47 protein-coding genes and 1 tRNA gene (1 of these 48 running past the window's edge) are annotated in these 57,671 nt (G+C 51.1%); 37 read left to right on the forward strand and 11 right to left on the reverse strand.

Annotated features, from left to right (window positions below):
- Positions 1-216 precede the first annotated feature (216 nt).
- The 17 genes from HMPREF2554_RS00090 (at position 217) to der (ending at position 20,105) form a co-directional block, all read left to right on the forward strand.
- Positions 217-1,347, forward strand: coding sequence for a tetratricopeptide repeat protein (locus HMPREF2554_RS00090; RefSeq protein WP_004004336.1), 1,131 nt, complete (start codon positions 217-219; stop codon positions 1,345-1,347).
- 62 nt (positions 1,348-1,409) lie between these two features.
- Positions 1,410-2,444 carry an HAD-IIA family hydrolase gene (locus HMPREF2554_RS00095; protein ID WP_070553523.1) on the forward strand — a complete coding sequence of 345 codons (1,035 nt, stop codon included), beginning with the start codon at positions 1,410-1,412 and terminating at the stop codon, positions 2,442-2,444.
- Between the two features lie 3 nt (positions 2,445-2,447).
- Positions 2,448-2,648, forward strand: a complete 201-nt coding sequence (locus HMPREF2554_RS00100; RefSeq protein ID WP_004004338.1) for a hypothetical protein — start codon at positions 2,448-2,450, stop codon at positions 2,646-2,648.
- Positions 2,649-3,383, forward strand: a complete 735-nt coding sequence (locus tag HMPREF2554_RS00105; RefSeq protein WP_004004339.1) for a TlyA family RNA methyltransferase — start codon at positions 2,649-2,651, stop codon at positions 3,381-3,383.
- 127 nt (positions 3,384-3,510) lie between these two features.
- Positions 3,511-4,485 carry an NAD kinase gene (locus HMPREF2554_RS00110; protein ID WP_048752019.1) on the forward strand — a complete coding sequence of 325 codons (975 nt, stop codon included), beginning with the start codon at positions 3,511-3,513 and terminating at the stop codon, positions 4,483-4,485.
- Positions 4,486-4,626: 141 nt separating this feature from the next.
- Positions 4,627-6,336 (forward strand): DNA repair protein RecN, encoded by a 1,710-nt coding sequence (gene recN / locus HMPREF2554_RS00115; protein ID WP_048752017.1) that lies wholly within the window; start codon positions 4,627-4,629, stop codon positions 6,334-6,336.
- Positions 6,337-6,575: 239 nt separating this feature from the next.
- Positions 6,576-8,273, forward strand: coding sequence for a CTP synthase (locus HMPREF2554_RS00120; protein ID WP_041321725.1), 1,698 nt, complete (start codon positions 6,576-6,578; stop codon positions 8,271-8,273).
- 151 nt (positions 8,274-8,424) lie between these two features.
- The gene (locus HMPREF2554_RS00125; RefSeq protein ID WP_013398800.1) at positions 8,425-9,147 is read left to right on the forward strand and encodes an NUDIX domain-containing protein; all 723 of its coding nucleotides are present in this window, start codon (positions 8,425-8,427) and stop codon (positions 9,145-9,147) included.
- A 6-nt stretch (positions 9,148-9,153) separates the two neighbouring features.
- Positions 9,154-10,329: a site-specific tyrosine recombinase XerD gene (locus tag HMPREF2554_RS00130; protein ID WP_070553526.1), complete on the forward strand. Its 1,176-nt coding sequence runs from the start codon at positions 9,154-9,156 to the stop codon at positions 10,327-10,329.
- Positions 10,330-10,672: 343 nt separating this feature from the next.
- Positions 10,673-12,100: a C4-dicarboxylate transporter DctA gene (locus HMPREF2554_RS00135; protein WP_004004345.1), complete on the forward strand. Its 1,428-nt coding sequence runs from the start codon at positions 10,673-10,675 to the stop codon at positions 12,098-12,100.
- A 235-nt stretch (positions 12,101-12,335) separates the two neighbouring features.
- Positions 12,336-13,232 carry a ParA family protein gene (locus HMPREF2554_RS00140; RefSeq protein WP_013398802.1) on the forward strand — a complete coding sequence of 299 codons (897 nt, stop codon included), beginning with the start codon at positions 12,336-12,338 and terminating at the stop codon, positions 13,230-13,232.
- A gap of 144 nt (positions 13,233-13,376) precedes the next feature.
- On the forward strand, positions 13,377-14,369 hold the full coding sequence (locus tag HMPREF2554_RS00145; protein ID WP_070553528.1) for a segregation and condensation protein A: 993 nt from the start codon (positions 13,377-13,379) through the stop codon (positions 14,367-14,369).
- On the forward strand, positions 14,366-15,301 hold the full coding sequence (scpB, locus tag HMPREF2554_RS00150) for an SMC-Scp complex subunit ScpB (protein WP_070553530.1): 936 nt from the start codon (positions 14,366-14,368) through the stop codon (positions 15,299-15,301). Before HMPREF2554_RS00145 ends, scpB begins: the two co-directional genes overlap by 4 nt.
- An 88-nt stretch (positions 15,302-15,389) precedes the next feature.
- Complete coding sequence (locus HMPREF2554_RS00155; RefSeq protein ID WP_070553533.1) at positions 15,390-16,463, forward strand: pseudouridine synthase; 1,074 nt, start codon at positions 15,390-15,392, stop codon at positions 16,461-16,463.
- Positions 16,463-17,599, forward strand: coding sequence for a prephenate dehydrogenase (locus HMPREF2554_RS00160; protein WP_070553535.1), 1,137 nt, complete (start codon positions 16,463-16,465; stop codon positions 17,597-17,599). Before HMPREF2554_RS00155 ends, HMPREF2554_RS00160 begins: the two co-directional genes overlap by 1 nt.
- A gap of 98 nt (positions 17,600-17,697) precedes the next feature.
- The gene (gene cmk / locus HMPREF2554_RS00165; RefSeq protein WP_013398807.1) at positions 17,698-18,423 is read left to right on the forward strand and encodes a (d)CMP kinase; all 726 of its coding nucleotides are present in this window, start codon (positions 17,698-17,700) and stop codon (positions 18,421-18,423) included.
- Between the two features lie 92 nt (positions 18,424-18,515).
- A complete protein-coding gene (gene der / locus HMPREF2554_RS00170; RefSeq protein ID WP_070553538.1) occupies positions 18,516-20,105 on the forward strand; it encodes a ribosome biogenesis GTPase Der in 1,590 nt (529 codons plus the stop codon).
- Positions 20,106-20,198: 93 nt separating this feature from the next.
- Here der and HMPREF2554_RS00175 read toward each other — a convergent pair whose 3' ends face one another.
- Positions 20,199-20,798, reverse strand: coding sequence for an NAD(P)H-dependent oxidoreductase (locus HMPREF2554_RS00175; protein WP_041321726.1), 600 nt, complete (start codon positions 20,796-20,798; stop codon positions 20,199-20,201).
- 290 nt (positions 20,799-21,088) lie between these two features.
- Between HMPREF2554_RS00175 and HMPREF2554_RS00180 the strand changes: the two genes are divergently transcribed.
- The 3 genes from HMPREF2554_RS00180 (at position 21,089) to HMPREF2554_RS00190 (ending at position 24,017) form a co-directional block, all read left to right on the forward strand.
- Positions 21,089-21,162, forward strand: a tRNA-Pro gene (locus tag HMPREF2554_RS00180).
- Positions 21,163-21,778: 616 nt separating this feature from the next.
- Entirely contained in the window at positions 21,779-23,437 is a 1,659-nt protein-coding gene (locus HMPREF2554_RS00185) for an L-lactate permease (RefSeq protein WP_041321727.1), read from the forward strand.
- A 184-nt stretch (positions 23,438-23,621) separates the two neighbouring features.
- Entirely contained in the window at positions 23,622-24,017 is a 396-nt protein-coding gene (locus HMPREF2554_RS00190) for a DUF1304 domain-containing protein (protein ID WP_013398811.1), read from the forward strand.
- Positions 24,018-24,127: 110 nt separating this feature from the next.
- Here the strand turns inward: HMPREF2554_RS00190 and HMPREF2554_RS00195 are convergent, their stop codons facing one another.
- Entirely contained in the window at positions 24,128-24,832 is a 705-nt protein-coding gene (locus HMPREF2554_RS00195; RefSeq protein ID WP_070553540.1) for a DNA-3-methyladenine glycosylase I, read from the reverse strand.
- Positions 24,833-24,930: 98 nt separating this feature from the next.
- Complete coding sequence (locus HMPREF2554_RS00200) at positions 24,931-25,524, reverse strand: methylated-DNA--[protein]-cysteine S-methyltransferase (RefSeq protein WP_070553543.1); 594 nt, start codon at positions 25,522-25,524, stop codon at positions 24,931-24,933.
- Positions 25,525-25,721: 197 nt separating this feature from the next.
- Here HMPREF2554_RS00200 and HMPREF2554_RS00205 point away from each other — a divergent pair, with 197 nt between their 5' ends.
- The 3 genes from HMPREF2554_RS00205 to HMPREF2554_RS00215 all read left to right on the forward strand — a co-directional run bounded on the left by HMPREF2554_RS00205 (position 25,722) and on the right by HMPREF2554_RS00215 (position 28,081).
- On the forward strand, positions 25,722-26,699 hold the full coding sequence (locus tag HMPREF2554_RS00205) for a hypothetical protein (RefSeq protein ID WP_070553546.1): 978 nt from the start codon (positions 25,722-25,724) through the stop codon (positions 26,697-26,699).
- Positions 26,700-26,896: 197 nt separating this feature from the next.
- Complete coding sequence (locus tag HMPREF2554_RS00210; protein ID WP_070553548.1) at positions 26,897-27,244, forward strand: hypothetical protein; 348 nt, start codon at positions 26,897-26,899, stop codon at positions 27,242-27,244.
- A gap of 204 nt (positions 27,245-27,448) precedes the next feature.
- On the forward strand, positions 27,449-28,081 hold the full coding sequence (locus tag HMPREF2554_RS00215) for an endonuclease III domain-containing protein (protein ID WP_070553550.1): 633 nt from the start codon (positions 27,449-27,451) through the stop codon (positions 28,079-28,081).
- 191 nt (positions 28,082-28,272) lie between these two features.
- Here the strand turns inward: HMPREF2554_RS00215 and glpK are convergent, their stop codons facing one another.
- The 3 genes from glpK to HMPREF2554_RS00230 form a co-directional block, all read right to left on the reverse strand.
- Positions 28,273-29,829, reverse strand: coding sequence for a glycerol kinase GlpK (gene glpK / locus HMPREF2554_RS00220; protein WP_070553553.1), 1,557 nt, complete (start codon positions 29,827-29,829; stop codon positions 28,273-28,275).
- Positions 29,830-29,935: 106 nt separating this feature from the next.
- The gene (locus HMPREF2554_RS00225; protein WP_070523397.1) at positions 29,936-30,727 is read right to left on the reverse strand and encodes an MIP/aquaporin family protein; all 792 of its coding nucleotides are present in this window, start codon (positions 30,725-30,727) and stop codon (positions 29,936-29,938) included.
- 266 nt (positions 30,728-30,993) lie between these two features.
- Entirely contained in the window at positions 30,994-32,760 is a 1,767-nt protein-coding gene (locus tag HMPREF2554_RS00230) for a glycerol-3-phosphate dehydrogenase/oxidase (protein WP_070553555.1), read from the reverse strand.
- A gap of 133 nt (positions 32,761-32,893) precedes the next feature.
- Between HMPREF2554_RS00230 and HMPREF2554_RS00235 the strand changes: the two genes are divergently transcribed.
- On the forward strand, positions 32,894-33,841 hold the full coding sequence (locus tag HMPREF2554_RS00235) for a sugar-binding transcriptional regulator (RefSeq protein ID WP_070553557.1): 948 nt from the start codon (positions 32,894-32,896) through the stop codon (positions 33,839-33,841).
- A gap of 15 nt (positions 33,842-33,856) precedes the next feature.
- On the opposite strand, the gene HMPREF2554_RS00240 is transcribed toward HMPREF2554_RS00235, so the two are convergent.
- Positions 33,857-34,762 carry a LysR family transcriptional regulator gene (locus tag HMPREF2554_RS00240; RefSeq protein WP_004004365.1) on the reverse strand — a complete coding sequence of 302 codons (906 nt, stop codon included), beginning with the start codon at positions 34,760-34,762 and terminating at the stop codon, positions 33,857-33,859.
- A gap of 576 nt (positions 34,763-35,338) precedes the next feature.
- Between HMPREF2554_RS00240 and HMPREF2554_RS00245 the strand changes: the two genes are divergently transcribed.
- From HMPREF2554_RS00245 to HMPREF2554_RS00270, 6 genes are all read left to right on the forward strand, one after another.
- Positions 35,339-38,830, forward strand: a complete 3,492-nt coding sequence (locus tag HMPREF2554_RS00245) for a bifunctional proline dehydrogenase/L-glutamate gamma-semialdehyde dehydrogenase (RefSeq protein WP_070553560.1) — start codon at positions 35,339-35,341, stop codon at positions 38,828-38,830.
- Positions 38,831-39,123: 293 nt separating this feature from the next.
- Positions 39,124-39,510 (forward strand): glycine cleavage system protein GcvH, encoded by a 387-nt coding sequence (gcvH, locus tag HMPREF2554_RS00250; RefSeq protein ID WP_004004367.1) that lies wholly within the window; start codon positions 39,124-39,126, stop codon positions 39,508-39,510.
- A 453-nt stretch (positions 39,511-39,963) separates the two neighbouring features.
- Positions 39,964-40,740, forward strand: a complete 777-nt coding sequence (locus HMPREF2554_RS00255; RefSeq protein ID WP_070553562.1) for a transcriptional regulator FtsR — start codon at positions 39,964-39,966, stop codon at positions 40,738-40,740.
- 588 nt (positions 40,741-41,328) lie between these two features.
- Complete coding sequence (locus HMPREF2554_RS00260; RefSeq protein ID WP_004004369.1) at positions 41,329-41,916, forward strand: MerR family transcriptional regulator; 588 nt, start codon at positions 41,329-41,331, stop codon at positions 41,914-41,916.
- 189 nt (positions 41,917-42,105) lie between these two features.
- Positions 42,106-42,918 carry a ParA family protein gene (locus tag HMPREF2554_RS00265; RefSeq protein ID WP_070523413.1) on the forward strand — a complete coding sequence of 271 codons (813 nt, stop codon included), beginning with the start codon at positions 42,106-42,108 and terminating at the stop codon, positions 42,916-42,918.
- A 99-nt stretch (positions 42,919-43,017) separates the two neighbouring features.
- Complete coding sequence (locus tag HMPREF2554_RS00270; RefSeq protein WP_070553565.1) at positions 43,018-44,454, forward strand: mycothione reductase; 1,437 nt, start codon at positions 43,018-43,020, stop codon at positions 44,452-44,454.
- Positions 44,455-44,529: 75 nt separating this feature from the next.
- Here HMPREF2554_RS00270 and HMPREF2554_RS00275 read toward each other — a convergent pair whose 3' ends face one another.
- Positions 44,530-46,635, reverse strand: a complete 2,106-nt coding sequence (locus tag HMPREF2554_RS00275; protein WP_070553567.1) for an AMP-dependent synthetase/ligase — start codon at positions 46,633-46,635, stop codon at positions 44,530-44,532.
- Between the two features lie 28 nt (positions 46,636-46,663).
- Complete coding sequence (locus HMPREF2554_RS00280; protein WP_070553570.1) at positions 46,664-47,527, reverse strand: alpha/beta hydrolase; 864 nt, start codon at positions 47,525-47,527, stop codon at positions 46,664-46,666.
- 338 nt (positions 47,528-47,865) lie between these two features.
- Here HMPREF2554_RS00280 and HMPREF2554_RS00285 point away from each other — a divergent pair, with 338 nt between their 5' ends.
- On the forward strand, positions 47,866-48,615 hold the full coding sequence (locus tag HMPREF2554_RS00285; protein WP_013398829.1) for a lysophospholipid acyltransferase family protein: 750 nt from the start codon (positions 47,866-47,868) through the stop codon (positions 48,613-48,615).
- Between the two features lie 119 nt (positions 48,616-48,734).
- Positions 48,735-50,096, forward strand: a complete 1,362-nt coding sequence (locus HMPREF2554_RS00290) for a class II 3-deoxy-7-phosphoheptulonate synthase (RefSeq protein WP_013398830.1) — start codon at positions 48,735-48,737, stop codon at positions 50,094-50,096.
- An 80-nt stretch (positions 50,097-50,176) separates the two neighbouring features.
- Here HMPREF2554_RS00290 and HMPREF2554_RS00295 read toward each other — a convergent pair whose 3' ends face one another.
- Positions 50,177-51,841 (reverse strand): serine/threonine protein kinase, encoded by a 1,665-nt coding sequence (locus HMPREF2554_RS00295; protein ID WP_013398831.1) that lies wholly within the window; start codon positions 51,839-51,841, stop codon positions 50,177-50,179.
- 197 nt (positions 51,842-52,038) lie between these two features.
- Between HMPREF2554_RS00295 and HMPREF2554_RS00300 the strand changes: the two genes are divergently transcribed.
- On the forward strand, positions 52,039-52,407 hold the full coding sequence (locus HMPREF2554_RS00300; protein ID WP_013398832.1) for an Rv2175c family DNA-binding protein: 369 nt from the start codon (positions 52,039-52,041) through the stop codon (positions 52,405-52,407).
- A gap of 109 nt (positions 52,408-52,516) precedes the next feature.
- Here the strand turns inward: HMPREF2554_RS00300 and HMPREF2554_RS00305 are convergent, their stop codons facing one another.
- Positions 52,517-53,659, reverse strand: a complete 1,143-nt coding sequence (locus HMPREF2554_RS00305; protein ID WP_013398833.1) for a polyprenyl synthetase family protein — start codon at positions 53,657-53,659, stop codon at positions 52,517-52,519.
- Positions 53,660-53,827: 168 nt separating this feature from the next.
- Between HMPREF2554_RS00305 and dinB the strand changes: the two genes are divergently transcribed.
- The 4 genes from dinB to rsmH form a co-directional block, all read left to right on the forward strand.
- Positions 53,828-55,162, forward strand: a complete 1,335-nt coding sequence (gene dinB, locus HMPREF2554_RS00310; RefSeq protein ID WP_013398834.1) for a DNA polymerase IV — start codon at positions 53,828-53,830, stop codon at positions 55,160-55,162.
- A gap of 256 nt (positions 55,163-55,418) precedes the next feature.
- Positions 55,419-55,838, forward strand: a complete 420-nt coding sequence (locus HMPREF2554_RS00315) for a DUF3040 domain-containing protein (RefSeq protein WP_004004380.1) — start codon at positions 55,419-55,421, stop codon at positions 55,836-55,838.
- Positions 55,839-56,084: 246 nt separating this feature from the next.
- Positions 56,085-56,516, forward strand: a complete 432-nt coding sequence (mraZ, locus tag HMPREF2554_RS00320; RefSeq protein WP_004004381.1) for a division/cell wall cluster transcriptional repressor MraZ — start codon at positions 56,085-56,087, stop codon at positions 56,514-56,516.
- 86 nt (positions 56,517-56,602) lie between these two features.
- Positions 56,603-57,671, forward strand: the 5' portion of a protein-coding gene (rsmH, locus tag HMPREF2554_RS00325) for a 16S rRNA (cytosine(1402)-N(4))-methyltransferase RsmH (protein ID WP_115333574.1). The gene runs 11 nt beyond the window's last position; only the first 1,069 of its 1,080 coding nucleotides appear in the window; its start codon is at positions 56,603-56,605; its stop codon lies off the right edge, out of view.

Genomic DNA, 57,671 nt, shown 5'->3' on the forward strand with positions numbered 1-57,671 from the left:
TAACGGTGGTTTTACCAAACAACCCCAACCCGGTAGCCCGCCTTCTACGAATAGATGCAGAAGACAAAGCTATCTTGTGATCTAGTATCTCTAGGGTATCGGTCTATGCCAACCTGTACTAGAATATAAAAGGTGCATTTAGCACCCTGAGATTATCTTCCATAATTTGTAGCGAAGATTCTGTGCCTGATCCCGCCTTCCCCTTTGAGGAGATTCATGTCTGAGACCCCCCAGTCTAAAAATAAGCAGGGTGCTATTGGTGCTTCCACTGCGAAAAACTCCCAGAAGAGCAACTACCACAGTAACGCTCAACATTCTGATGGGGCTGGGGCAAATCATAAGGATAGCGATGGAGGACGCCGAAACGACTTGAAAAACCCGCATAAATCGCATCGTTTCGGTTTTCGGAGTAAGTCACCTAGGCAGCACGCGTATAAGGCAGAGTCTCAGGAGAACGTGCGATCTGTTGACGGTCGGGCGGGTTATCGTCCTGCCAAGCCAAAGGCGCCTGAGATTGACAGTGATGTAACAGGTCGTGAATTAGACAGTGCTACAAGCCGTCAGCTTCGCGCGCTTGAGTCTAGGAATGCCGCTACCGTTGCAAAACATCTTGTTATGACTGGACGATATCTGGAGCTTGATCCCCAGTTCGCGCTTGAGCATGCTGTTGCTGCGTCTCGAAGCGCAGGACGTATTTCTGCGGTACGTGAAGCTGTAGGTGTCGCCGCATATGTCGCTGAAGATTACGAACTAGCATTACGCGAATTACGTACGCATCGTCGCATAAGCGGCTCTCTGGATCATCTTGCGCTCCTCGTAGACTGTGAGCGCGCTCTTAACCGTATTTCTAAAGCTCTTGACATGATAGAGGAAGCTAAACGCGAAGAGCTTCCTGCCCAGGTTCGCGTTGAACTCGCCATTGTTGAATCTGGGATATATGCAGATCAGGGCAAAAAATCGCAAGCGATATCGGCCCTTCAAATTCCGCAGCTAAACCCAAAACGTGCTTTCGAATACAGCCCTCGACTCTTCACAGCATATTCCGAGGCTCTAGATAATGCAGGACGAAGTCAGGAAGCAGAGCAGTGGGCACGCCTCGCGTTCAGGGCCGAAGCCGCTTTGGGACAGGGTGAGTTCGCTGAGCCTGAGATTTTCGATATTTATGGTGAATCCGAGCTCTTTGAACCTGAGGAACCTGTGCTAGAAGACCTCGAACAACAAAGCAATACTGACGAGGGAACACAGCTAGAGAAGGAAGAGGCATATAGTTCTGACAAGTCAAAGAACTTGGCGGTTGCATCTTCTGAATATGAAACGAAGCCTTCCCAAAATGAAACAGAGCAGTAGAAACTATCTGTTCCTCGCCTGAGGCTACTTGCTTTGTCTATAACCAGAAAGAATTGAACATTATGACGAGCGAACCCCTACTAGCTCAGTACGATGCCTTACTTTCAGATCTCGACGGGGTAGTATACGCTGGACCCTACGCTATTGAGGGAGCGCCAGAAGCCTTAAACCGCGCTGAAAGCAGTGGGGTTCCCGTCGTCTTTGTGACTAATAATGCCTCGCGCTCCGTAGAATCTGTAGCGACTCACCTGCAAGATTTAGGCGTGCGCACGCAGGCGGAACGTGTTGTCAGTTCTGCCCAGGCTGGCGCGGCTTTATTGGCTCAACATGTGCCCGCCGGGTCTAAAATTCTGGTTACCGGTACTGAAGCTTTAGCAGATTGTCTGCGGGCTGTCGGGTTGGAGCCTGTATCATCACAGTCCGACAACCCTGTTGCCGTGGTTCAGGGTTTTAACCCGCAACTCAGCTGGGAAGATTTGGCAGAGGCAGCGTACACTCTCGCTGATCAGAACATCTTATGGGTTGCCACGAACACAGACCAAACTATTCCTAAGGAACGAGGGCAAGCACCCGGTAACGGTTCTTTAGTAGCGGCGGTGGGTATTGCGGCACGTCGTACTCCGATGGTAGCCGGAAAACCTGAAGCCGCTATTTTTGAGACTGCGGCTCAATCAGTAAAAGCCTCAAAGCCCGTTATTGTAGGGGACCGCCTTGACACCGATATTCTGGGAGCCAACAAAGCTCATATGGCGGGTGCACTTGTGCTGACCGGCGTGCAGACATATCAGGATGTTATATCGGTGGTCCCTGAACAACGTCCCACATATATTTTGCGCACTCTTGATGATTTCTTCGAACCATATCCGCAGATCGAAATTCTCCATGAGGACCACGCGATTACAGCGCATGGACCATCATGGACTGCCAAGGTACAGGGAAATAATATCTATTTAACCGTCCAAGGCTCTTTCGCGCCAGAGGGCTTTTCCGGCAGCGATGCGGAAGCAGAAGCCTGGCGCGTAGCCTGCGCTGCCTGGTGGGCGGCGCATCCGGAGCAGGCTGTGACCCCGAATATTCAAGGCCTTCCCGAGGTTTAACTTATGGGTAAGAAACAACAAAACTCTACAGAAAATGCTGATAGCCATGAGTCCCTTGAAGAAGCTGATTACCAGGAGTTTGAAACACAGCTGCAGGCTGTTTTAGCGATGGATCCTGTAGAGCGTATTCGGGCCTATGGAACCTTAGTTGATAACCTCGAAGATAATGTACGTTTCTCCCGAGAACCCGGGGAGAACTCCTAGGTGCGGCTCGATAAATTTCTTGCCGAGCATGGGCTTGCTGCATCTCGTACTTTAGCGGCAAAACTTATTGATGCCGGGTGCGTGAGTGTTAATGGGAAAATTGTGTATAAGGCATCGCAGCCTGTACATCGTGACGATGATGTACTGGTACAAGAAAGCCCTCTTACAGAATATGTGAGTCGTGCCGGGCATAAACTTGCTGGTGCCTTAGATATTTTTACGCACATAACTGTAGCCGGTCGTCGTTGTCTGGACGCAGGTGCCTCTACCGGAGGATTTACCGACGTACTCTTGCGCCGTGGGGCTTCACATATTGCAGCAGTTGACGTGGGTCACGGTCAACTTGTTGAGTCTTTGCGCATGGATCCTCGAGTTGATGCTTATGAAGGTCTTAACGTGCGTTATCTAACTCCAGAGGATATTGGGGGCTTAGTTTCCCTAGTTGTCTCTGACCTATCATTTATCTCGTTGACGTTAGTCATAGATGCTCTTGCGCAGGTGACCGAGGAAGATGGGGACTTAGTGCTCATGGTGAAACCACAATTTGAAGTAGGAAAACATCAAATTGGGCGTGCAGGAGTGGTTACAGATCCTCAAGCACATGCTTTCGCCGTGCGTAAGGTGCAAGACTCGGCTCAATCATGTGGTCTTCGCGTGATAGATACTGTGCAAAGCCCCTTACCCGGGCAAGATGGTAACGTCGAATTTTTCTTATGGTGCAAGAAGCAGAAATAGCAAACAAATCTTTTTATCGAAATAATATTCTAGAAAATATGTTCCAGTATAATGGGAAATTCGGCTATACTAAAGAAGTAGTCGTGGGATAATTCGCAAATAATGCCTGCTGTGAGGAGGGTAGAACGTGTCAATAACAGAAAATCGTAAAATTCTAGTCTTTGCGCATACTGGCCGCAAAGAAGCACGGGATGCAACCCGCCAGGCGTGTAAACAGCTGCATCGTGCAGGTCTAGTGCCCGTGATGAACCGTTCTGATCTGGAAGCCTTGACGGAAAATTGGGACGATCCGGTGCCTGTGCAGGTGGTGCATGAGAGTGTTGCGCTTATTGATATTGAGCTTGGTATGGTCCTCGGCGGTGACGGTTCTATCCTGCGTGCTGCAGAAATGGTGCGACATACAAGCATTCCGCTGATCGGCGTGAATCTGGGACACGTAGGATTCTTAGCGGAATCGGAAGAAAGTGATCTGCAAGAAACTGTAAACCGCATCGTCAAGAGCGAGTATGCGGTCGAAGAGCGTATGGCAATCGACATTGAAGTATGGCACGAGGAGAAACGTGTTCATACGGATTGGGCGCTTAATGAAGTAAGCGTTGAAAAAGGCAACCGCGAGAAGATGATTGAGGTCATCATTGAGGTAGATCGTAAGCCAATAAGCACATTTGGCTGTGATGGTGTGGTGATAGGTACGCCCACGGGATCCACCGCATACGCATTTTCAGGTGGGGGACCGGTAGTCTGGCCTGAGGTAGAAGCTATATTATTGGTGCCGCTTTCAGCACATGCCCTTTTTGCACGACCGCTAGTAGCATCTCCGTCTTCTATGGTAGCTGTTGAAATGATGGCTCATGGTGCATCCGGTGTGTTGTGGTGCGATGGACGACGTATGAATGATCTGCTGCCCGGTTCCCGCATTGAGGTGCGTAAATCTGAAAAACCAGTGCTTTTGGCACGTATCCACCCCGCCCCGTTCTCTGAACGGCTGGTTCGTAAGTTTGCTCTGCCTATTCGAGGATGGCGAGGCCCAACCTCTGAGAAGGAGCGTGAGGTGTGCGATGCCACTATCGGTGAAAAAAACAGCTCGCAAGATCCTCATTGATTTATATCTGGTACTCACACGGAAACCGAATGTTTGGGGTGCTCCAACAGGAAGTCGGTCAGTGCAATAGAGCCGCACATAGCTCGCGTATGTGGCACGACTCCAGCCCCTATGCGGTAAGGACTTTAAGGTAGACGCATCGTGATTGAAGAAATCCATATTCGGGACTTGGGCATTATTACTGATGCTCGATTACCCTTGCAGCCCGGGCTGTCGGTTCTAACAGGTGAAACTGGTGCCGGTAAAACTATGGTCGTTACGGCACTTGGTATGCTTCTCGGGGCGCGTAGTGATGCTGCAAGTGTGCGTCAAGGGGCAAAGAGCGCCTTAGCGGAAGCCATCGTGCGCCTACCTCAAGAACATAAGGCTTTGACCCTTGCGGAAGAAGTGGGCGGAACAGCTGACCCGGTAGATGAAAAAACAAGCGAACTTCTCTTAGCTCGCACCGTTAATGCTTCTGGGCGTTCTCGGGCACACGTAGGAGGATGCACCGCGCCTGTCGGTAAGCTTTCAGATATTGGGCAAACTCTTGTAGCTGTGCACGGTCAGTCAGATCAATTGCGTCTCAAGTCTGCCAGCGAGCAACGTCGTGCACTAGACCTTTATGCCGGCGAAAAGCTTTTTGACCTGTTGGAGAAGTACCAGCATACCTATGAGCGGTACCGAGTCGCAGCCGCTGAATATAAAGAGGTTCGTGAGAATTCTCGTGCACGAGCATTAGAGGCGCAAAGCTTGCAGGGGGCGCTTGAAGAAATAGACTCTGTAAACCCGCAAATAGGCGAGGATGAAGCACTCAAGAACGAAAGCATCAAACTGATGAATGTTGAGGCGCTTCGTACCGCAACCGACGTTGCAGCGGCGGCGCTGTCTGGCAGCGAATATACGGAAGACACAGAGGCAAATGTACTGAGTCTTCTGGACACGGCGCATACATCTCTTTTGGGGCAAGCCGATGCCGATAGCGATATAGAGAATTTAGCTCAACGGGTTAACGAACTTTTAGTTCTGGCGACTGATGTTGCCACCGATATTTCTACCTATTCGACCTCGTTAGATTCTGAAGGGCCTGAACGCCTAGCGCAGGTACAGGAGCGTCGTGCGCAGCTGAAAAATTTGACGCGAAAATATGGTGCAGATATTGCGGAAGTCCTTGAGTGGGCTGAAGAATCTCGTGAACGCCTGACTCGCCTTGTTGATGATCCAGCGCGACAGGAATCTCTGGAACAAGAGCTCACCGACCTGCGTCAGGCTTTAGGAGAGCAGGCAGCTCAGCTTATGAAAGCGCGTCAAGAAGCCGCTTCGCGTTTGGCGGATTCTGTTAGTGAAGAACTAACCGCGCTTGCCATGCCGAATGCTTCTCTTGTTGTTGAAGTTGCCGAGGCAGATAAATTTTCAATTCATGGTCGTGACACAGTGACCTTTATGCTTGCTCCGCATCGTGAGGCAACCCCTCGTCCACTTGGGAAAGGCGCCTCTGGAGGTGAGCTTTCACGCGTAATGCTTGCGTTGGAGGTTGTGCTGGCGGAAGTGGATCCGGTACCCACCTTTATCTTTGACGAAGTAGATTCGGGCGTTGGCGGTAAGGCTGCTATTGAGATTGGTCGCAGGCTTGCAATGCTTGCCCAGCATGTACAAGTTTTGGTGGTAACTCACCTACCACAGGTCGCGGCTTTCGCGGATCAGCATATTTTGGTCCTTAAAAATGATGACGCATCGTTATCGAAAGTACAGGTACTTTCTGACCAAGAGCGTGTTGTAGAACTCGCTCGTATGCTCGCCGGACACGATCAGTCGGAAGCAGCCCAAGAACACGCGCGGGAGCTTTTACGCGCAGGGGGTCAGCTTGAGTAAACAGGTGCTGAAAAGATAATGGTCATAGCTGATATATCTGGAGGAGTATTCCAAGGATATTCGGTAGTGTTGGGGCGCAGATATTTCTAGAGGCCGTTGTGGTGCAACACGGTATTCAGCGGTAGGTGAAGCGTTTATTATGGCGTAAAAACTGCGCGAAATACGGGAAAAAGCTCATTAAATCTAGGGAAGAGAAACGCTCTCGTTCGCTAGTGTTCTATTGGATAGGGGAAAAGAAAATGGTAAGCTTGAATTCCGTGGTGAATGAAAATAATAACGCTCTTAACGCGTCCGCTAACGGTAAGGTAACCCGCCAAATCTTTGTTACGGGTGGTGTTGCTTCTTCTCTCGGTAAAGGTCTTTCAGCTTCTTCTCTCGGTCAGATTCTACGTTCTCGTGGCCTATCGGTCACGATGCAGAAATTTGACCCGTACCTTAACGTAGACCCCGGTACCATGAACCCTTTCCAGCACGGCGAAGTCTTTGTAACTGACGATGGTGCTGAAACAGACCTTGATATTGGGCATTACGAACGCTTTCTTGATGAGAACCTTGACCAATCCGCTAACGTTACAACCGGTCAGGTGTACTCGACCGTTATCGCAAAAGAACGTCGCGGAGAATATTTGGGCGATACCGTGCAGGTTATTCCTCATATCACTGATGAAATCAAAGCACGTATGCGTTACGCCGCCGAAATCGAGAACGCGCCCGATATCATCATCACCGAAATCGGCGGTACGGTAGGCGATATTGAATCGCTGCCCTTTATGGAAGCGGCACGCCAAGTACGCCGTGACGTTGGACGCCAGAACGTGTTTTTCCTCCATGTATCTTTGGTACCCTTTATCGGCCCTTCCGGCGAACTCAAAACGAAGCCTACTCAGCATTCCGTTGCAGCATTACGTGGTTTGGGTATCCTGCCCGATGGCTTGATTCTGCGTTGTGAGCGTGATGTTCCGGAATCGCATCGCGCCAAAATCGGTAACGCCTGCGATGTTGATACTGCCGCCGTTATCTCATGTCCCGATGCCCCCAGCATCTACGATATTCCCAAAACCCTTCATTCCCAGAAGCTCGACGATTATATTCTGGATTACTTTGGCATGACTGCCCCTGAGCCAGATTTCACGCAGTGGGATCGTTTGTTGGATGCGGTGCACCGCCCCTCCGCCGACGTTAACATTGCCCTCGTGGGTAAGTATATCGATCTTCCCGATGCATACCTCTCGGTTTCTGAGGCTCTGCGCGCCGGGGGCTTTGCGAATAATGCAAAGGTCAATATCAAATGGGTCGCTGCAGACCTATGCGCCACCGATGAAGACGCAGACCATCAGCTGCACGATATGGATGCCATTTTAGTACCCGGCGGTTTCGGTATTCGCGGTCTGGACGGCAAGATCGGCGCATTGAAATATGCTCGTGAACATAAGATTCCTACTCTGGGCATTTGCCTGGGGCTGCAGTCCATGGTGATTGAGTACGCTCGAAACGTTTTGAATCTTTCTGACGCATCCTCAACCGAGTTTGACCCGGAGACATCGGTTCCGGTCATTGCCACGATTGAAGAACAAAAGCAGTTTGTGGAAGGCGCAGGTGATTTGGGCGGAACCATGCGTTTGGGCCTGTACACAGCTAACCTGGTTCCCGGTTCACAGGTTGCTCAGGCCTATGACGAGACCGAAGTGGCGGAACGGCATCGTCACCGGTACGAAGTTAATAACGAGTACCGTGAACAGCTTGAGAACGCGGGCTTGGTTATCTCCGGCACTTCACCGGATTCCTCGCTCGTGGAGTATGTTGAGCTCCCCGCTGATGTGCATCCTTACTATGTGGCGACTCAGGCTCATCCGGAGTACCGTTCGCGTCCTACGCGGCCGCATCCGCTTTTTGCGGGGCTGGTGAAAGCAGCTCTCAAACGTAGCGGTAAAGAATAAGAACTTCCTTCATAAGAAGTCGCGGACTGCCGATGTAGTCCGCGACTTTGCTCTGCCAAAGGAAAATAGAAACGTCAGCGCTGTCAGCTGATAGCTCTGTCCTTAAGGTTCTGATTCTGGCGACCGCAAGTATGCAAATTAGAATAGGGATATGAACACTTCAGAGAACAAGAATCCGTATCGAATAGACCCTATGTATGCTGATGTGATCGATGCTCCCTCTACGCGAGAAATCCTAAGCCGTGAGGTGCAGTATAGCGGATATGTTCTCCAAGCAGCCGTGGAACACTATGATCTCGACGGGCACGGTACCACTTTAACGCGGGATGTTATCGACATGCCCGGTTCCGTTGCGGTCGCCGCATTGAACAACTGGAATGAGATTTTGCTTCTGCGTCAGTATCGGCATCCCGTGCGTATGAACCTCTGGGAGGTTCCCGCAGGACTTCTTGATATTACTGGTGAAGACCCTCTTTATGCAGCCCAGCGCGAACTCGCGGAAGAAACCGACCTTGGGGCTCATCGCTGGCGCAGCCTGGTCGATTATTACACGACTCCGGGAGCCGCTTCGGAAGCGGGCCGTATATACCTTGCCCAAGACCTGTACGAGATTCCTGAAGCAGACCGTATAGTACGCAGGGACGAAGAAGCGGAGATTACCTACCGGTGGGTTCCGCTTGAACAGGCCGTACGCCTTGTGCTCGCGGGCCGACTACATAACGGTTTGGCTATTCAGGCTATTCTCGCGGCATATTGCGCGGTCGAGGCTCGGCAAGAGCAATTGCCCTTGCGAGATGCCGCCGATACCTGGGATTTTCACCCTTATTTGGGAGAGCGCCGTATCCGACCCGAAACTTTTAAACACGAGGAATAATTCGCTATGGTTTCTCAGCACCTGAGCGAAGGAATACATCGTATAAGTCCGCTTGAGCGGGATATTGAACAGTATCTTATTCACCTGCGAGTTGAAAAAGGCAGCAGCGAGAATACGATAGCTTCGTATGCACGCGATTTAAGGCGGTATGTAGAATTTATGGCATCACGCGGTATCATTGATGCCCACCGAATTCGCACTGCCGATGTGCGTGCCTTTATGCGTGAACTTGCCCAACCGACACTGCCGCGTGCGGAGGAGAACAGAGATTCGGGGCATCCCAGCAAAAGCCAGGGAGAAAAACTATCTGAATCTGATACCCGAGCAGAGGAACTCGAAGACACCCTGGAATCTTTGGCGGTTTCTCTCTATGCTTCGGATCAAACAAAGGCTCCTTCAACGAGTACACGTGATGTCACACTGCCTCTGCCGCTGGGCCCTAATTCAATTGCACGTACTATGGCTGCAGTTCGTGGCGCGCATAGTTTCTGGCATGCTTCGCGCATCCTGGAGACCGATCCCGCCGCTGCCGTGAAACCGCCTAAAAATGTGAAGCGATTGCCCAAAGCCGTGTCCGTGGAGCAAATGCAAAAGCTCCTTGCCATACCCAGTCTTAAGACTCCTACCGGCCTGCGTAATCGAGCGATACTTGAGTTCTTATATGCTACCGGTGCGCGCGTGAGCGAGATGCTGGCAACAGATCTGGACGATATACACCTGGGCGAAAAACCCCGCGATGAAAACGGGGAATCTATTGCACTTCCCGGGTATGTGCGCCTTTTTGGAAAGGGAGGTAAAGAGCGTTTAGTACCTTTGGGATCCTACGCGCAGAGGGCGTTGGAAGACTATATTGTGCGCGCTCGCCCCATGTTTGCTTCACATGGTAAAGGCACCGCTGCGCTTTTTCTCAACGGGCGGGGGAGCCGGCTGGGTCGACAGGGAGCATGGCTTATCCTCAAAGAAACAGCTGAGGATGCGGGGCTGAGCTCTGATTTTTCGCCCCACTCTATTCGACACTCGTTTGCGACGCATCTTGTACAGGGCGGCGCCGATATTCGCGTGGTTCAGGAATTATTGGGACACGCCTCGATTGCGACTACGCAGGTGTATACCAAGGTTACTCCGGAAGGGATGCTGGAGGTTTACCGGATGGCGCATCCTCGTGCACATGAGCGTACTTAGTAGGTGATTAGTAGAAGTAGACTGTGGGGAATAGCTGCGCGGAAGAACGACGACACTATGTCTGTATAGCTATGCCGACAAATATGCGTTTAAAGAGAAAATACGCCAATAAGATACTATAATTTAGCTTATTTATACGATTTACACTCTAAAGATGTAATATTTATGCTGTTTGTAACAGACATGTAAATATTCTGTTGCAATGGCATATTTTAGTCAGAAAACACCCGCGTTAATGTTGCTGTAGGTGTAGCCTGTATAACATCCTGAATCCGGAACAATAAAGTTCTGGTCGGTATAGACACACAGCACCGTGCGTCCCCGGCGCGAAAGGAAAGAATTAATGAGTACGGAATCCGCAAAGAAACCGTTCTACAAAGACCCAACCCATATGCTCTACCTCTCGGTGATTGCCGCTGTGATCCTTGGGTGTATCTTGGGAATGACCGTTCCCGATTTTGCAAAAGAGCTGCAGCCCATCGGTACTGGTTTTATCGCTCTCATCAAGATGATGATCGCCCCTGTAATTTTCTGTACGATTGTGCTGGGTGTAGGGTCTATTGCTAAGGCAGCAACCGTCGGCAAGGTCGGTGGATTGGCGCTGCTGTACTTCGTACTCATGTCAACCTTTGCCTTAGGAATTGGCCTGGTTGTAGGTAATATTATCGAGCCGGGAAGCTCGCTGCACTATGACCCGGCAACAACGAAATACACGCTTCCGAATTCGTCTGAAGGACATGGCGGTGACAGCACTGTCTCGTTCCTGCTCAACATCGTGCCGACTTCTTTGCTTTCGGCATTGACAAGCGGTAATATTCTGCAAACCCTTTTCGTGGCGCTTTTGACCGGCTTTGCCCTGCAGAAGATGGGACCGGTTGGCGCTCCCATTCTCAAATTTCTGACCTACTGTCAGGCGCTCGTATTCCGTCTGCTCATGATGATTATGTGGTTAGCGCCTGCTGGTGCGCTTGGTGCGATTGCAGCTGTTGTAGGTTCTACGGGTTCCCGTGCGATCTCCTCAATGTTTATTTTGATGGTGGCATTCTATATCACTTGTATTCTCTTTGTCGTAATCGTTCTGGGCACTATTCTCAAGCTCGTAACCGGTGTGAATATCTTTACCCTGTTGAAATATCTGGCACGCGAATATCTCCTCATCTTCTCAACATCCTCGTCGGAGGCAGCGCTGCCGCGTCTTATCGCCAAAATGGAGCACTTAGGTGTTTCGAAGCCTGTTGTAGGCGTTGTGGTTCCTACGGGGTATTCCTTTAACCTGGATGGCACCGCAATTTACCTGACGATGAGCGCCCTCTTTGTCGCGGAGGCTATGGGGACTCCACTTGCGTTAGGCGAGCAGATTTCTCTGCTGGTCTTCATGATCATTGCTTCGAAAGGAGCTGCCGGTGTTTCGGGCGCAGGGTTGGCGACCCTGGCAGGCGGTTTGCAGTCACACCGCCCCGACCTTGTTAATGGTGTGGGCTTGATCGTGGGAATCGATCGCTTCATGTCTGAAGCACGTGCGGTCACTAACTTCACAGGCAACGCAGTGGCGACGTTACTCATGGGGAAGATTGTTAAAGAGGTAGATATGGATCGTGTTCATGCGGTGCTGAAAGGGGAGATCCCCTTTGACGAATCCACCATGGGCGGCGAACTACACGGTGACCAATACGTGGATAATGCGGTAAGTCAAAAATCTCCCACCAAACAGATGTCCGTTGTGGCTGAACCAAAGATTAAAAATACTGTGACGCTACCGGAAGATCAATAAGTTAAAAAGTATGCGGGGAGGTGTATCTGTTTCTAGGAGGAAAGCGCCTTCCCGCATATTGCAAGGTCTGATTTAGCATGAGAATTACATAATGCTGTGGCTTATGGTGAGCGGGGCCTCTAGAATTCCCGAATTATTTGGTTTATAGACCTGAACAGAGCGCGATGTAACATAATTCGTACGTAAAGCGAACTCACAAACCTGCTGAGCGGGCGTGTGTGGGGTAACCTTATACATGAAGAGAAAATTCGTTGACGAAGGTGAAGATAAGTTGACCGAAGCACCGGCACAAGAACTCGGACCAACCGGCCGACCCCTACGTGAATATCCCGATCCTGCGCCTATAAGCCAACATGGTCCCGCCCGCATCATCTCAATGGTGAATCAGAAGGGTGGCGTAGGAAAGACGACCTCAACCATAAACCTTGGTGCTGCACTTGCGGAGTGTGGTCGTAAAGTGCTCCTTGTAGACTTTGACCCTCAGGGTGCCCTATCCGCTGGTTTCGGTACAAATCCGCATGAGCTTGAGCTGACCGTGTACAACGTGATGATGGATCGTAAGGTCGATATTAACGACGTTATTCTACCGACCGATATCGAGAACATCGACCTTCTTCCCGCAAACATCGACCTTTCTGCGGCTGAAGTTCAGCTAGTAAATGAAGTTGCTCGCGAGCAGGTACTCGCCTCAGCCCTACGTAAGGTACAGAATGAGTACGATGTTATTCTGATTGACTGTCAGCCCTCGCTCGGCCTGCTAACCGTAAACGCATTGACAGCATCGCATGGCGTTATCATCCCGCTTATCTGCGAATTCTTTGCCCTACGAGCTGTGGCGCTTCTCGTGGACTCTATCGAGAAAGTGCAGGATCGCCTGAACCCGGATCTAGAAATTACCGGCGTTCTTGCGACCATGTTTGACGCCCGCACCATCCATTCTAAAGAAGTGCTTGCACGTATTATTGACGCTTTCGGAGATAAAGTATTTGACACCGTGATTAAGCGAACCGTTAAATTCCCGGATGCTACAGTATCGGCAGAGCCTATCCTCTCATATGCCAGCAACCACACCGGGGCTCAAGCTTACCGGCAGGTAGCCCGCGAACTTATTTACAAGGGCGGAGCCCGATAAGATCCTGGATCCCATGTGCCTTGACACCACCTATAAACCTTGAAGGTATGGTGTCAAGGCACGTATAATATGGGCGGTACATCCTGTATCTTTCATGATCTCGCAGGTTATCCTGCAACCCCCAGTAAAGGAAATCGGTCACCTATGACCAAAAATGTCGCTGCCGTGAGGGTACCGACACCGCATGAGACGCCTGATGCCTCCAATTCGGTGAACGGTGCCGGATTCACGCTTAATTTACCGAATTTTGAGGGTCCATTCGACCTTCTCCTAACACTGATCACACGTCGTAAGCTCGATATTACAGACATTGCGCTTGCTGAAGTAACCGACGAGTTCCTGGAGTATCTGCATGCCTTATATTCACAGGGCACCGAACGCGCATTAGATGAGGCAAGCGATTTTTTGGTAACGGCCGCGACTCTGCTAGAGCTTAAAGCCGCCCGGCTACTCCCGCAGAATCATGAACCGCTAGATCAGGATGTGGCTCTTCTAGAAGCGCGTGATTTGCTTTTTGCTCGGTTGCTTCAGTATCGCGCCTACCGTGAGGTAGCCGCTATTTTCGCTGATCGTTGGCGCGAAGAGACCCAGCGCTTTCCGCGGACCGTGGCGCTGGAACCTGTATTTGTGAAGGCCCTTCCAGAGCTTGTTTTCAAAGGGGGAGTGGAGGAATTTGCGCGTATTGCAGCGCAAGCATTTGCCCCAAAACCTTCGACTAATCTAGAACCGAATCCGGCTGATGTTGCTGAGGAACTGAATGAACACCTTCACGGCGCCTCAACAACGATTGCACACGAAGAACAATATATTCTGGATGCACTTCTTGCGTATAAACCGACGGTATCATCGGTAACATTTTCGGCACTGGTGCATGATGCTCAGGGACTTGACATTGCAGTTGTGCGTTTTTTGGCGCTCTTAGAACTGTATAAAGAGGGCGCGGTAGACGTACATCAGGATGCGCCGCTCGCCGATATTTCGGTACGTGCTACCGAATATGCGCGTGCTTTTGTTCCTGCTGAACCGGCAGTTTCAGCACATGATACAGGGCAGGGCTACAGCCCAGAACATCGCGATAGCCCGGATGATCTTACCTTTTCAGAGAGCGTTAAAAACGCAGGGGAGGAGACCGCATGAGCGAAGAATCCTTCAACTCTGCTGGTAAGACAGCCGCGCAGCAGCAGGGAAGCCGATTTGAGGATGAATTCACCGAGAATGATTTAGCGATGGTGAACCTAGGCTACTGGGATCCTAGTGCCGATACTGAGACAGACAGTGAATCCGGAGAAGAATCTGATCGCGAAAATGCCTCGGTACCCGAGCAGACTTCTACTGACCAGGAACACAAAGCCGAGACTGAGCGCGATTCTGATAAAAATATAACGTCTTCGGATGCTCGGCATCCCGCGAAGATAACCCGAGCGGTTGCCGCTGATGCAGAGGAATTCTCGCGCGTTGAGCTTATTCCTGGGGGCGTGAAAAGCGCTATTGAAGCTATTCTTGCTGTTGCTGATACTCCTGTAAGCGTGCGCGAACTCTCTGCCGCCCTGATTGTCAATGAACGCAGTATTGAGCGTGCTCTTGATGAGCTTTATCGTGAATATAACGGTGACGATTCGGAATATGGTGAAGACACTCCAGCCCACGAGCCGCGTGGTTTTGAGCTTCGCCAAGTTGCCGGTGGCTGGCGGTTGTATTCTCGCACCGATTTTGCTCCCTGGGTAGCGAGGTTTGTGACCCGTTCACAGAGCGCTACCCTGAGCAAAAGCGCATATGAAACCCTGGCAGTTATCGCTTACCGGCAGCCGGTTACGCGTGCCGCAATAGCCTCAGTCCGAGGAACAAACGCAGATGCATCGGTACGTCAGCTGCTACAGCGCCAGCTCGTGCGCGAGGCCGGTAAAGAGGACGGCACCGGCGCGGTTCTTTACGAAACCACGGAACTTTTCTTGACAAAATTAGGTCTCAACTCTCTGGAGGAGCTTCCTGCGCTTGCACCTCTTTTACCTGATGAAACCGAGGCAGCGGTGCTTTCCGACAGTCCCTCTGAACACGGTAATCGTAACTAGCCTATCGGCGCTCGCGGACTAAACCTAGGAAGCGGTGGGCACCAAAATCTTGTGAAAACTTCAGACGAACGACATAAGGAATAAGACTATGGCATATGGAAACTCTCGCGGTAAAAACCCCGGGTCGCGGAAACCTCGACCCGGCGCGAAACGTAATGGCGTGGGCGCTAGCTCCTCAACCCGAGGCGGTAAATTTAGCGGCAAAACTTCAGGCGGCGGAAAGCCTAAAGCCGGTACATCAGGGTCTCCACGCGCCGCGCGTAGCCACGGTGCGGGTGCTTCCAAGCGGGATAGGCGGGCGCCGCATCGCCCCTATCGTTCCGGCGAAGCTTTCCCACATGAGCGCGGCGAATACAGGGTAAATAACTACTCTGGGCCACATCGCCCACGCCGTCCCCGTAACGCGCCTGTGGATCATTTTGATTTCTATGATCACGACGGTGTACGCCTGCAAAAATTGATGGCGCAGGCAGGTGTTGCATCGCGTCGTGTATGTGAAGAGATGATCACGGAAGGACGAGTGACCGTTAACGGTGAGGTCGTGACCGAGCTGGGGGTGCGTGTTAATCCTGCCGATGTGATTGTGCAGGTTGATGGTATGACCGTGCAGACTAACGAAAAGCTCATCTACATGGCGTTCAATAAACCTGCTGGCGTCGTTTCTACGATGGAAGACCCCGATGGCCGCCCATGCATTAAAGATTTTCTACGTGACTCTATGAATGAGCGTGTTTTCCATGTGGGACGATTAGACGTGGAAACCGAGGGTCTGCTGCTTCTTACTAACGACGGCGAGCTCGCAAACCGTTTAACACATCCTTCGTATGAGGTACCCAAAACGTATCTGGTGCAGGTGCGCGGTCCAGTAGAATCAGGTATTGGCGCTGAGCTGAAGAAAGGTATTCGCCTTGAAGACGGCGTATCGAGGGTGGACTCCTTTAAACTTGTGGATTCGGCGCCCGGCCATGTGCTGATTGAAGTGACCATTCACTCGGGCAAGAACCGTATTGTGCGCCGCCTCTTTGAAGCCGTGGGGTATCCTGTGGAGAAACTTGTTCGTGTGCAGATGGGTCCCATTCGTATCGGATCGCAGAAGCAGGGGACTGTTCGTAATCTTTCTAAAGTCGAAATTGGGCATCTGCTTGCTTCGGTGGAGATGTAATGACAGAAACAACTATGACCCCCATGCTGGAAGGACCGGTCCTCGTGGTAGGGGCTGGCCTATTGGGTGCATCTATCGGGCTAGGTTTGCGTGCTGCGGGGCTTGAAGTTTATCTGCAGGATATTTCGCCCACCGTTGAAGCCGTCGCCGAAGATATTGGAGCAGGAACCCGGCTCGATACCCTTGAGCCCGATGAGCGTGAGTCTTTCACCCCGCAGCTGGTAGTTGTGGCTTCTCCGCCGGATATAGCCGGAAAACTTTGCATACAGGCATTGCGGGAGTATGCGCCTAGCCCCGGATATGCGGGCGCTACCGTGACCGACATTGCCTCCGTTAAAGTACAGCCTTTAAAACAGGTACTCGCCTCTGATGCTGATGCTTCACGATACGTTGGTTCGCACCCGATGGCTGGGCGTGAAAAGACCGGCCCGGTTGCGGCGCGTGGGGAGCTTTTTCAGGCGCGTCCCTGGATTATCTGCGAACATGACGATGCACGTATCGAGTGCGTGCGATTAGTGCGCGCCCTTGCGGTAGAGCTTGGCTCTTTCGTGACGACTCTTAGCGCTGAAGAACACGACGAAACGGTTGCGTTGATTTCCCATCTGCCGCAGGCTATGAGCTCCCTGCTAGCGACTCGGCTGCAGGAAACTCCCTTATATGCGCTTGGTTTAGCGGGGCAAGGGCTTCGCGATACGGTTCGCATTGCTGCTTCCGACCCTGCACTCTGGGTGCAGATTTTTGCGGCGAACGCAGCGCCTATCGTGAAGAGCCTCTATGGTGTGCGAGAAGATTTAAACCGTCTGATTGAAACATTGGAAGATCCTTTGGCATCGGGCGCCAAGCTTGATCTTGCGCAGCTGATGAGCGAAGGCAACGCTGGTGTGGCGCGCATCCCCGGTAAACACGGCGGAGTTCCGACGGCTTTTGCGACCCTCACCGTTTTGGTTGATGATGAGCCCGGAACTTTGGCACGGATGCTGGCAGATATTGGTGACTTGGGGATTAACCTTGAAGATTTGCGGCTGGAGCACTCCACGGGCGCGCCCGTCGGCATGGCTGAGGTATCGGTAAACCCGGCAAAACACGACTATTTGGTAGACGGGCTCACGGAACGAGGCTGGAAAGTCGTAAAATAGCTGGCGTTATTTAGCAGTTACCCCCCCCGTAAGCCTGGATATTCAAGATTATTTTGACACTCAACATGCGGGACCCCTCGCAGACAGAAAGTAATGTTATGCATGAGAACCCTAAACTTACGATCGCGATCGATGGACCGTCAGGTTCTGGAAAATCATCGGTCTCAAAAGAAGTCGCACGCCATTTCGGGTTAGCGTATCTAGACACAGGCGCTATGTATCGTGCCGCAACCTATCGTGTACTTCAACTCGATATTGATCTTGCTGACCAAGACGCTATCGGGAAAGCTGTGCGAGAGATGCCGCTCGTCTTCGGAACCAATATCAAAGAAGAAGAAATTTTGATGGGCACCACCGATATTCGCGAGGAAATCCGCACTGAACGAATTTCTGGTGCCGTCTCTGCGGTAGCCTCTGTGCCTGCCGTTCGTGAACACCTCATCGAGCTACAGCGCTGGACGATCAACCACGCAGTCAACGGTATTGTGGCAGAGGGGCGAGATATTACGACCGTGGTGGCACCGGATGCAGATGCACGCATACTGCTAACCGCATCGGAAGAGGTACGCATGGCACGCCGTGGACTAGAGAACACCGAAAAATCAGGGGAGTCCGGCGACCTTACGCAGCAGATCTCTGAACGCGATACCCAGGATTCTAAGGTAAACAATTTTATGGAAGCCGCCCCCGGTGTAGCCTTGGTAGACAGCTCGGATCTGGATTTTAACGAGACCGTATCAGCAGTTATTAATGCTGTTAATGCACAGGTGAAGGCGAAACGACAAGCATCACGGGATGCCTCTGCAGGGACCGAGACCGCATAAAATACTTGAAAAGACAGCGAACATACTAGTGAGAAATTAAAGCTGCTAGGACAAGCCTTAAGCTGGCGTTCGCGCAGAAGAAAGGACGGCGCATGGCTGAGAACGACGCTACCCGCGACGACTACGAAGACAAATACCTAGGCGGCGGAGAAGATGACCTCACCGAACGTTTAGCCGATATTGACGACGAAACCGCAGAAGCGCGTGCGCAGGCTCTTCTGGAAGGACTCGACGACTATGACCTTGATGAAGAAGACCGTGCCCTTCTTGGCGCTTGGGGCTTTGACTTTGACGAAGACAACGAACAATTCGCCGATCCTGTAGTAGCTATCGTGGGGCGCCCCAACGTGGGAAAATCCACCATTATTAACCGCATTCTGGGGCGTCGGGAAGCCGTGGTAGAAGATAAGCCGGGCGTGACTCGCGACCGCGTCTCCTATAAAGCCGAATGGGTTGGCAAACGCTTTACCCTTGTCGATACCGGCGGCTGGGAGTCCGATGCTCGTGGTATTGACGCTCAGGTAGCGGATCAGGCAGAGATTGCGGTTGAGCAGGCCGATGTTGTCATCCTCGTTGTGGACGCACGCGTGGGAATTACCGCCTCAGACGAACAGATCGTGCGTATGCTTCGCCGTGTCAAGAAGCCTATCATTCTGATGGCAAATAAGATCGATGATTCCCACCTGGAACCGGAAATCTACAGCCTGTGGTCGCTGGGCATGGGACAGCCCTTCCCTGTTTCGGGTTTGCACGGTCGTGGCCTGGCGGATGCCCTCGACGAGCTTCTAGAGGTTATGCCCGAGCACTCCCAGTACGCGCAGCCGGAGGCACCGGGCGGACCTCGCCGTGTGGCACTTATCGGCCGCCCCAACGTGGGTAAATCCTCACTGCTGAACAAACTAGCGGGTTCCGAACGCGCCGTCGTGAACGATCTCGCGGGTACTACACGCGACCCTATTGATGAGGTTATTGATCTGGGGGGTTACCCGTGGCGATTCATCGATACAGCAGGTATTCGCCGTCGTCAGCATATGGCGAAAGGCGCTGAATTTTATTCTTCACTCCGCACCCAGACAGCTCTGGAACGCTCCGAAGTCGCGGTCGTACTTCTGGATGTTTCCGAACCGCTGAGCGAGCAGGATGTGCGCATCATTCAGACCACGATCGATTCCGGTCGCGCTATGGTATTGGCCTTCAACAAATGGGATACCCTCGATGAGGAACGCCGCGACATGCTCGAACGCGAAATTGACCGCGACCTGGCACATGTGAAATGGGCTCCGCGTGTGAATATCTCGGCAAAAACCGGCTGGCATAAAGATAAGCTGGTTCCCGCCCTGGAACGCTCGCTGGAATCTTGGGATTCGCGTGTCCCAACCGGGCGACTGAACGCTTTCTTAGGTGAATTGGCGGCGGCGCATCCCCATCCGCTGCGTGGCGGTAAGCAGCCGCGCATCCTGTTCGGTACACAGGTGTCTTCACGCCCGCCGAAGTTTGTGCTCTTTACAACCGGGTTCTTAGACCCGGGGTATCGGCGTTTTATCACGCGCCGCCTGCGTGAAACCTTTGAGTTCACAGGTACGCCGATCGAAATTTCGATGCGCGTGCGCGAACGCCGCTCCCTCGGGGACCGTCAGGGGAGCAAAGCGAAAAAGAGCGGCAAGGGCTCACGCAAACGCTAACTTGCTACCCAAACGTGAACGAGCATAAGCACCCCACCCTTTATATCTTTGGTGGGGTGCTTATGCTTCCCTTGGCTAATTCGTCGCGCTCATCTAAAAAGGTACGTTTGCGAGTAACTGGGCGCGTTGCTCAGCTGTCATTTTGTCTACCCGCGCATAAGGAAGCCACCGGAAATTTTTGATCCCGGTCTTCCGGAAAATACTTTGTTTGAAAATTCTGACGGCGGGCGCTCGCATGATGTATTTGTATATGGGCAAGGGCATACCGAGCGGGGTTACAAGAACGATTTCGGTATCGTGATTCAGCGTAGTGACAAGCCGGTATTCGCTAGGCTGTGTGTACAGCAGATCTTTGGCGTAGACTTTATCGATAAAGCCCTTGGTCATGGCGGGCATAGAATCCCACCAGATAGGGAAGATAAAGATCAAGCGATCTGCGGATTTTACACGCGCCTGATAGTCCGCTATCTGGTTAGTGATGGGATTACCACGACGCCAGTTAGCAAGATCTTCTGCTCGCATGACCGGGTCGAAACCATCGGCATGTAGATCAAGAAGATCGACCTCGTCGCCGCGTGCCTCAAGTTTATCGGTTATATTCTTGCATAGGGCAGCGCAAAAAGACCGCTGATGGGGGATATTACGCCAAGCCTCGGCAGTGTAGGGATGATCGAAAATAATGAGGTTTTTCATGATGCCCTCTCTAAAAATCTGTAGCGTCTGTGAAGAGTCAGTGTGTTTTAACACTGTCATCGCAGTAGCCCATATGCAAGCAGGGCTTTGGCAGGAATCCAAGCATTCTGAAGAGACGCTATGTTCTCAAAGTTCCCTTAGTCGTCTGTGTGGAATATATATTGAGCGGCAGCGAAAAATCCAGTATTTTCGCGTTTTCTAAGTTGCACGGGGTGAGAACCTGGGGTATAGTTATTCGAGTGTTCGCAGGGATTTCCTGGAAACACGGTACATAATAGTGTGATGTACATCGGGTTGTGGCGCAGCTTGGTAGCGCACTTGACTGGGGGTCAAGGGGTCGCAGGTTCAAATCCTGTCAACCCGACGCAGAAGACGCTCTAATCGGTAAAACTATCGATTGGAGCGTTTTTATATTGGGTTTATCGTATATCGCTGTTTTCTGTCTACAACGCCGTTTTTTGTTAAGCTCTGCCGTGGTACGGGTAATCCCCGTCTTGGTTATTGGGCTGCTACTCTCGTATTTTTTACCGCATCTGAACATTCTTTAGATCTGTGAGGGCGATGTCACTGCAAGCTCTTTCTTGGATAGATTATTTCGCGAATCAATATCGTTTTTTGTCTCGATTCGTATACTTTGCGTATTATGGCTTTCACTAGGCAAGAATACGCTTTAGGTGAAAGTACAACTATGATGTTCCTGTCTTTGAGTGGGAATACTTGCGAATTATTCTGTCGATAGTGGTATATTTTGGAGTGGATGAGGTGTCTACAGCTGGTCTGCCAAGGTAAATTCCTTGACACTACAAAGAGGTACTGGTAGCGCAGTGTGGAAGCAACATCCGCACACACTGGCTTTCATAGCCAAAAACCACAGAATCGCAACCGTGGATCTTGGGTAAAAGTTCATGAACCCACGTTAATCCACATTAGCGGTACGCAGTGACCACTAAGAACCGCGTATGTCGCGGAAAGGAAAAACCATGTGGCAGCAGGTATATGACCCGCTCAATTCCACTATGCTCTCAGCACTAGTAGCGGTAATCCCCATTGTCTTCTTCCTCCTTGGACTAACCATTCTCAAACTCAGCGGTATCAAAGCGGCGATTATTTCTCTCGCACTCGCACTCGGTATCGGAATCTTCGTATTTGGGCTGCCAGTAGGCGCTGGAGCGGGCTCAATCCTTTATGGTTTCTTGGCTGGCCTATGGCCTATCGGCTGGATCGTGCTCATGGCGGTGTGGCTATACCGCATTACAGTGCGTTCCGGTCACTTCGACATTGTTCGTTCCTCTATCTCGGCCATCTCCACTGACCAGCGTATCCAGATGCTGCTGATCGCATTCTGCTTCGGTGGATTTCTCGAAGGCGCGGCAGGGTTCGGTATTCCGATCGCAATTTGTGCGGCTTTGCTGGTCAGCCTCGGGTTTAACCCGCTCAAGGCCGCAATGTTCGCGCTGGTTGCTAACGTTTCATCCGGTGCATACGGTGCTATCGGTATTCCGGTCAGCACCGGCGCCGAAAAAGGCAGTATTCCTCTGGCCGAATTATCGGCAAATATGGTTCCTGTGCTGCAGATTTTTGCGATGCTTATCCCAGTGCTCATGGTCGTTATCCAAGACGGGATACGCGGGTTACGCGAAACCGGCTTGGTGGCTCTGATTGTTGGTGCCGTTTACTCTGGCGGACAATCCCTTCTGCTACTGACCTTGGGAAACCCTGAGCTGGTTGATATTATTCCGCCGCTTCTATCATTGATCGTTTTGGCTCTCATCATGCGCGCATGGCAACCCAAGCATATTTTCCGTGAGCCTACCGCTCCCTCCCTGGAGGAAGTGCAAGCACAAGGCGAGACCAAGCATACCTCCGGTGAAATATTCAAGGCTTGGAGCCCATTCATCTACCTGTCCGTCGCAATTCTGCTCTGGTCTACGGTTCTAAAACCGGTATTCGCTAAAGCAGCTAAAGCAGGGGAGAGCGATGGCCCCCTAGGTTTCACTAATATCCTTGTCAATGTTCCTGGTATTCATGGGGCGATCGAGCAGGTGGCTCCTATCGCTAAAAACCCGACCCCTGTGAAAGCCGTCTTCACCTGGAATATTCTGGGAGCCTCGGGTACCGCGATCCTTGTGGCTGTTATTATTACCGTGCTGTTCTCCTCCATCAGCTGGAAGGCCGCTTTCGAAGAGCTGGGCGGTGCTTGGAAACAGCTGCAGACGCCCATCATTATGATCTGTCTTGTGATGTCAGTTGCTAACGTGATGAACTATGCGGGTATGATCTCTTCCATCGCACTGGCCGTTGCGACGGTGGGTACATTCTTCCCATTCTTCTCACCGATTATTGGTTGGATTGGCGTTTTTGTGACCGGTTCGGTGGTTAACAACAATATTCTCTTCGCGGGTCTGCAATCGACTACCGCTCACCAGATCGGCGTGAACCCCACCCTGCTGGTGGCATCAAATACCGCCGGCGGTGTGATGGCGAAGATTGTCTCGCCGCAGTCTATCGCTATTGCGGCTGCATCTGTGGAAAGCTCTGGGCAGGAGTCGAAGATCACCTCAATGGCGATCAAGTACAGCGCCATTTTGCTGGTGCTGACCTGCGTGTGGGTATACCTGCTGTCGCTCGTCGTCCACTAGCACATACCCCCGAATGCGCCAGTCTTGTGCCTCGAACGAGGTATGAGCTGGCGTATTCTGTATGTAAGTGGGAGGAGGTTCCTCTTGTTTATCCTTGAGCCTTGGCTGTCTTACGGATTATGACGATGAGATAGTAGAATTGGTGCTTGATTTACCGACTACCTTCGAGAAAGAGGAAATAACAATGTCTACCTTGGCAAGCGTCGTCACGGTCTTCGCATTCGTGTCCATCGCTATTCACGTGTATATCTGGATTCTTGAGACTTTCCTGTGGACTAAACCTCGGGGTCGGAATACCTTCGGTACCACGGAAGAATTTGCCGAAGCCTCCAAAGAAATGGCTGCAAATCAAGGGCTCTACAATCTCATGCTGGCCTGGATTGCAGCAACCGGCCTGTTAGCGTTCTGGGTTGGTGGTCTGCCTCAAGTTGGCATCGCCCTCATGTTTGCCGGTCTAGGTTCGATGGCCGTCGCGGGAATTTATCTCTTCGCGACCTCACCGGATAAGCGTAAACCCGCGCTGATTCAGTGTGTACCGCCAATCCTATCTCTCGTACTGCTTTTCACGATGGTGTCATAACGCAGGGCTTTAAAAAACAAGACCCAACTAGCCACACAGTAGAGGTTTCTGCTTTCGCCTTTCAGTAGGCGGGGCAGGAACCTTTTTCGTTTTAACAAAAACCTTTGTACCTATGAGCCCCGATGCAATTCTCCCTCGGGAGTAAATAAGCCTGATGACCCACGCCGGTGTGAGTCTACTAGGTGCGCATCCACCATACCAATGGCACACATTAAAGCATAACAGCTAGTTGAACCTAGAAATTTGCCTCCGAGCTTCTTGAATGCTTTCGACATGGCTGCAGAGACATCATTTTGCGTAGGAACCTCCTCAAGAGTTTTCGGAGTAATAGTGCTTTCGGGAAGGAAAGACCAGATAAAAGCAGGTAAACCAGGTTCAACCCATAACCCATTCGGAAGGTAAAATCCCGCTAATGACTCGTCTCCAGCAGCTGCACGCTCGCGTAGGTTAAGAGTTAGTCGTGCGTTTGAGACCGTGGCGCGAATCTTGAGGTTGTTCCGAATAATACGTTTATCGTGGAGTAGCCGTTCGACATCATCGTCTGTAAAGGCTGCAAGTTTTTCAGGAACAAAATCGGCAAAGACTTCTCGAAACACTGGCCTTTTGACTAAGACTGTATACCACGAAAGCCCGGCCTGGAATCCTTCGAGGCACACCCGTTCAAGCATCCCGGTTTCATGGGTGATAGGTATGCCCCACTCCTTATCGTAGTAGTCGCGTTCAAGGTCATGACGTACCCAAGCAGGATATTTTCGGTCTGCACTCGTTTCGACTTTGCCAGAAGCGACAGCGTTCGCAGAATTATCTGACGCCATGACTACCTCCTAGTATCGTAAATATGTACTAGTATAGTATATAGAAATTCAGCTGGAAGGCAACTATAGAATATTATTTCGATAAAATAGTCGAGAGTCTAAAAGAGTCGACCCTCGCGAATTTCTGCAGGTTCTTCGAGGTCGAGAAGGAACTGTTTGCGGTCGAGCCCGCCTGCGTAGCCGGTGAGCTTGCCATTGGACCCCAAAACGCGATGGCAAGGGATGATGATTGAAATTTTATTGTGCCCAACAGCTTGTCCGACCGCCTGCGCGGGTGCGCCTGGTCCCACGGCATGTGAGATGGTTCCGTAGGTTGTGGTGTATCCGTAGGGGACTGAACATAAATATTTCCATACCATGAGCTGAAAATCTGTTCCTTCAGGCGCTAAAGGAATTGTGAAGGTTGTACGTTTGCCGGCGAAATACTCTTGCAGTTCGCGAGTGGTGTGCTTAAGGATGCTCGCTGCAGGCGCTGGTTCGCTGTTTGCAGCGATTGCCGAGGGGTCTGGAATAAACTCACCGAGCTCGTCTGGTATTGGAAAATGTGTCTGTTCTTCATACCAAAGCCCGGTAAGAGCTTTGGCGCTTGCTGCAAGATAAAGGCGTCCTACTGGGCTGTCGATGAGGCTGTGCCAGCGCTTTGCTGTGTTGTTAATGGGCTCTTGTGGTGCTTTAGGTTTCTTCTCGCTCATGACAGCTCCTTTGCGTTTTTACTTCCTTAATCATAAACTCTGCCGCGAAAACATGACGTAGAAAAACTTTACATTGCATATTATTATATAAAAATTATGATATAAAATACATAGTTATTTTTAAATTTTTTTAGTTATTTTGGGTAAAATAAAACTTACACACTCACTCTTTCACTCATATAATTCGGGACCCAAAGATGACTTCCTTGACTTACCCGCAAAAAACTGTGGGCACGCATACCGTACATTCGGTGCCAAACCTAGATTACTGGCGTAATCTAGTTCTTGACTATCTTGATGATAGTGATGACATAAATCTTTATTTCGCTGCGCAAAAGCTCAACGTTTTAGTACCTGAAGACCCGGTAGGTTTATATGGACTAGCTTGCGCTCAACGGTATAGAGGGGAACTTAATACCGCATATTTTAATGTTATCCAAGCACGTCGACGATTGGCATACAATTCCGGGTTTCCCGTAACCTATGAGGAAGCTCTAGAACTTGAAGCAGCTATTGCCGTCGATCTGGGACATATTACAACTGCGATCGATCGGTATGGGGAACTCATTGAGTTGAACCCCTTAGAACCTAACTATGTATCGGCTCGCGCAAAGTTATTCGATACTGCTGAGAACATGACGGTTAGCGCGCATAAGCGACGGCAGGGGCAGGACGATTCCTCTCTGACTGATGCGCAGACCAGCCTGTTTTTGCGCGCTGCTGAGGCGCACGCAATCGAGTTTGAAGGTAAGCCTGTTTTCGTCTCTTACGAGGCCGCTCTCGATGCAGCCAAGACGCTGGGGCGCATCCGAAATATTCAGAAGGCGTCGCAAAGTCTCAGAACGCGATATGCCGAATTGCAATCCGCTGTTACCTATGCTCTCCGTAGAAATTTTGTGCGTTACCAATGGTGGCAATTTTGTCTTTACGTTCTGTGCGGAATGACTCTGCCAGGATCGGTCATGAATAATATTGCAAAAGATATTGCAGAAAAGGGGAGTGCTGGAGTTTTCTCTGGAATATTCACGAGTATTATGATGATTTCTATCTTTACGCTTGTGGGACTTTATTTTTTCTACCCCGTAGGGCATAAATACAATGCTCGTCGTGTGCGTAAACGTGATGCAAAACTACGTGCAGAGATGCTTGAAGAACCTGAGAGTATCTCTAGTTAACCCTGCGAATCCTGCGATGATAGACTCGTATCCCGTACACTTTCCCGCACATCGTACACTTTTACTCTACGAAGATGCAGGAAAGTGTACGGGATATTTCTGTCTTCTAGGCGTATCACCTAATCTTCTGAGAGGCTGTTTGCTTTTTCGATAGGTTTGATACCCTAGACATGCGCAGTGCTGAAGGGAGTGCGTAGATGCCCATACGTTTTTCTAGCGAGCAGGAAGCCAGAGACTATTCTCAGAGCGTGCCGGTTCTCCCGCTTTCGACGATGCGCGTGAGTATCAGTCCTGATGCTCGTAAACACAAGCGGCTATTTTTTGCCCCGGTTTATTATATAGATATACAGTTTGAGACCAGCCAAGAGCCTTTTCTGATGGGCGGTGGTTTCCCAGGTGTGTATGCAGGAGAACTCAGAGATGCATATCATGTCCCAGAAGATTATTTAGCTTTAACCAGCGCAGATTGTGAACGTATTATCGCGACCGTTGCTCCGAACGAAATTCCTATGCTTCGTACTTGGATGGCTAGAGTTGTCTCTTAAAACTCGAATAGCATTTATCTTGTCTTGGGTCGCTCAACTACTCGACGGCGTAGTCTGCCAACGCTGTAAGAAGAGAGAGCTCAGATTCCGAATAGAGATTGCCGGTTTTCAATCCATATCAAGTGTGAAGGTGCTGAAATTGAACTCTGTCAAGATTTCAGGTGCACTGTGCGATGACGTGAAAACCTATTGGAGGGGTCTGTTATGGAATCGATGCGCCAGATGATGACGGTGCTCCAGCGCGCGATTCCTGATGTGGGCGTGTGGTGGCCAGCCGAAACAAAGTTCGAGATCCTGGTAGGCGCAGTATTGGTGCAAAATACCACGTGGACGAACACCGAAACCGCATTGGCAAACCTGCGTACCCTCAACCTCCTCACTCCTGAAACACTTGCTGCAGCTGATTCGGCTGTGGTGCAAGACGCGATCCGACCCTCAGGATATTGGCGCACTAAAACCGTCTATCTGCAAACCGTCACCGATTGGTTCCTCACTACTGATACCCTTGCTGAATCTATGAGTGATACACAGTTGAGAGCATCGCTGCTTGGGGTGAAGGGCGTAGGTGAGGAAACCGCTGACGATATTTTGCTGTATGCCTACCACCGAGGCGTGTTTATTTACGATGCTTATGCGCGCAGGCTTCTCGCCGTGGCTGGATGGGGAGATTACACCACCTATACGCAAGCACGTAAAGCGTGCGATGAACGCATCCGTTCTGAAGCATTGAACGTTGAAGAGTATGCACTGTTACATGGGCTAATCGTCCAAGCAGGCAAAGCGGCCCGAACCGCGGGAGGATGGCAAATCTATTGGCCTGCCATTGCTGGTAACTAGGGTTGTTCTTATACCTGATATAGACAACCCCGTACATTTTCCTGCAATTTCGTAGGGTAGAAGCGTACGATATGCGGCGAAATGTACGGGATGCAGTAAAAATATAAAACCCGCACTCTTTTGCATGTCTCGAACAGCGATGCTGTGCGTTTTACGCAAAAGAGTGCGGACTTTATGTACGAAGAAAATCCTTAGGAAGTCGGCACGTCCTCATCCACCCAGTCGAGGGTGCGTGCCACGGCCTTCTTCCAGAGGCGGTACTGGCGGTCTACCTCGGACTGCTCCATGGCAGGTAGCCACCGCTTATCCTCAGCCCAGTTTTCAACGACGTCTTTCTCGCCGTCCCAGAAACCAACCGCAATACCGGCTGCGTAGGCGGCACCCAACGCAGTAGTCTCAATAACCTTCGGACGGATCACCGGAACCCCAAGAATATCTGCCTGGAACTGCATCAGGAACTCGTTCGCGGTCATACCGCCATCCACACGCAGCTCGGAAAGCTTCACGCCGGAATCGGCGTTCATCGCGTCCAGCACCTCGCGGGTCTGGAAAGCGGTTGCCTCCAACGCCGCGCGCACAATATGCGCCTTGTTTACATAGCGGGTTAAGCCCACGATCACGCCGCGCGCATCTGAACGCCAGTGCGGTGCAAACAGGCCCGAGAATGCAGGAACCACATAGCAGCCACCCGAATCCTCAACCGAGGTTGCTAGTGCTTCGGAATCAGAGGCGTTGGTGAGCATGCCCAGGTTATCGCGGAGCCACTGAATTAGCGAACCGCTCATCGCGACCGAACCCTCTAAGGCATAAACGGGGTCAGCGTCCCCAATCTTATACGCCACAGTCGTAAGAAGGCCGTTATCTGAGAAAACGGGCTCATGTCCGGTGTTCATCAGCATGAAGTTACCGGTGCCGTAGGTGTTTTTCGCCATGCCCCTCTCAAAGCAAGCCTGCCCGAAGGTTGCCGCCTGCTGATCGCCTAGAATACCGGCAATGGGTGTGCCGCGCATCAGACCGGTGGGGCGACCATAGCCGTAGACCTCAGATGAAGACTTGATTTCGGGGAGCATACTCATAGGAATACCCATATCGGCAGCGATCTGCGGATCCCACTCAAGAGTACGAATGTTCATAAGCAACGTGCGGGATGCATTCGTAACATCGGTTACATGTACACCGCCATCAACGCCGCCGGTTAGGTTCCACACTACCCAGCTGTCGGTGTTGCCAAAAAGCAAATCCCCGCGTTCGGCACGCTCACGAGCGCCGGGAACGTTATCAAGAATCCACTTAATCTTGGGTCCTGAGAAGTAGGTTGAAAGATTCAGACCCACAACATCGTGGTACTTACCCACACCGTCATCGCCAGCGAGCTCATCAACAACGTCTTGGGTGCGGGTGTCCTGCCAGACAATTGCGTTATAAACCGGCTCACCAGTGTTCTTATCCCACACCACCGTGGTCTCACGCTGATTGGTGATACCCACAGCGGCAATCTCGTGATGGTTTACCTCACCGTTTGCCATCGCCATTGCAACGGCTTTACGCACGTTATCCCAAATCTCAGCGGGGTTGTGCTCAACCCAGCCTGCCTTGGGGAAAATCTGCTCGTGCTCAAGCTGACCCACAGAAACGATCTTGCCAGCCTTATCGAAAAGGATAGCCCGGGAGCTGGTGGTGCCCTGGTCGATAGACATAATGTATTTACGTTCAACATCCAAAGTTGCCGAATGCAAGGAAGTAGTCATGAGTAACCTCACTTAAATGGTTGGGGGGCGCATGACCGCGCCATAACAAAGAATAATGGGTGATGCCCATTCACCAAAATATCTTTAAACCGTGTGATGATGGTTTCTAGAATCCCAAGACTGCAGGCACAATCAAACCGGCCAATACGCCACCGATGATGGGGCCCAGAATCGGAACCCAAGAATACGCCCAATTCGAGCCGCCCTTACCGCGAATAGGCAGAACAGCATGGGCCATACGAGGGCCAAGATCACGCGCAGGGTTAATAGCGTACCCGGTAGGTCCACCTAGACTCATGCCGACAGCTACTACAATAAGTGCCACGGCCAGTGGACCCAAGCCGGAGGGAGTCTGTCCGGAGGCAACAACCCAGCCAACAAGTACGAATGTACCCAGAATCTCCGTCACCAGGTTCCAACCATAAGACTTGATTGCGGGGCCGGTTGCAAAGATACCCAGACGATTACCGGGCTCTTCATCAAAGTGCTTCTTATAGGCTAAGAACGCGGCAACAGCACCTAGGAAAGCCCCAAGAATCTGCGCCACAATATAGATCGCAATGTTTTCCGGAGTTGCTGGAACACCCTTAGTCAAATCTTTACCGGCCGCCGCTAAACCAAGGGTAACCGCTGGGTTAAGATGCGCACCCGAAGGCCCGGAAAGATAAACGGCCGCAAAAACCGCAAACCCCCAAGCAAAAGTAATGACAACCCATCCGGCGTCCTTCGCATACGATTTGGGGAGTGAGACACCGGCGACCACGCCAGCGCCCAGAAGAATCAGAATGAACGTTCCAAAGAGCTCAGAAGCAAAAAGCCCAAGATGGGTAGCAACACCATTATCTCCCACCAGCAGGCTTACCGCCTGTACGGGAATGTTTGCAGCCAAGAGAGACATATTTTTCCTTTCGTCGCCGTACAAGACATCCGCCCTAGGGCACGTTACTGGGTAGCCCGGTCGCGCCATTGCGGATGCGCCATGACGGTGCGTTTGTGAGGTGGAGGAATCCCACGGAATACAACATATCGTAGGATTCCAAAATTATGGGTGGTGTGCCTGCTGGAAAAATACTAAATCAAACAGGCATACCATGCAGGATACGGCAACGATAAATGCCGTATCCTGCGGCAGTATTGAGCGAAACTCTGAGCTTCGCACAAGTTTTAGTGGTGCTGCACGTTGAGCTTCCTGCGGGGAGCCACCGGGTCTACAGCCACAATCTTGGCAGACGCCTCAGCATCGGTAGAAGTGGACTCTGCCTCGCGAATAGCTTTTACCCGTTCGGTGTAGAGTGCAAGTTCGCGCGCGACCTTCGTATCATCCCAGTTGAGCTCGGATCGCATAATCTCAAGGATCTCAGGGGCCGCAGCCAACCCGCGATCACGCTGTTCAAGGTCAAGACGCACGCGGCGAACCAGTACATCCTCGAGGTGCAGGACACCTTCGTAGCGAAGAGCGAACACGACATCGGCGCGTAAGAACTGCGGTGCATGTTTAAGAGGTTTGCCAAGATCTGGATCAGCATCAATAAGCGCACCAAGATCTTCAATCTGCGCGCCATAGCGTTCCAGCAGATGGGTAATACGGTCTTCATCCCAACCATAGCGTTGCGCGTAACGGTCACGGCCTGCCTCAATAGCGCGATATCCCTCGGCACCCACCAGCGCGATTGTTTCCGTCACCGACGGACGTTCCTGCGCACGATCACCGAGTGCAAAATCAACCGCATCCGCCGCCATTACGCGGTAGGTAGTCAGCTTGCCGCCAGCAATGGCACTCATACCAGGGGCAACCTCCGTGACAGTATGTTCACGAGACACCTTGGTGGACTGTGCACCATCACCTTTAACCTTCGGCTGCAAGAGGGGGCGCAGCCCCGAATAGGTACCGATGATGTCGTCGTGGGTCAGTGGATTAGCAATCAGCTTATTCGCCTGCTCCAGCACATAATCAATATCCTGACGCGTTGCTACAGGGCGCTCGCGATCCTCGGTATACGGGGTATCGGTCGTACCAATAATCCAGTAGCGCTGCCACGGGATAATGAAAAGCACTGATTTTTCGGTCTTCGTGAAAATACCGCTAGTAGCCTGGATACGGTCACGCGGCACGACAATGTGAATACCCTTAGAAGCGAGTACTTCAAGACCGGCATCCGGGTTTGCCAGAGATTCGGATTCTTCGGTCCAGACTCCGGTGGCGTTAATAATGTGCTTGGCTTTGACCGTGAGTTCCTGTCCGCTTTCAAGATCGACCAGTCGCGCGCCCACTACCTTACCGGAGGCATCTTTATCGATGCCTACCACTTGGGTGCGTGAGGCAGCCAAGGCTCCATAACCGCTGGCGGTGCGAACAACATCAACCACCAAGCGGGCATCATCTACACGGGCATCGTAGAACTGAATAGCGCCGGTAAAAGCAGAATCTTTGATATCTGGGAAGACTGTTTTGGTGCCCTTTTTTGTAAAGTGACGCTGCGAAGGAACTCCCTTTTTACCACGCGAACCGATATATGCGAGAGCATCGTACATGCCAATGCCGATAGCGGAATAGGAGCGTTCAATAACCGGGGTCTTCAATGGCCACAAAAAGGGCTGCGCGTGCACAAGATGGGGTGCAATTTTTTCGAGCAGCAGACCACGTTCCTTGAGAGCCTCGGTTACGAGTTTGAAATCTAGGTTATAGAGGTAACGTAGGCCACCGTGAATAAGCTTTGAGGACCAAGCGCTGGTGCCCGCAGCCCAGTCTCCGGCCTCCACAATACCTGTGCGTAGGCCGCGAGTCACCGCATCGAGGGCAATACCGGCACCGGTAATGCCGCCGCCAATTACCAGAACATCAAGTTCAGTACCGCTGCTCATCTTAGCTAGGGCACGTGCACGGGATTCTGCTGTTAGGTGCGAAAGTTGCGCAAATTGTTGAGAGCTCATAGGTATCTTTCTTCTTGTGAGTATGGAGGTCGGACTACACGCCGAACCGAGGACGTATTGCTCTCAAGTAAAACTTAGTGGTGAAATAATTACCAAGTGGAGTGAACGGATTTTCACTTAAGGTTAGGAACGAATGAACGAACGACTCAGCCAAACCTATGAGGTCGCGCAGCTGTATTACATCCAGAATCTCACGATGGATACCATTGCATCCCGCCTAGGGGTATCGCGTGCAACTATCTCGCGTTTACTCAAAAATGCGCGCGAGACAGGCATGGTGCAGATTCGCCTCGACGACTCGTATAGAAACCGACATGAGCTCGAAAAACGGTTGGGGGAGCGGTACAAAGTTCGCGTTACTCTCGTGAATACCAAGCGGGATGCTACCCCAATCGCTAGGATGAGCCAGGTTGCGCGCTCTGCCGCGCAACTTCTTGATTCGCTAGTCGATAACGGCACAAGCATCGGGGTGGCCTGGGGCGCAACTCTCACAGAGGTCTCGCGGCATCTGCCTAAACGACCACTAGAGGGGGTGAGCGTGGTGCAACTGAATGGCGCAGGTAATGCGCATCATTCTGGAATACCATATTTAGGTACACTACTGGGGCGCATGGTAAGCGCCTACGATGCTTATATGATTCATTTTCCGGTGCCCGCATTCTTTGATTTCGCCGACACCAAAGCTGCGATGTGGCGCGAGCGGAGCATCCAGGCAACACTGCAGGTACAAAGCCGGGTTGATGTAGCGGTGTTCGGTATTGGTGCTTTCGGAGGTGCTATTCCCTCACATGTGTACTCGGGCGGGTACTTTGATGCGGCAGAACAGCGCTTATTGCGTGAGCAGGGAGTCGTCGGCGATATCTGTACGGTGCTTCTGCGGGAGGATGGAAGCTGGAATGACCTTGAGATTAACCGTCGGGCATCCGGCCCCAGCCCTCAAGAGCTTTCCCGCATTCCTCGTCGTATATGCGTAGCCTCCGGAACGCACCGTGCGGCAGCGCTAAGAGGAGCGCTGCGTACGGGCGCTATTACAGACCTGGTGCTCGACGAAAAACTCGCCCGAGCCGTGATGGAGAAATAGTGTTTAGGTTTCTTGTTATGAGCCGAACGCTTCTTTAACGGCGTGCTGAAGCGCATCACGAACCATTACTAGGGCCGGATTCTTCGCGGACTCTGTACGCACTGCGGTAAAGATCTTGCGTGAAGGCTTACCCGGAAGATCTACTGTGCGAATACCCTTTGTGTTAGATAGGCTTGAGAGTACGAATCCTGGCACTATAGTGGTTGCGCATCCTGAACGCACTAGGTTTGCATTAGTGATCATGTCGTTTGCGCTGTACCGAATATCTGGTTCGAACCCTACAGTGCGGCACTGATTGATAGCCCACTGACGCGATGTATTCTGTTCCATCTCAAGAACCCAAGGCAATTCATTGGCTTCTTTGAGAGATTTGATGCTGGATTCTTCGGGGACGATAAGACTCAGGGGATCCTCTACCAAAAGCTCAGAGTGCAGGTCTGGATACTCCGGGATAGGGTGGTGCGGGTAAGCCTCTGAAAGAACCATGTCGTACTCGCGGCTTCGAGTGAGCGAAGTTCCCGTCTCTGGGTCGATCTGTAGAACGTGCAGAATTAGACGCGGTGCATGTTCTTCGAGGTATTTGATAGCGCGGGGCAGAAGCGCAAAGGAAGCGGATTGGAAGATCGCCAAGCGCACGGTTCCTGCTGGTTCTCCTGCAAGGTTTGCTACTGCTGTCTGCATGCGGTCTATCTCGCGCAATATAGTACGAGCACTATCGACCATGACAAGACCGGCGTTCGTGAGCTGAACGCGCCGCCCAACACGTTGTAATAATGCTGTACCTGTATCTTTTTCGAGGTTTGCAATTTGCTGTGACACAGCAGATGGGGTCAAGCTGAGAGCATCCGCAGCAGCGATAATGGTGCCGCGTTCGTGAATCTCCAGAAGCATTTGCATACGCCGGATATCAGATACAGACATAAAGTCTCCTTAAATTAGCGCGGTCGTGGTTGGTTTAGTGGAATAAGGATGCGCTGTTCGCATAGGTCTTGCTGCCCCTCATTTTGCGGAGTACTAGGCTGCCTGATGCGGTATCTTAAACCACCTTAAGCTTTTCTTCATGGTATCGAAATAGGTACTTTCTGTGTCGCAGAAACGACGGACGCAACGATAAAGTTTTCATAAACATTTTGGGATGTCATTCTCTTGTAATAAATGAACTCTGTTCGTTTTGTCCAGTACTAAGTACTGTATTTTGATTGCAAACAAGTCTGGTTTAAAGCCGTAAATCTTTAAGGTTTAAAGTGCTTGTTGAATGTTGGATGAGGTGGGGTTGGATGGTAGTTGTTTGGCTTGTAGTGCGCTCAGGCCCTTCCGCCTATTTCATGGGGCTTAGTGGGGATTTGTGGCCGCCAAAAATATTTAGATATTCTAAAATATTATTGGCAAAAACATTCAGTTTTTCTAATGAGGTATTCAATACCCTTTTGTGGTGAAATAGAGACATCAATACGCTTCGTGTGCTTATAGCACACCGTAGTTAGTTAGGAGTCAAGGATGACGCATCCTTTCGCATCTGAGCATTACCAGAAATTGGCTCAGGACGCTCGTGCACTCGTTCGTCAATGGGTGACTGAGTCTCAGTCCATTAAGCCAACTTATGCTGCCAAGCAACTGGCTGGTGTTTTGAAAGACCCAAAGGGTCTGCCCTTTACCGTTGGATTTGTCGATGGCGTCATTCGCCCTGAGGACGACAACGTTTCGGGTCGTAACCTATCTCGTATTTCTGGTCTAGCTCCTTCCTTCTTGCCGTGGTACATGAAGTCCGCCGTTGGCTTCGGCGGCAAGCTGGCCGGTAAGATGTCGTGGCCTACCGTTCCTGTGGCGCGTCGCGTATTGCGCGAAATGGTAGGTCACCTGATCGTCGATGCTTCCGAAGAGAAACTGGGAGATGCCATCGCAGAACTTACCAAGAGTGGTAACCGTTTGAACGTTAACCTGCTGGGTGAGGCAGTGCTGGGTGATAATGAAGCCGAGCATCGCCTCTCTGAGACTAAGCGTCTGCTCGCTCGTGACGACGTTGATTATGTTTCTATTAAGGTATCTGCTGTCTCTGGTCCTCATCAGCACTGGGCATTTGACGAAGTTGTCGAAGAAGCAGTTCGACGTTTGACTCCGCTGTATGAGCTGGCCGCATCCTCTTCCCCCAAGAAGTTCATTAACCTGGACATGGAAGAGTACAAAGACCTCGATATGACCATTGAGGTCTTTACCAAGATCCTGGATCAGCCTCATCTGAAGGATCTTGAAGCAGGCATCGTGCTTCAGGCATACCTGCCCGATACTCTCGCCGCAATGCAGCGGTTGCAGGCATGGGCAGCGGAGCGCGTTGCTAACGGCGGTTCTTCCATCAAGGTTCGTCTGGTTAAAGGCGCCAACCTCTCCATGGAAATCGTGGAAGGTGTTATGCATGGTTGGCCTGTTACCACCTGGGACACCAAGCAGGCTGCAGACACCAACTACAAGCGCATCCTCGATTACGCACTGCGTCCCGAGCATGCGAAGAACATCCGCCTAGGCGTTGCCGGGCACAACCTCTTTGACGTTGCGTTTGCGCTGCTTTTGGCTGAAGACCGCGGCGTTAAGGATCGCGTGGAGTTCGAGATGCTGATCGGTATGGCCGAGCAGCAGGCAGAAATCATTCGCCGTCGTGTGGGACACCTGCTTCTGTATGTGCCCGTGGTGAACCCCAAGGAATTCGACGTTGCTATTGCATACCTGATTCGTCGCCTAGAAGAGAACGCATCTTCCGAAAACTTCATGTCGGGTATTTTTGATCTCGCAACTGACGAAGAAATCTTCAAGCGCGAAGAAGACCGCTTTATGCGCTCACTGAACTCGGTCACTGATGAGGTTCCGGAAGGCAAACGCCATCAAAACCGTCAGACTGAGAATGCAGATAACGTCTTCGTACCCGCAGGTCGTTTTGAGAACACACCCGATACCGACCCATCGCTGTCTGGCAACCGTGAGTGGGGCCGAGCAATCCTTGAGCGTTCCAAGACCACTCAAATCGGTATTGCTACTTTGAAGGAAAACGAGCTAACTTCTGCCGCTGAGGCTGAACAGCTTGTTGCTGATGCTGAAGCATCGGGTAAGGTTTGGGGTCGTCTCTCTGGCGCTGAGCGTGCTGCTGTACTGCGTAACGTTGGTAAGGAAATCGCCCTGCACCGTGCCGAGCTTCTGGAAGTTATGGCTGCTGAGGCCGGCAAGACTCTGGATCAGGGTGATACCGAGGTTTCTGAAGCTATCGACTTTGCCTATTACTACGCAATGCTTGCTGAGGACTTGGAAAAGATTGACGGTGCTCATGTACAGTCGGTTGATTTGACCGTGGTTGTTCCGCCGTGGAACTTCCCGACGGCTATTCCCGCCGGTGGTGTTCTTGCCGGTCTGGCTGCAGGTTCGGCTGTTATCTTCAAGCCTGCAACTATTACCGCACGTACTGGTGCTCTGATTGCTGAGATCATGTGGAAAGCAGGCGTTCCCAAGGACGTTCTGAAGCTCGTCAAGGTTGTTGACCGTGAGGCTGGCAAGGTTTTGATCTCTCACCCCGAGGTTGATCGTCTGATCCTCACCGGTGGTTACGAGACGGCAGAGCTCTTCCGCTCCTGGCGCGATGATCTTCCGCTGTTTGGCGAGACCTCTGGTAAGAACTCTATCATCGTGACCCCCAACGCTGACATCGATCTTGCTGTTAAGGATGTTGTATACTCGGCATTTGGACACGCAGGTCAGAAGTGCTCCGCAGGCTCTACTGTCATTTTGGTAGGCGCTGCCGCACAGTCCGAGCGTTTCCGTCGTCAGCTTCTTGACTCCGTCAACTCTCTGCACGTGGCACATCCGCAGGATATTGAAGCTCAGATGGGGCCTGTTGCACAGAAGCCTGAAGAGAAGCTTCTGCGTGGTTTGACTACTCTAGGGCCGGGGGAGCGCTGGCTCATTCAGCCTAAGGAACTTGACGATACCGGTCGCCTATGGAGTCCCGGTGTTCGTGAAGGCGTTAAGCCTGGATCTGAGTACCATATGACCGAGTATTTTGGTCCGATCCTGGGCATCATGACCGCGGATACTTTGGAAGAAGCTATTGAGCTTCAGAACGCACCGGATTACGGCCTCACCGCTGGTCTGCATTCGCTGGATGCAGAGGAGCTTGAGCTCTGGCTCTCCAAGGTGCAGGCAGGTAACGTCTATGTGAACCGTGGTATTACCGGCGCTATCGTCCGCCGTCAGCCCTTCGGTGGCTGGAAGAAATCCACTGTTGGTTCTGGTACCAAGGCAGGCGGTCCTAGCTATCTCATTGCACTGTCCGACTGGGAGCGCACCGAGGCTACCGCAACCGCTGTTCCTCAGTCAGTTGCTGTACGTGAAGTTCTGGCAACAGCAGATAATGCCGATTTGTGCACCGCAGAAGATTTCGCCTTCCTGACCCGTTCGGCATCCTCGGATGCTGAAGCTTGGGAGAGCGAGTTTGGTTACGGCTACGATCCCTCGAAGCTTGGCGTTGAGCGTAACATTCTGCGTTACGTTCCCACTCAGGTTCTGGTACGTGCTGACGAATCCGCCTCTGTCGCAGAGGCTGTTCGTGTGGTTCTTGCTGGCTTGGCTGCGGGTGCGCCGATGGCTCTGTCTGTGGGCAAGGATCTGCCGGTCGCTGTACGCGGTATTCTCGAAAACAAAGGCATCAAGTACCTGGTCGAGTCCGATGAAGCATGGCGCACATACTTGGCTTCTAACGCTAAGACTCCGGTTCGCGCTCTGGCTGGTACTCCGCTTGAAGGTACTCGTATCCGTTACATCGGTGATGACGTCAAGTCCGTGTACACGGCCTTGGGTGGTCGTCCCGATGTTGCTGTGTACTTCCACCCCGTGACCGAGGCCGGTCGTATCGAGATGCTCCCCTTCCTGCGTGAACAGGCCGTTTCGATTACCGCACACCGCTTCGGTAACCCGAACCCCTTCTCAGAGAGTGTTATCTCCTCTCGATAAGTGAGGTTCTAGCCTGAGTTGGGCTAAATAGAATGAGATGCCTCGTCTCTGCTATGCGTAGAGGCGAGGCATCTCACTATATTCCGTCTGGTTTTCAGAGTGTGAAGTTTTAATGAGGTACGTTTTCAACCTTATAGAAATTGCTTCTAAGAACCCATGACACGATTCGGAAAAAACGTGCTCAACATTACGTATCTATGAGATAATTTGTGTATTGCCTCTCGTATCCCACACCGTGAGAGGTTCGCACAGAACCGTGCGTAGCAAGAACACACTGAAAGGAAATCGCTGCTATGAGCAACGTTCCCGCAGAACTTCTGTACACATCTGATCATGAGTGGGTTTCCCCCCTTTCGGCTGAAGGTACTGTTCGCGTCGGTATTACCGATCACGCGCAGGATGCGCTGGGTGACGTGGTTTATGTAGACCTGCCCTCTGTCGGTGACTCCCTCGATGCTGAGGGTAGCTTTGGCGAGATTGAGTCCACGAAGTCCGTATCCGATCTTCTGTCACCAGTTGCTGGTGAGGTTGTCGCCGTCAATGAGGCGCTGGCTGATGACCCCGCACAGGTGAACTCCGATCCTTACGGCGAGGGCTGGCTTATCGAACTTCGTCCTGAAAATGCTGATGATGTGGCAAAGCTTCTTTCAGCGGAGGCCTATCAGGCTGAGTTGGACTAATTACTGGTACCTAGGCGTAGATATATATCCGGTGATTACCGTCAAAAAGACGGTAATCACCGGATAATTTTGTAAAATGTGACGAAAAATAAATACAAATAATTCTAAAAATTTATCAATACCTATACTTATGTGTCGCGTGGAAAAATAAGGGTTTTTGGATGAATTGGTATTGTTTTACTACTTGATGGTTAAAGTTTTATAATCTTTCGGCATCGAAAATGCCGTTATTCGGCGGTTTTCTAATGGAAATCTGAGACGGAACACTATAAGATTGACTCAAAGGTTCAGTGTTTATCATTTTGTGATAAATTATCTGAACCTCACTCACTCACAATACAAAAGAACAAGTAACGCCGTCTGCGAAGAAGCCGATTAGGTACTATGCAGCACGCCGAGGCGGTCTGCGCATCGGCGTAACTTTGACGAGCACAATTTCTCAAAAGGAATACTATGAACTCCCGCATTGATGACAATCTCGCTCGGGCAGAGGCTCTAGTAGAGAGCGCTGAACGTGGCAAAGATAGTCGTGACCCCCGAGATATCAAGAGCCGCACTATAGGACAGGTTTTGAGCCAGCTAGACCTTGATTTTCCGGGGATCAGCGCCTCTAAGATTCGTTTCTTAGAGGAGCGTGGTTTGGTGCATCCTAAACGTACCGATACTGGATATCGAAAGTACTCCCAAACCGACATCGAGCGCCTGCGGTATATCTTGACGATGCAGCGCGACTACTATATGCCGCTCAAGGTTATTCGTCAGCATCTTGACGATCTTGAGGCTGGTCGCGCCATTAACTCTGTACCTGCACCCGTTTCGGACGAGATGTTGGACCAGGTTTTGGGATCCACCAACGTTGCGGAAGGGCGTACATACAGTATCCGTGAGCTTGCAGAGTACTCGGGTGCTTCTGCTGAGCTTATTCGTGAGCTTATTGACTTCGGACTTCTGGATGACGAAGCAGACGCAAAATACACTGAATATGATGTGCTGATCGCCCGTGCTAGCGCCGAGCTTATGGGGCATGGTATTCAGCCCCGTCATCTGAGAGCTTTCAAATCTGCAGCAGACCGTGAAATCTCTCTTGTTGAGATCGCGGTGGCTCCTTTAGCTTCGCGCCGTGATGCAGCTTCTCAGACACAGGCCCAAGAGCGAGCCGATAAGATTCGCAAACTTTGTCTGCAGTTGCATGCAACCCTTGTAGAGTCTGCAATGCCGACGTATAACTAGGGCTTTCTGTACGCATGTAGTTAGAAGCTTGCGCTGGCTTCTGCCTCCGTAGATGGAGCAGGAGTCAGTCCTGCCAAGAAAAATATCACTCAATCTCAGTGTTGGATGCGTGAAAGTTTGATCGCTTTTGCGCATCCATTTTTTAAGGCTTGTTGCGGATATAGTACTCAATATGAGTGGGGTTTACCTGTTTCTATGACCGTATTCTAGGCGCGCTCAGACATTGTATGGGCGGAGAATAATCTACTAAAGCTCAACTCCCACCCTGAAGATGTGCAAGTTTTATGCTAAAGGGAGAGATAGGTTAAACTATAAAGGCTGCCGTAGCTTTCAGAAGGCGCGGTTCCTCTTTTTATCCCGTAATGTATTTGCTCTCTAAACGTGTAAAAACTGCTGGAGCTTAGTGCCCGGTATTTCCGTGCATTTGAACGGGTAACAAGGTAGGATAACAAACAGAAGTAACCCGTTCGGCTACGGACATCGGATAAGAAGGAGGTATTGCCAATGGCGCGATATAGCGTCGGTGACAAGACCACACCAGGGAATACCTCAAAAACTGGATCTCGTTCTTCTGAGGCTTACCATGATATGCATGGTACAGCCGAGCAGTTAGAAGGGTTTGAAGTTCTTCTTCCGATGGCACCACCTCCGCGTGGTGAACAGGGGGTTCTTTTTAAAGATCCTGTATCAATCGTCGACGAGAACTTAGGGTACCGCGGGTCTGTTGCCAGGAAAGCTGCCGGGATTAGCTATCGGCAGCTTGACTACTGGGCTCGTACGGAGCTTGTGGTGCCTACTGTGCGCTCCGCCTCAGGGTCTGGGACTCAACGGCTCTATAGTTTCCGCGATGTATTGGTTCTCAAGATCGTTAAGCGCCTTCTCGATACCGGAGTATCTTTACAACAGATTCGTACCTCTATTGACCATCTTCATACTCGGGGGATCGAGGATCTTGCAGGAATCACCCTGATGAGCGATGGAACCACCGTTTATGAGTGTACGTCGCCGAGCGAAGTTATTGATCTCGTACAGGCTGGCCAAGGTGTCTTCGGAATTGCTATTGGACGAGTCTGGCGTGAGATCGAAGCGAATCTGAATGGGCAACCTAGTGAAGAGATGCAGACGGTATCGGACGCGGAAGACGAACTTGCCGCACGCCGCGCCCGTAAAGCCTGACGTGCACTAAAACCTCAATACTCTAGTAGAGTGGTTTTAAAGACATACGCTGTGGCACCACATATGCGTGATATACACGAGTGTAAAGATTATTGGGAAAACTTGCGATCGAGAGTTATCGAACGCAAGTAATTTCGATAAAATAAGAGTGCACTCATTCAATTGTTGAACTTATAACTTCGGAGCGCCATGCCTAGAATTGTCAGTGTTAGTAGCCTCAAAGGTGGCGTGGGTAAGACCTCCATTGTGTTAGGTCTTGCATCAGCAGCGTTGCACGGTGGGCTCAAAACCCTTGTCATAGATCTCGATCCCCACGGGGATGCTAGTACCGGACTTGCCGCAGAAGGTGGGTGCCCGGACATTGCCTCTATCCTGCTTACCCATGACACCGATGCGCTCACCCGCCTTGTGAGCCCGTCAGCTTGGAATAACCTGGTGGGTACACCTACGCTGCTTACGAGCAATCCTATAGAGGGCGGCGAAATTCATGTAGCTCGTGGTTCGGCGCGTTCGGCCCTTCTCGATACGAAAGAGCCCGCGCCCTTCATTGAACGGTTGCAGAACCTTATCGAAAATACTGGGAGCACATACGACCTAGTCCTCATCGACTGCCCACCGTTTTTAGGGACCCTTACAGCAACTGGATGGGGCGCAAGTCAGCGGGTGCTTTCGATTGCGGAGCCTTCACTTTTCTCTGTGGCGGGTACTGAGCGTACCCTCCGTGCGATTGTTAGGTTCCAGAAGGACGAGAATAGTTCTGTTGAGGCTGCTGCCGTTGTCGTGAATAAATTACGTGCCGACGATCCCGAGCACAGCTATCGGTACGAAGAATTGAAGGCACTCTTCGGGCAGCTTGTTGCTGAGCCTACGTTCAACGAGGAAGCTGTTATTCAGCGTGCTCTTGGGGCAGCACATCCGATTCACTTCTGGCCCGACGAAGAAGCTGTGGAACCCTCCATACGATTTACACGTCTGCTTGCCGGACTCATGGCAGCACTGTAGAGCCTAGAGACGGATGTCCTGTCCCCGGAATAAAACCCGGGGTATAGCGTTGTAACGTACGTATTAAGACTCAGTAATCTTTATTGCAGGTGAGGGACTATGAGTATCAAAGAGCTCGAAATTATTGATGGCGTAGCACAGTACGACCTTATCGTCATCGGCTCAGGATCGGGGAACACCCTGATAGGACCGGAATGGGATAACAAGAAAGTAGCGCTTATAGACGGCGGTACTTTCGGCGGAACGTGCCTGAACGTTGGGTGCATCCCCACGAAAATGTTTGTGTACCCTGCAACTACTGCGCAGAAAGCACGTGAGCTCAATAAGTTAGGCATTGAGGCTGAAATTACTGCAATTAACTGGGCACAGATACGCGACCGTATTTTCCCTCAGCGCATCGATAAGATTTCTTCTGGTGGGCGTGACTGGCGCGCTAGTCTACCTAATGTGGATTACTACCCCGAATACGCTCATTTTGTTGATGCTCATACAGTGCAGACAGAGTCCGGGCAGAAACTTTATGGTCGCCAGGTTGTAATTGCTGCGGGTTCGCGGGCGGTTCTTCCTGCGGTTCCCGGTATTGACTTACCACAGGTTCATACAAACGACACGATTATGCGTTTGGAAGAGTTCCCTCAACGTCTTGTGGTGCTTGGCGGCGGGGTTGTCGCCGCCGAGTTTTCGCATGTATTCTCTGCTTTGGGGGCACAGGTTTATCAAGTTGTTCGTTCTAACCGTATTCTCCGTGAGGTAGATAAAGAAGTTGTAGACCGGTTCGTGGAAGCCGCATCTCACCAGTGGAACATTCTCCTGGAACGCTCTCTTGTTGAGATTCGCGAGAACGGCGATGGAACCGTTACCGTCGTAGTTGAACACGATGGTGAGGTAGAGGAGATTGTTGCGGATGCCGTACTTGCCGCAACTGGTCGTCGTTCCAATAGCGATACTCTTAAGGCATCCAGTTTCTTTGACGTCGATAGCCGCGGGTTTATTGGAACCGATAAATACCAGCGCGTACTGTATAACGGTTCTCCCGTACCTGGAGTATTCGCGCTAGGTGATGTCTCCTCGCCGTTCCAACTCAAGCATGTGGCAAACCATGAGGCACGGACCGTTCAACATAACCTTAGCCATCCCGATAGCTTCGTTGCCAGCGATCATCGTTTTGTCCCTGCTGCGGTTTTCAGTAATCCGCAGATAGCAACTGTAGGGCTCTCGGAAGAGAACGCTCGGAAGCTGGGAGAGCGTGAGGGCTTCAAAGTTACAGTGAAGAGCCAGAACTACGGCGATACCGCTTATGGATGGGCTATGGAAGATTCCGTGGGACTGGCGAAACTTATTGCCCGTAAGGACACAGGACAGCTCTTAGGCGCCCACCTTGTAGGGGAAGAAGCCTCAGTACTGATTCAGCCGCTTATTCAAGCCATGAGCTTCGGATTGGGTGTGAAAGACATGGCCCGTGGTCAGTATTGGATTCACCCTGCTTTGACTGAAGTTATAGAAAATGCTCTTCTTGGGCTAGATGTAGATAACTAGTTTTCATATATAAAACTGTGGAGGCTCTCACCAAGATTGGTGAGAGCCTCCACAGCTTTTAGCCTCTTTTCGCGTTCAAGAGCTACGATTCTTCCGAAGAGATTCATGAAGCTTTTTGTTGTTTTCTAAATCTCCGCGCACGTGCTCTTTACCATCAGGGTATGTACGCTCTTCATCTGAAGATGTGGCTCGGACTGGCTGATACTGAGATAACTTTTCCGCCGCTTGTCCTTTAAACTCTTCAAGGCGTTCAGTCGCTTCGACCTTTAGATCATGAAGTTTTTCTGTCTTCTCTGTTTTGAACTCTTGGAGCCTATCAGAAGCTTGCTCGGCGTAGCTTTGCAGACGTTCGAGTTTATTATTAGCGCTTTCCGAAACACGGCTATAGATGTCATCCACATAAGCAGAAAAATCCTGCAGAATCTTAGCCCGTTTGAGCTTTTGAGAAGGTGTTAAATAGCCGTCCGCCTCCGTCAAATCCTTACCCATAATGCGGAATTCGCGAATAGCTTCTGCGCGAGATACCAGTTGATTAGCCTCGTCAATAATGCGCTGGATCGCGGCACGCACGGCAGGATGCACGGCGGCCTCCGGCATGGAAAGGGAACGCGGAAGCCCCAAATGTTCAAGCTGATCGGGGAGAGTATCGGGATCGAGAGTAACTAAAGCCGCAATAAAGGGTTTCTGATCTCCCACGAGCATAGCCTGAGATACCAAGGGAGAAGTTCGTAGATGGTTCTCCGCAGTGCCCGGAATAACATTCTTGCCCCCGGCCGTCACGATGATTTCTTTTTTGCGCCCCACAATTTTGAGGAGCCCTTGATCATCGAAACGGGCTAGATCACCGCTCTTGAACCATCCATCGTCAGTGAAAGACTGGGCATTTTCAGCGGGATTTTTGTAGTATTCCTTCATCACGCCGATTCCACGCAGTTCAAGCTCGCCATCTTCGGCAAGACGGCCTTGAGAACCTGGCAGAAGCGGACCAATAGCCCCGATTTGAAAATTGCTGATGCGCCCGGCAGCAATCGGCGCACACGTTTCCGTGAGACCATAACCCTCAACCACTCGGACTCCTACCGCATGGTAGAAATGATTCAACCGTGGGGAGAGAGGCCCGCCTCCACAAACCGCGTAACGTAATTTGCCGCCCATAGCGGCACGCAATTTCGCATAAACTAGCTTATCGTAGAGTGCATATTGCGCCGCTAACTTGAGAGGAAGCCTCCCAGAAACTTTAGCCTCAGACCAAGCGATAGCGGCGTTAACTGATCGCTTAAAAAGATTTTTGTTTAAGGTACCGCCTCGCGCCGCCTTTGCTAATGCTCCCTCATAAATCTTTTCAAAGACACGCGGTACCACCAGCAACATGGTGGGCTTAAAGCTATCCAGATCAGCCGCAAGATTTTTGATGGTAGGGGAGTGCCCAACAACAACCCCGGAATCCAAAGCAAGAACCTGAATAAACCTTGCCAGAACATGCGCTAAAGGTAAGAAAATAAGGGAAGAACTACGCGGATTAGCGATCTCCGGCTCCGCGATGCGCGTGTTAAGACTCAAATTAAGAAAGTTTCCGTGCGTGAGCGCACATCCTTTAGGCTTACCTGTTGTTCCAGACGTGTAGACGATGGTTGCAAGCGAATCGGCATGGGCATGTGTGCGGGCCGCTTCAAGTTCGGCATCGGAGACATCTAGACCTGCCGTGATGAGTGTATCCAGATCTCCATTTTCAATAACCCAACGATTTTTAATATTGAGCGGGTGAAATTTATGCGCCTTATCAGTAATCTGAACCAGTTTATCGTTCTCCACAAAAATTGCTTGTGCCTCAGAATGCGATAAGGCCCAGGCAACTTGTGCGGGTGCGTTCGTCTCGTAGATAGGTACCGATATGGCTCCGGCATACCAGATAGCAAAATCTATTAAAGCCCACTCAAAGCGGGTGCGGCTCATAATACCTATGCGATCACCAGGTTTAACACCATGCGCAATGAGTCCCTTGGCTACGGAAACCACCATGTCATGAAACTGATGTGCGTGAATGTTCTGCCAATTGCCAGGCGACATCTGCCACCGATACAGCACGGGATTTGAGGTGTCGGAGGCATGGCGTTCCACAATACTGGTGAGATTCAACGCTGGATCTACCATAGCTTCTGCGGGTACGGAGACAATTTGCATACAAGGCCTTTCAACGCTGTAGCTTGGATTATGCTTCACAGTCAACGACAAAATCTTGTATCACGGATAAAACAAGTTCCGCGTCGTAGTCTAGAGTCGGCACATGGTAACTGTGAGTCAACCATTTAAAGTTTACCGGTGCTGAGCAGTGTTCCAGAAAATAGCGGTGCGAACTATCTGAGACAACATGATCATGAAGGGAACGCAGATAAAGCACCGGAGCTCGTAGCAAGGGTATCAGCTCACGAGTCTCTCGGCCCAAAAGGTGAAGCTGCCGTACAGAAACGGTAGGAGTTCGCGGATATGCACCTTCATCAACTCCAGGACGGGCAATGTCAGATCCCACAGATTTGAGCGAAGGAAATATAGGGGCAACTCGGTGTGCCACTTTCATCATGGGGTTTACATCCACAAAATAGGGGTTAATGAGCACCATGCCTAGAACATCATGCCGAGCCGCTAAATTGGCAGCAATGCACCCGCCCATAGAAATACCGATTACGATAACCCGATAGCCTGCATTGAGGAGTTTCCAATATCCTTCTTCGACACCATCAACCCACTCTTTATACTCGGTCGCCACCATGTCTCGCCAATGTGTGCCATGCCCAGCAAGACGAGGCATCTCAACAGGGTAGCCGAGCTTAATAAAGTGATCTGCTATAGGTCGCATACTGTGCGGGGATCCTGTGAAGCCATGAATGATGAGAATGCCAACATCACCCTCATAGAGTTCACGGTCAGCCGGATGGGAAATAGGATCGTGGTTGAACTCCGACTCTAAAGAGTTTTGCACACGCATTGTTGAGGGCTGGATGGCAAGCTCACGACGCTGACGTGCCTGACGGCGGATGCGGCGAAACGGTTCACCTGCATTCTCGAAAATACTCATGGCATCCTTTCAACAGTACACTCTCACTTTGAGACTTGGAACCGTTCAAGAGTTGAATAGGTTCGTGGTCAATTATTACCTACAGCTCTGGGATAACACCGTCTGAGCTACGCTAAGAGCGCGAAAACGATAATATTCACAGATAACTATCAGACAAAAGTCACCTCGGCGTCGGGAAAGAGGGGATTTCGGCACGGTACTGCTAAAACCGTTACAATCTAATCACGTAGAGGTTTCGCATTGTTGCCCTCCTCTCGTGATATGTGCTCGCTAACCACATCCGTCATATACGGGTACGCGTGCCTATCCCGCATTTATTGTTTTATGACGGAAGAGCTATGACCCTCGCCTACAGCACCCTCAAATTTCTTAGTACGCCCATTCTGCATAGTCTCTATCGGCATGAGATTATCGGGCTTGAGAACATACCCCAGGGACCGGTCATTATTGCAAGTAACCACCTAGCATTTTGCGATTCAGTTTTTATACCTCTTGCGCTCGATCGCCCTATTAATTTCTTGGCGAAAAGTGATTACTTCACAACATCCGGTGTCAAAGGTCGCGCTATGGCTAAATTTTTTACAAGCATGGGTCAGCTTCCCATGGATCGTTCCGGTGGGGTCAAAAGTCAAGAATCTCTTGCCAGAGGCCTTCGGGTGCTAGAATCAGGCGGCATACTGGGGATCTATCCCGAAGGCACCCGCAGTCCTGACGGGCGTGGCTACCGTCCCAAAGTTGGAGTAGCAAGATTAGCCCTTGAATCTGGAGTTTCCGTCGTACCAGTAGGGCAGATTGGTACGGACCTGGTGCAGCCGCTGGGAACAAACAGGCCGCACCTGCACAATCGCGGACAAAAGATAACGATTCGTACAATTTTTGGAAAGCCGCTAGATTTCTCCAGCAGAAGTCACGAAGCGCATCTTTTCTCCGTACAACGTGAGATTGCGGATCGTGTAGGTGTAGCTATTCGTGAGCTTAGCGGGCAAGAATATGTTGATGTGTACGCGGATGCGGTGAAAAAACTCATGGCGTCCGACAGCTTAACCGCCGAACAGGCTGTAAACCGTCTGTGTGCAGAGTGCCCATAAACTTATCTAAGACTGCGCCATATGCTCAGATACGGCATTTTAGGAAGGTACAATAATCTTTATCCTTGTAACGCCGCGTCAGCGTGCTGAACCATACAGAAATTCTGGAGTACACACCCATGAGCAACGCGAACCATAACCACCAGCTTGGCGCAGATTACGGGTTGGATACCTGGCGGAATCTGCATATAGATCAGCAGCCTACATGGGCAAATCACGCTGATTTTGACGCAACTGTTGCCGAGCTGAGCTCTCTGCCCCCGCTAGTTTTTGCTGGTGAGGTAGATTCTATGCGCGAACAGCTGGCGGAAGTAGCCGAAGGACGTGCGTTCTTGCTACAGGGCGGTGACTGTGCCGAAACTTTTGAAGGTGCCACAGCCTACAAAATCTCTGGTCGCATCAAAACTCTTCTCCAGATGGCGGCGGTTCTTACCTACGGCGCTTCGATGCCTGTGGTGAAGATGGGTCGTATGGCTGGCCAGTTCTCAAAGCCACGTTCCTCGGATACGGAAACACGTGGCGATGTTACTTTGCCTTCCTTCCGGGGCGAAACCGTCAACGGTTTTGAGTTCACGCCTGAAGCTCGTGAGCATGATCCTAAACGTATGCTGCGCGGCTACCACACCAGTTCCGCCACCCTTAACCTTGTGCGTGCTTTTACAAAAGGTGGCTTTGCAGATCTACGCGCGGTACATCAATGGAACCGCGGGTTTACTTCAAACCCAGCGCATGAGCGATACGAACAAACAGCTGATGAAATCGGCCGCGCCCTCAAATTCATGGAAGCCTGTGGAGTTGATTTTGATGCGCTCAAAACTACCGATATGTATGTGGGGCATGAGGCTTTAGTCCTTGACTATGAAAGGTCCCTCACCCGCATCGATTCACGAACCGACTTGCCCTATGACACCTCAGCCCATTTCTTGTGGATTGGTGAGCGAACTCGTGGGATTGATGATGCGCACGTGGATTTCCTCTCTAAAGTGCGTAACCCCATCGGCGTAAAACTCGGTCCCACAACCACCGCCGAAGATGCACTGGCCCTTATCGATAAACTTGACCCGAATCGTGAACCCGGTCGCCTCACTTTTATTACCCGTATGGGGGCTAAGAATATTCGAGAGAAGCTGCCTCCTATCGTCGCAGGGGTACAAGCTGCTGGTGCACAGGTTATCTGGGTAACCGATCCTATGCACGGTAACACAATTTCCGTTCCTTCCGGCTATAAGACCCGCCGTTTTGACGATGTACTCGATGAAGTTCGCGGTTTCTTCGAGGTACATGATGCTCTCGGCTCATTCCCTGGCGGTATTCACGTTGAGATGACCGGGGATGACGTTACTGAATGCCTAGGTGGCTCAGACGCTATTGATGAAGAAGCCCTAGCTGATCGTTATGAATCTCTTTGCGATCCCCGGCTGAATCACTCGCAGTCGCTTGAAATCGCGTTCTTGGTATCCGAGTATCTCAGGAACCGATAAGCAATCTAGTTTTAGCTTTATGCTGAAGGTCGCATAGAACTTTACAGAGTTTCTATGCGACCTTCGCATATGGGATTACTCTATAATCCGCCGAAAAGCCTGGAAAAATCTTGCCACCAGGCGGCCTGCAGCACTGATGTGGCGAGCATCCAGCCCGTAAAACCAGCCGCCATAAAGAGAACGACCACCACTAATGCGGCGAGGCTCCACGCTGTAGCTGAAGGTGGCTCGGCAAGAGACTCGGTAGGGAATCGAGGATCAAGAATGTGCCGACGTTCGCGCTCCTGCGTTTGAGAAATCCAGCTTTGTTCAGAGTCTAGAGAGGAATTTTGCTCCTGGTTTGCTTGGACAGGAACACTTGAATTCCGGCGATCATATATTCGTTGCGGATCTGCATAGGCAGAGAACGATTCATCATCTAGCTGCTCTTTGGACATAGACTTTTCTTGCTGAGGAACGTGCTGAGTGGAAGGTGATTCTGATCGTGGTACTGGCGATGGCTCTGGTTGTAGCGCGTTATGGAGATTCGCTGGTGCACTAGGGGTTGAAGATGGGGGAGATATTAGGCTCTCGTCGGGACCATGTGGTTCTGGACCAATACCGATATGCCCTTGTTCATGGACAGCAGGGGAGAGAGGGACACCGAAATCGTCAATTACTGAATTCTCTGCATCTACGTCGAGAATCAAATCTACCGCGCTGCCGTACGCGCTAATAGGAGTATCACGCACCATTTGCGCCATGCCGCTGCGCTCAGCAATATCACCCACCTCATCCCAAAGTGCAAGCTCGGGAGGTTCAAGATGCGGGGAACGCCATGCACGATCTTTAGGAGTCATCCGCTGGGCTATCTCGGATAAAGCAGTGAAAAGTTCCGTGGCGTCCTCGGGGCGTGCATCCGCTTGTTTACGTGTGCACCACCTGATAATCCCCGCTATATCGGGGTCGATTCCCGGAGCTACTTCCGTAATTGGAGGCATCTCAATGTTGGCGTTGTGGTAGAGAACCTGTTGATCGTTGTGTAAACCGGTAAACGGTAAACGACCGGAGAAAATACGGTACATCATAACGCCCAGCGCAAAAATATCCGCTGGAGCACCAACACGTCCTTGCGGGTCTAAAATTTCAGGCGCCACATAGGCGGGGGTACCCATAAGAACCCCAGAGTCATATTGGTCGTTGCGGCGTGTAAGACCAAAATCTGCTAACTTAATGCGCCGCTGAGTATCTAAAAGAATATTCCCCGGCTTCATATCGAGGTGAACATACCGATGCGCATGCACCTCTGAAAGCCCTTCAACAACGGGAAGCAAAATTTCAAGACCTTCCCCCATAGACAGCGCTTGGCGAGAGCGAAGGAGCTGGCTGAGCGTACACCCATAAACGTACTCCAAAGCGATATACATAATGCGCTGCCCCTGAAGATACTCGGTACCTGAAGACAACACACCTACTGTGTGACCCCCGCCAATTTTACGCAGAGAGCTTTCCTCACGATGGAATTTTTGCCTGTTCTCCGCTTGTTCGGCAAGTTCGGGTGTAAGCACTTTAATAGCTACGGGATTATTCGACCACAAGTCAGAAGCGTAATAGACTTCACTCATGCCTCCGCGGGCTATCATTCGTCCCATGAGGTAGTGCTTTTCGAGCACTTGACCGGTTAACCGCAGCGGCTGCTTATGATTCGTTTGGGGAGCAGGACCGGGCACAGAGGAACCGGAATTAGGCTGTGGAGTATGACTCATAGTGATAAAAATTTTAGGCGATGCATTTGAATGATGCGACCCTATTTGTCATGTCGGAACCTAACCCTCAGCAGATTTTCAGGAAAGGTGTATACCTATGATTTAGTCGTAGGCTAGATGAGCACGCTACTTGCAACACACCAGCTTGCGGCACGGAATAAGTGGTAATTGATTAGGCTCTCTGGCACTCTTAAAGGGTGACTAACGAAAATATTGCTCAGACCTTTGCCCTTGTAGGCGAGTGGGTCACTATTCCAGAGATCTCTGAGATCCTCGATCTGAAGATCACTCGCATACATAATCTTCTTTCTGACGGGTCTTTGATAGCCTTGCGCGATCCCGAAACCAACGTGCGTAAAGTCCCCGCACTCTTTTTGAACGGGAACCGCGTCTTGGAATCTTTAAAGGGAACTCTAGTCGTACTCAAAGACTCAGGGTTCAGCGATGAAGAAGCAATCGTCTGGCTATACACGGATGATGACTCTCTTCCTGGGCGCCCTATTGATGCTTTGAAAGACGGACGCAAGACAGAGATCCGCCGTCGCGCACAGGCGCTTGCCTGGTAAAACAAAACTAAGAAGAGTTTTTATCAAGATCGAGTTCCAACGGTACCCGAAAAATATATAGTTATGCGGCGCATCTAACAGCTTGGACGCGCCGCATCACCATTCTCTACTAAGCTTTACGGTGCAGCGCCTTAGCCGCTATAGCGCTGAGCGCGCAGCGTATCGGCTCGGATACCGGCAGCGCATGAAGAGCAGTATCTACAGCTTCTGACTTCTGAGCGATAAGCTCTTCGACATGCTCTAGAGCCCCAGAGCCTATCATAAGCTCTCGGATTTTAGAGATTTGCTGGTTCGTGAGTTCCGGGTTCCCTAAGGCGCCTTCAAGCATCCTGCGGTCTTCAGCAGAGATATTTTGTGTTGTTAGCGCTATGAGAACGGTGCGTTTTCCCTCACGAATATCATCTCCGGCGGGTTTGCCTGTGGCGCTAGGTTCTCCAAAGACACCAAGTTCATCATCACGAAGCTGAAATCCTTCTCCCAGCGGAAGTCCGAAAGCACGATATTTCCCAAGAATCGGGTGGTCTTGATGCGCGATTGCGGTGAGTGCTAAAGCCCCTCCTAAGACGAGTGGGTGCTCACAGGAGTACTTTGCGGATTTGTATTGAATAACACGGTGAGCACGAGCGAGAGCGTTCTCAGGAGTCTCTGCTGGAATAACTTCGGAAAGCACATCAAGGTATTGGCCAGCCATAACTTCGGTACGCATAGTATCGAAGATGTTTCGCGCTTCGGTGCCGGATAAAGCACCTTCTCCGATGGATGAGAACATCTGTTCCGACCACGAAAGGCACAGATCGCCCGCGATGATTCCACCGGTTAGTCCGTAGTTGAAAGTATCGCCCACCCATGAGTTCTGGATGTGCTGTGTTTCAAACTTTTTATGTACTGAGGGCTTTCCGCGGCGTGTATCAGAGCGATCGATAATATCGTCGTGAATAAGAGCCGCTGATTGAAAGAGCTCAAGGGCAGCCCCTGCTCGAATAATAGGGGCAGGAGCCGACCCTTCGAGTATGGAGTCTCCTCCAGCACCTCGCCATCCCCAATAGCTCAGAAGAGCCCGGAGACGTTTCCCCCCGGAAGAGAGCGACTCGATAGCTTCAAGAAGGGGCAGTGCATCGTGAGATATAGCGGTCAGCAGAGTGCGTTGTTGTGCGAAAAATTCTGACATAGTAGCTTCGACTGCGCGTAGGTAAGCTTCTTGCTCAGACTTAACGCCGTCGCTGAGATTTTCAGGTTTCGGCTGTTCTGCCATGTTTGTGTTCCTTAGGGGAGTGCGCGCGAATACTCCTCTAGAGTAAAGCACCGGTCGATATTTGCGAATATTATAACCTTCCTAAGGTCTGAGGTTTCTATAATGTAGAATACAAGTACTAATTATAGAATATATATGCTATTATATTGTGAATTGGGAAGGAGGGGTATGAACCAGCAGCAGGGGCGCGTTGTTATGCATCTTGATATGGACGCTTTTTTCGTTAATGTGGAGCTTCTGGAGAGCCCCGAATTACAGGGTGCACCTATCATCGTTGCTCCACAGGGGCCTCGCGCCGTGGTGTGTTCTTCCTCGTATGAGGCTCGCATATATGGAGTTCGTTCTGGTATGCCCCTTTCACGAGCTCTTTCTCTATGTCCTGCTGCTGTGGTCATGCCTCTTCGCGGTAACTATAGGTATTATTCGCAGGCTGTTATGGATATTTTGCGTGCAGAAAGCCCGTTGGTAGAACAGGTAAGCGTGGACGAAGCTTTTGTGGATCTCACGGGTGCAGTTATCCATGGAACGAGTCCTGTAGATATCGCTCAGCGTGTGCGTTCACGAATTGCGGAGGAATTTCATCTGCCAAGCTCGGCAGGCATTTCCGTCAATAAACTTATTGCCAAGATGGCTTCGACCGGTAGTAAACCTAACGGGCTATGGGTGGTTCCTCCCGCAAAAGTCCGTGAGTTTTTAGATCCACTTCCTGTCTCAAAGCTCTGGGGTGTAGGGTCTAAAAGTGCTGCAGCCCTCGGTAAATACGGTATTACAACAATTGCTGGTTTACGCGAACTCGACATAAGCTGGCTGCGTGCACGGTTCGGACGAGCTGCTGGAGAGCACCTTTGGGCTACATCTCGTGGGCTCGATAGCCGTGATGTTGTGCCCTATCGTGAAGAGAAAAGTATAGGCGCTGAGCACACATTCGGGACTGATACTACGTCGGGGTATGAGATTACAGATGCTTTGCGCTCGCTTTCGTTTAAAGTGGGTATACGTTTGCGCCGTGCACGTAAGCTGGCAGGTTCTCTCAGCCTCAAAATTCGGTATGAAGGATTTGAGACTCATACGAAATCTGTGCCGTTGTCAGTTTCTTGCGACTCAGGTATGGAAATTTATCGGGCATCTCATGCTGCACTGCGCGGGATGGGGCTTTTGGCCTTTTCTGCTGAGCAGTCTCAGGAGTATGCGACACGCGCTATTCGCCTCATTGGTGTTCGCGCCGAAAAACTTGAACGTAGTGAGCTCGGAGTGCAGTATCCACTCTTCGACGATGCAATACTGTTAGATTTAGAGGCAGGTTCTAAACATCTTGAAGATACTGTGGGTGATGATAGATTCAGGCCTGGTGCTTGGAGTGGAATCCGCAATGCTCCTGACTGGAGCGCAGTGGAACATGCTCTCGATAGTATCCGTCAGAAGTTTACTGATGCAGCTGTTTCTAGTGCTTCTGATCTTTCATATATTCACAAGAGCAGCCCAGAAAAACAGAAAACTTCTTAGGGGAGCGCTCTGGAGTATAGGGGAGTAAAAAGTGGAGGGAATCGAAGGATCTGGGGTAGAAAAATCTGTCCTGAGGTGAATCTTCCCATAAAGAGTGTAAAAAAGACCATATTTGGTTAGAGAAGAAAATTTTCACGCGAGCGAGCGGTAGGTATCTTAAAAAAGGATTGCGGGGTAGTATAAAAGCAACGGAGTGTTGTAGGTTTAGGATAGACGAATAAGCACTCATGTCACCGGTTCGTTCAAGGAGAATGAAATGGCACTTTCTGAGCGTGAACAGAAGGTTCTCGACCAGCTCGAAGAACTGATGAGCGCTGAGGATCCACATTTTGCGTCATCAATGTCATCAACGGGTAATACAGCTCCCGTATTTAGTGCCCGACACATGGCTCTCGGCATTTTAGGCGTGTTAGCTGGGTTGGGTATTATTATCGGTGCCGTTGCCTCAAAGATGATATGGCTGGGCATTATTGGATTTATTATTGCTGCCGGTGGTGTTTATTTGGCGACAACAAGTAAGAAGACTCCGGTGGATTCGTTCTTAGGAGACAAGGCGCAGGGAGCAACCCAAGCTCGCCAGGAAGGTGCGGGTTCTTCTGAAAAATCTACAAAGCAGTCGAAGTTCATGTCTCGCCTCGAAGAGCGTTGGGACGATCGTAACCGTGGTGAAAACTAACTTTTGATGATTTAAATTTTACTAATAAGTTTAAAGAAACGTCCGAGAGGGCGAGTGGTTTTTGATAAACCACTCGCCCTCTTTGGCGCTTAAAACTAAGGAAAAGCTGTGTTCTTTCTGAGAAAAATCCTCATGAGGTAGGAATAGTGGAGCAAAATGGAGTAAAGTGGAGGGGAAGATAGTTTCAGGGGTAGACATGCCTAATTGGAGTCGCGGGTATTCCGCTTGTCAGGAAAGGGGTGCCGCATGTTTCTTGGAACATATACACCCCGCCTGGACACCAAGGGGCGCATCATCCTGCCAGCGAAATTTCGCGATGAGCTATCAGCTGGTCTCGTGCTAACACGCGGTCAGGAACGCTGCCTATACGTGTTTCCTGTCGCCGAGTTTGAGCGTATCCACGAAACGATGCGAAGCTCTCCGCTTCCTGGGCGGCAAGCACGTGACTTTATGCGCATGTTCCTTTCGGGAGCTTCTGATGAGGTGCCTGATAAGCAGGGACGTGTAACGATCCCGCCTGTGCTGCGTGAGTATGCAGGTCTGTCGCAAGAGCTGACTGTGATTGGTTCAGGAAGCCGTGCGGAAATCTGGGACTCCAAAGCATGGGAAGAATATATGGCACAGACAGAAGCAGAATTTGCGTCGTTGGACGAAGATCCTTTCGCCCCAATTCTGTAATGACTATGTCACCACACAGTTTTGTTGCCCCAAACGTAACCTGTGATCCGCTGTGAACGACCGCTAGAGCTATGGGAAGGAGCATCATGATCGCCGAGTCTCACTCACTTACCGGCGTGGTTGCCCCAACGCACGATGTTTCGACATCCCCCAATGCTGTATCTGGCGACCCTGGATATCGGGAAGGGCTTTTGGGGCAGCTTTCACAACGACAGGCACAGGAACGCCATGTTCCGGTTATGCTCGATCGTTGCCTGGAGCTGTTGGAACCCGCTATTTCGCGTCAGGATGCGGTTGTCATTGACGGGACTTTGGGTATGGGGGGTCATACAGAAGCAATGCTTGAAAGGTTCTCCAACCTAACAGTTATCGGCATAGACCGTGACGCACAGGCACATGCTATTGCTGTCGAACGTCTGGCGCGTTTTGGAGATCGCTTCGTGCCTGTGCACACCGTATATGACCATATAGAAGATGCGATGTCTGCGGCGGGAGTCACCTCTGTAGATGGCGTTCTTCTGGATCTAGGCGTGTCTTCGATGCAGCTGGACGAGCGTTCCCGTGGGTTCGCGTATTCCTATGATGCACCTTTGGACATGCGCATGAACGGTGATGATGAGCTAACTGCCCGCATCGTTGTCAATGAGTACAGCGAGAATCAGCTGCGTCGCATCATCAAAAACTGGGGTGAGGAGAAATTCGCTGCCCGTATTGCCCAGCATATTGTGGAACAGCGAAAACACACACCCTTCACCACGACTGGGGAACTGGTAGCTGCCATTCAGAAGGCTGTACCCGCTGCAGCACAGCGCAAGGGCGGTCATCCGGCTAAGAGAACTTTCCAGGCTTTGCGTATCGAGGTTAATCATGAGCTAGAAGCTCTTGAACGGGCGGTTCCTGCGGCTTTGGATGCTCTGAGACTCGGCGGTCGTTTTGTCGCTATGAGCTATCACAGCCTTGAAGACAAAATCGTCAAACGTGCTTTGACCGAGGCTGCTACGTCGAAGGCCCCTAAAGGCTTTCCCGTGGAGCTTGACGAACATCAGCCGACGATAAGAGTTATTACCCGCGGTGCAGAGCCGCCTACAGAGGCTGAAATCGCCGAAAACCCGCGTGCAGCAAGCGCTAAACTGCGTGCCGGAGAAAAAATCAAAG

Source organism: Rothia sp. HMSC071F11, from assembly GCF_001809115.1.
Taxonomy (GTDB): Bacteria; Actinomycetota; Actinomycetes; order Actinomycetales; family Micrococcaceae; genus Rothia; species Rothia dentocariosa.

Bases quoted from the DNA above. Each gene is read 5' to 3' on its own strand.
- HMPREF2554_RS00090 (WP_004004336.1), top strand. From the start codon at position 217: ATGTCTGAGACCCCCCAGTCTAAAAATAAGCAGGGTGCTATTGGTGCT.
- HMPREF2554_RS00095 (WP_070553523.1), top strand. From the start codon at position 1,410: ATGACGAGCGAACCCCTACTAGCTCAGTACGATGCCTTACTTTCAGAT.
- HMPREF2554_RS00100 (WP_004004338.1), top strand. From the start codon at position 2,448: ATGGGTAAGAAACAACAAAACTCTACAGAAAATGCTGATAGCCATGAG.
- HMPREF2554_RS00120 (WP_041321725.1), top strand. From the start codon at position 6,576: ATGGTAAGCTTGAATTCCGTGGTGAATGAAAATAATAACGCTCTTAAC.
- HMPREF2554_RS00125 (WP_013398800.1), top strand. From the start codon at position 8,425: ATGAACACTTCAGAGAACAAGAATCCGTATCGAATAGACCCTATGTAT.
- HMPREF2554_RS00130 (WP_070553526.1), top strand. From the start codon at position 9,154: ATGGTTTCTCAGCACCTGAGCGAAGGAATACATCGTATAAGTCCGCTT.
- HMPREF2554_RS00135 (WP_004004345.1), top strand. From the start codon at position 10,673: ATGAGTACGGAATCCGCAAAGAAACCGTTCTACAAAGACCCAACCCAT.
- HMPREF2554_RS00140 (WP_013398802.1), top strand. From the start codon at position 12,336: ATGAAGAGAAAATTCGTTGACGAAGGTGAAGATAAGTTGACCGAAGCA.
- HMPREF2554_RS00145 (WP_070553528.1), top strand. From the start codon at position 13,377: ATGACCAAAAATGTCGCTGCCGTGAGGGTACCGACACCGCATGAGACG.
- scpB (WP_070553530.1), top strand. From the start codon at position 14,366: ATGAGCGAAGAATCCTTCAACTCTGCTGGTAAGACAGCCGCGCAGCAG.
- HMPREF2554_RS00155 (WP_070553533.1), top strand. From the start codon at position 15,390: ATGGCATATGGAAACTCTCGCGGTAAAAACCCCGGGTCGCGGAAACCT.
- HMPREF2554_RS00160 (WP_070553535.1), top strand. From the start codon at position 16,463: ATGACAGAAACAACTATGACCCCCATGCTGGAAGGACCGGTCCTCGTG.
- cmk (WP_013398807.1), top strand. From the start codon at position 17,698: ATGCATGAGAACCCTAAACTTACGATCGCGATCGATGGACCGTCAGGT.
- der (WP_070553538.1), top strand. From the start codon at position 18,516: ATGGCTGAGAACGACGCTACCCGCGACGACTACGAAGACAAATACCTA.
- HMPREF2554_RS00175 (WP_041321726.1), bottom strand. From the start codon at position 20,798: ATGAAAAACCTCATTATTTTCGATCATCCCTACACTGCCGAGGCTTGG.
- HMPREF2554_RS00185 (WP_041321727.1), top strand. From the start codon at position 21,779: ATGTGGCAGCAGGTATATGACCCGCTCAATTCCACTATGCTCTCAGCA.
- HMPREF2554_RS00190 (WP_013398811.1), top strand. From the start codon at position 23,622: ATGTCTACCTTGGCAAGCGTCGTCACGGTCTTCGCATTCGTGTCCATC.
- HMPREF2554_RS00195 (WP_070553540.1), bottom strand. From the start codon at position 24,832: ATGGCGTCAGATAATTCTGCGAACGCTGTCGCTTCTGGCAAAGTCGAA.
- HMPREF2554_RS00200 (WP_070553543.1), bottom strand. From the start codon at position 25,524: ATGAGCGAGAAGAAACCTAAAGCACCACAAGAGCCCATTAACAACACA.
- HMPREF2554_RS00205 (WP_070553546.1), top strand. From the start codon at position 25,722: ATGACTTCCTTGACTTACCCGCAAAAAACTGTGGGCACGCATACCGTA.
- HMPREF2554_RS00210 (WP_070553548.1), top strand. From the start codon at position 26,897: ATGCCCATACGTTTTTCTAGCGAGCAGGAAGCCAGAGACTATTCTCAG.
- HMPREF2554_RS00215 (WP_070553550.1), top strand. From the start codon at position 27,449: ATGGAATCGATGCGCCAGATGATGACGGTGCTCCAGCGCGCGATTCCT.
- glpK (WP_070553553.1), bottom strand. From the start codon at position 29,829: ATGACTACTTCCTTGCATTCGGCAACTTTGGATGTTGAACGTAAATAC.
- HMPREF2554_RS00225 (WP_070523397.1), bottom strand. From the start codon at position 30,727: ATGTCTCTCTTGGCTGCAAACATTCCCGTACAGGCGGTAAGCCTGCTG.
- HMPREF2554_RS00230 (WP_070553555.1), bottom strand. From the start codon at position 32,760: ATGAGCTCTCAACAATTTGCGCAACTTTCGCACCTAACAGCAGAATCC.
- HMPREF2554_RS00235 (WP_070553557.1), top strand. From the start codon at position 32,894: ATGAACGAACGACTCAGCCAAACCTATGAGGTCGCGCAGCTGTATTAC.
- HMPREF2554_RS00240 (WP_004004365.1), bottom strand. From the start codon at position 34,762: ATGTCTGTATCTGATATCCGGCGTATGCAAATGCTTCTGGAGATTCAC.
- HMPREF2554_RS00245 (WP_070553560.1), top strand. From the start codon at position 35,339: ATGACGCATCCTTTCGCATCTGAGCATTACCAGAAATTGGCTCAGGAC.
- gcvH (WP_004004367.1), top strand. From the start codon at position 39,124: ATGAGCAACGTTCCCGCAGAACTTCTGTACACATCTGATCATGAGTGG.
- HMPREF2554_RS00255 (WP_070553562.1), top strand. From the start codon at position 39,964: ATGAACTCCCGCATTGATGACAATCTCGCTCGGGCAGAGGCTCTAGTA.
- HMPREF2554_RS00260 (WP_004004369.1), top strand. From the start codon at position 41,329: ATGCATGGTACAGCCGAGCAGTTAGAAGGGTTTGAAGTTCTTCTTCCG.
- HMPREF2554_RS00265 (WP_070523413.1), top strand. From the start codon at position 42,106: ATGCCTAGAATTGTCAGTGTTAGTAGCCTCAAAGGTGGCGTGGGTAAG.
- HMPREF2554_RS00270 (WP_070553565.1), top strand. From the start codon at position 43,018: ATGAGTATCAAAGAGCTCGAAATTATTGATGGCGTAGCACAGTACGAC.
- HMPREF2554_RS00275 (WP_070553567.1), bottom strand. From the start codon at position 46,635: ATGCAAATTGTCTCCGTACCCGCAGAAGCTATGGTAGATCCAGCGTTG.
- HMPREF2554_RS00280 (WP_070553570.1), bottom strand. From the start codon at position 47,527: ATGAGTATTTTCGAGAATGCAGGTGAACCGTTTCGCCGCATCCGCCGT.
- HMPREF2554_RS00285 (WP_013398829.1), top strand. From the start codon at position 47,866: ATGACCCTCGCCTACAGCACCCTCAAATTTCTTAGTACGCCCATTCTG.
- HMPREF2554_RS00290 (WP_013398830.1), top strand. From the start codon at position 48,735: ATGAGCAACGCGAACCATAACCACCAGCTTGGCGCAGATTACGGGTTG.
- HMPREF2554_RS00295 (WP_013398831.1), bottom strand. From the start codon at position 51,841: ATGAGTCATACTCCACAGCCTAATTCCGGTTCCTCTGTGCCCGGTCCT.
- HMPREF2554_RS00305 (WP_013398833.1), bottom strand. From the start codon at position 53,659: ATGGCAGAACAGCCGAAACCTGAAAATCTCAGCGACGGCGTTAAGTCT.
- dinB (WP_013398834.1), top strand. From the start codon at position 53,828: ATGAACCAGCAGCAGGGGCGCGTTGTTATGCATCTTGATATGGACGCT.
- HMPREF2554_RS00315 (WP_004004380.1), top strand. From the start codon at position 55,419: ATGGCACTTTCTGAGCGTGAACAGAAGGTTCTCGACCAGCTCGAAGAA.
- mraZ (WP_004004381.1), top strand. From the start codon at position 56,085: ATGTTTCTTGGAACATATACACCCCGCCTGGACACCAAGGGGCGCATC.